This is a genomic window from Arthrobacter sp. NPDC093139, from assembly GCF_044754165.1.
In the GTDB taxonomy this organism is placed as follows: domain Bacteria; phylum Actinomycetota; class Actinomycetes; order Actinomycetales; family Micrococcaceae; genus Arthrobacter.
In genome coordinates, this window is the sequence record NZ_JBIVOO010000002.1 from 56,661 (window position 1) to 114,331 (window position 57,671).

The following is a 57,671-nucleotide window of genomic DNA, read 5'->3' on the forward strand; positions in this document are numbered from 1 at the left end:
CGGCAGGTAGAGTCACTGATGTCCGGTGCTGCACCACTGGCGCTGGCAACGCGCTCCCAGCAAATGGGTACGGTGAATTGGCCCAAGGCCAGGTGGTATCGGACCACGTTCCGAAGAGATAGGCGGCCCCACCCTGTGCAGCCTCTCCTTGTGAGAAACGTCCAAGGCCATTGGCCGAATCAATACTCCATAGACTCGCCCGAACATCGTCGCATGCCCCTGGCGCCCTCTGGACGGATCGACTTCCCGGGCCACTTCGAGCCTTGCCGACACTTCACGGCAACCGCCGAGCCCTGCAATGACCCAAGTGCCTGCCGGCACTGCGCCGGTCGACGCAACGCCACGTCACGATTCGGCGACCGACTAAATGGTCTCCCGACACCCAGGGTCGCGGAGCCCCTTCAAGACCCTGCACGGACCACGATGCTCCGTCCCCGAACTACGGACGGGGACGACCGCGGTCCCAGCCTAGCCACTCAGGCACCACCGATTAGCTGCCTAGTGCCTCGATGCCACACCAGGCACCGCGGACAAGACGACTACCGCACTGTCCCATCATTTGCTGAAAACCGGCAGTCAGTAAATGCCCACTCGGCCCAAGGGTGCAGTTGTATCGGCACGTGCCAGGTCTGCCCGATTCCGGACGCAAACCACTGCCTCGCCCTAGTTGCATGTGAAAGATCAACAGCCTCTGCGTCAGGTAATCAGGTACTGAAGTCGCGTGCGCCACAACTCAGAAAAGGGTACGGCGGCGACGAAGCATCGCCCTCCGGGGATCGGGTTCCCTCTTAGACAGTGACATTATTCACATCTTTATCCACAGCCTAATCCACAGGCTTTTTCACAGCTCATTCCGGGCCGCTCCTGACGAAGCTGTTGGAGTGCTGCGGGTACAAGCCAACTCAGCCTACGTTTGAGCAGCAAACCGTGCAGTGAGCCTATCCGCTACCTCTACGAGAACACCTGCTTTGATGAGGGTCAGATCCGTGCAAGAAACCGATTTTGCTCCAGTATTAGGCTTCGGTGCGGAGTTTCAAGAGTGTAAAAATGAGGAGCGCTTCCCGTGACGCGTTTCACGTGAAACACTCGGCGCCAGCTATCCGTACGAGCGTCGCCTGCAGCTGCGGCGCGCTGCCGGCAGTCACACCCAATATGCGGGCGCCCCGCCGCTGGCCTCCAGTTATCCCCACTGTTATCCACAGGCGTTTCCACAGCGATATCCACACGGTTATCCACATCAGATCACCAGGCCCGTTGAGCAGTCCGCGTTGGCGATCACACCGTACGACGGCGAGGCGCAGCCAGGAATCAGAACGTCGAGGAGGGCGATACGACACCCAACTCTCCAGGGAACCACGTGCCGCCGGGAAGAGCCACCGAGGTGCCAGCGAGTCGGCGTGCCGTCGCTTGGCCGTGCGCACGTCCCCAGGTCGCGGTTCCATCAGGGTCCTCGGGCTAAACGCCAGCCTGCACATCGCCGGCTTGTATTGAGCCTCAGGGGTATGCAGGGCTGCGAAAAGCGAGGCTCCAAGAGACGCCAGGTGCATGTGCGCATAAGTTTGTCTGGGGGAGCGCGGATGAATACCCGTCGTGCGGGCATAGGCAGGATGCTGATCGCCACTGCCCTCGGCGCGGCCATGCGGAATCCCATGCTCTTGCGTGGGGGAGAAAGAGGGGACGAAGGACGATGCGAACTCGCAGCGTGATGATCGTGTTCCCCAAAGACACAGCAACCAACCGGCAAGCAAGCCTTGCTATCGCGCCCAAGGCGTCATTCCGTCGCCTGCGGTTCCCGGGGTGGCTGTGCCAATTGCCGTACGCTGGCCGGCCGACCAACGACTCCTTGGCAAATCATCCGCGCGGCTGGGGATCTGAACAAAGCGCCGACTCGTCCGTTCGACCGTTCTTGGGGGCCGTTTCACGTGAAACGGCCGGGTCCCTTGTTTCACGTGAAACAGGTACCGGCCGTGTTGCGGTTCAAGTTCATTTGCCTGCCATACGGCAACGGACTGCGCACGGGGATAAGAACGCCCGCTGTCAGCCACGCAGACCCTCCGCCCCGAACGGAGGAGCAGTCACCCATCGTGCCCGTGAGCCCAGCAGGGAGGAGAACCGCCCCACATATCCCACCTATCTGTCTACGTCGTCCGTAGGCATGAACTGGTCCTAGCAGGCATGGCGTGGTCCTTCACCACGTTGGTCGCGCCCACTAGATCCTCCCTGGACTCGACGCGACAGGCGTGGAGACTTCAGTTGGCAACAGGAATTTGAAGATGAACGGTCTTTTCCATGCCGTCTGCAACAAAGGAAGCGTGCCATCGCTGTTCGCTGCCAGGCCTATCGGGGACCGCCGAGCATCCGGGCGGGGGGACCCCGCGGTTGTCCATCGTACTCGAGCGATGCCTGGCGGGAAATGGAAGATCGCGGGTGGAAGACAGCAACGCGGGCGAAATGCAGCAAACAGTTCAAGCATCGAGCCTGGCTACACGCGCTAATACTGGTAAGAAGTCGAAGGGGCCCCCGCAAATTCGTATGGCTAACCCCTCCTTCGTGCACGCACTTTGCCCGGGAATAGTCGCCGCTGCATACCGCTCCAGCATGCGGCGTGCGCTCCAGTGACAGGAGGCCCGCACCAGTGATAGGACGGAGGATTCGGCTTCCAACGAGCTGCAGACATCGGTGAATACAGGCCAGGTCGGCCCGCACACCCTTAGGAAAGACGCCTCTAGCGTGGAAGCCCCTTCAACATGACCGGACAGATGACGTTTCATGTGAAACGTCAGGATCATCGGCTGATGCATGCGCTAGCGAAAAAGCATGTACAAAATTCGAAAAGCCTAACGGAGCCTCCTGTGCCGGCGCCCACAAGCGGACATTCGGACTGGACGGGAAAGTCGGCGGATTAGAACAGCGCTGACTGGCGCGGACCAATCCGATAATTAGGAACAGCTGAAGCACCTTCTCCCTCTTTGGTTTCACGTGAAACGACCACTGAACTGCGAGAGAGAGGGAAGAGAATCAGCAAACAGCATCATATCCATGCGTAAGCGATATCCGGGAATAGATCACATCTCCGCCCTGCGCCTAAGATCGGTAGACTTCGTAGCCGCCGCCAGGAAGGAGACGGAGCACGTGCCCCGTTGAGACCCCGTCTTGCAGGCACGGAGTATCCGTAGCCATAGCGGACCTCCGACTTCGAACGCGGCTACCGCGTGGGCCGGCCGTTTTCGGGGGATGGGAGTACGGGGCAGTCCGCATGGAACGGGCAAAGGGCCTTCGAGACAGCCCCACATCCAATCTGCGCGCAACAAGTGCTCCGATACAGAATGGGAGCGTCCCTGGCAGTCTGCAAAACGTCGCTTCGGTAGCTTCCGAGGCAAGGGAACGCGCTGAACAACCTGTGCTCTCCACGGTGGGAGGGAGCGCTGACCAGACGACAGAACACAGCCACGTGCCGCACTAGGGAGTAGTCAGAGATGGAGTGGCAGAGCGAGTCGAGCCAGAGTGGTAGCTTCCCGGCCTTCAGCGCGAAGAACCACTCAACATCGGTGCAGGATCTACGGATCGCCACCCTCACAGGTTGCGGGCCGTTTCGGCTTGATGAACTGGTCGTTTGCGGAATAGCGTCGCCTGCGCCTATCGGCCGCCGATTCTTGCTGGGCTCCGGGAGCTGGACGAGTTGGCCCACGCGGCAATGGCTGACTGGCGCTTGTCCTTCAGAGGAGTACAACCCGGTTCCCGGGCTCAGGGCTTGCTCCCGGCCTTCCAACCGGCGCGGACAACCCTACGTTCTAGCCATCAACCAAACACTATTGGTCGCCCGTCCTAGCCCTCGAACAGGCACGGCGTAGGCCGAGAAGGTTCGTTGAGCGGCACCATGACAGCGGCCAATGGGGCTGGTAGCTGCAATTTGGCCAGAAAAAGGGGCCCGTTTCACGTGAAACGGACCCCGGAGGTAGGGCTTGGGAATCTAGCTCTCTGCACCAGGTGCCAGGACGTCCATGATGCGATTCAGATCCTCGACGCTTGCGAATTCGATGCTGACGCGTCCCTTCCGTGCCCCGAGCGAAATCTTCACGTTCGTGTCCAGACGGTCCGACAATGAGGAGGCGAGATAGTCGAGACGTTCATGCCGCGCACCAGGACGCGGAATGTTGTTCTTTGGCTGGTTCGAGGGCTCGCGGTGCAGCGTGACTGCTTCCTCTGTGGCCCGTACAGACATACCCTCGGCGACAATGCGCTGGGCCAGGCGTTCCATCGCGGCGGCATCCGGCAGGGCCAGGAGTGCACGGGCGTGGCCGGCGGACAGTACGTTGGCAGCTACCCGTCGCTGCACCAGCGGGGGCAGCTTAAGAAGGCGGAGCGTATTGGACACCTGAGGACGGGAGCGGCCGATGCGATCAGCCAGCTGCTCATGCGTGGTGCCAAAGTCTTCCAGCAGCTGCTGGTAGGCCGCTGCCTCTTCAAGCGGATTCAGCTGGCTGCGGTGAAGGTTTTCCAGCAACGCATCCCGGAGGAGGTCGTCATCCGTGGTGTCGCGCACGATCGCCGGGATGGTGGCAAGCCCAGCGGCCTGCACTGCCCTCCACCGGCGCTCACCCATCACCAGCTCATACGGTTCTCCACCTTCTTCGGTTGAAGTACGTACAACAATTGGCTGGAGGACGCCTATTGTGCGAACAGAATGCACGAGCTCGGCCATGTCGTCCTCATCGAAGACAGTGCGGGGCTGTTTTCGGTTTGGATGGATGTCACTCACCGGGATTTCGGCAAAGCGAACGCCCGGTACCTCGACGAGCTCCACATCGTTAGATGTCTCTGCACTGCCGCCGTCGCGCGAGCCCGGCTCCTCCGGTGCTCCGCCTGAGTGCTCTTGGGCACCTGTCCTGGTAGACGCCCCTGCCTTGGCGCTGCCCAGTCCAGGACCGGCAGGCGTGGCAGACTTTTCAGCATCTACTGAAGCTGCCTTGCTCCGGGGTGCGCGCTTCGCGGCTGCCGTCTCAGCGTCCTCCGATTCAGGAGTACTTTCCTCTGCGCTCCCGCCCTTGGCTGCGGCAGCCTCAGCCGAAGCAACCCCAGCCGAAGCAACGTCAGAATCAGTAGCGTCGGGGCGTGCAGTTTTGCGGGCTTCAGGAAAGAACAGATCCACTGGGCGTGACGGCGCAGCACCGTTGCCGGAAGCGCTTGCGGCGGCGGAACTTGGAATGAGTGCGCCAAGACCGCGACCGAGCCCGCGTCGCTTATCGCTCATGGATAAATCCCTCCATTGGAAGAGCCCGGCTGTGCCAGGCTCCGGCTGTTGCAGTGTTTGGAAAATTCTAACGCTCAGCGATTTCCGCTGCGGCTTCCAGGTAGGAAAGTGCACCGCTGGAGGACGGATCGTACGTCATGACTGTTTGCTGGTAACTCGGTGCTTCGGAAATTCGTACGGAGCGGGGAACAACAGCTCCCAGCACCTGATTGGGGAAATGCTGACGTACCTCAGCTGCCACCTGTGCAGCCAGATTGGTGCGGCCGTCGTACATTGTGAGCAAAATCGTCGAGACGACCAGATCGGCGTTCAGGTGCTTCTGGATCATCTCGATGTTCTTCAGAAGCTGGCTCAGCCCCTCAAGGGCGTAGTACTCGCACTGGATCGGAATCAGGACTTCACCGGCAGCGCAGAACGCGTTCACTGTCAGCAGACCAAGACTCGGCGGGCAGTCGATGAAGATGTAGTCCAGCCGCGGTTCGCCCTTTTTCTCGCGTGCCTTGGCGTAGACGTCGATCGCACGCCGAAGTCTCTGCTCCCTGGCCACCAGGGACACCAGCTCGATTTCGGCGCCGGCAAGGTGGATAGTTGCGGGTGCACAAATGAGATTGCTGATGTCGGGGCACGGGGCCACAACATCTTCCAGTGGAACGTCGTTGATCAGGACGTCGTAGATGCTGTCCACGTCCGCGTGGTGTTCAATGCCCAGGGCCGTAGACGCGTTCCCCTGCGGGTCGATGTCTATGACCATGACGTTCAGTCCGGCCGCCGCCAGTGCGCCCGCAATGTTGACGGTGGTGGTGGTCTTGCCGACGCCGCCCTTTTGGTTTGAAACCGTAAAAATACGGGTTTTCTCCGGCTTCGGGAGCTTGCGGCCCAAGAGCCGCTCGCGGCGCCTGTTCTCGTGGGCAAGCTCCCGGGCTATGGGGCTCGAGTCATCCATGGTGTCCAGCACGTTTGTCCGCCCGGGCGTTTCACGTGAAACCTTGGCCATATCTACCGTGCCCGCAACCGGATTCGGGTGACTGGCGGCTGCAGCAACGGAGGGCGCAGCAACGGCACGTGCCGACCCCAAAGTCACGAACGGGGGTATCCGCTGTGTGAAGGTTTCGCTACTGGTCACTGGGACACACTCACTCTCGTTCGGCCTTTTGCTGCCGCTCTCTAGCCTAACCGGTCCGCAGTCAAGACCTGCGGCACCGGGCCTGGGCTAGGCGATCTTTTGGGACTTCTTCACGACGATGCGCACCACAGTGGTGGGTTCCTCCAGCAGGTCCTGGCCTACTGTTACGACCGAAGTCTGTACACCGCCAAGCTTACGGATCACTTTGGCGGCCTTCTCGATTTCCTCTGCGGCACTGCGTCCCTTGATGGCGACGACCTCACCCTCACCGTCAAGGAGGGGGATGGTCAGCCCTGCCAGGTTGCTGAGTGCAGACACTGCCCGGGCGGTGACGACATCCGCGTTCACCATGCCCACGGCAAGCTCTGCCCGGGTGCGCATGATTGTGACATTGTCCAAGCCGAGGTCGTCAACAACCTCCTGGAGCCAGATCACCCGGCGTTCGAGCGGCTCAATGAGCGTGAGTTCCAGATCCGGACGGGCTATGGCCAGGCAGAGACCCGGCAGCCCGGCGCCGCTTCCGACGTCGGCAACATGGCTGCCGTGCGCAATCTCGCTCTCGATGACAGCGCAGTTCAGCACGTGCCGCCCCCACAGGCGCGGTATTTCCCGCGGACCGATGAGCCCGCGCTCCGTTCCCGAAGTTGCCAGGTGCTCGACGTAGCGTTCCGCCAGGCTCAAACGGTCGCCGAAGATTTTCTCCGCCGCCTGGCGCTCAGCGGCCGTAATTTCAACCATCAGTCAGTCAGTCCGCGCGTCAGTCGACGGAAACGACGATATGGCGGCCGGCGCCTTCGCCCTCGGACTCACTCACGAACCCCAGGTCGGCAACGGCGTCGTGAACAATCTTGCGCTCATAGGCACTCATGGGCTCAAGGGATACAGGCTCCCCGGTTTCCTTGGCCGTGGCGACAGCGTCCTCTGCGATCTTCTGCAGGTGGCCGGCACGTTCCTTGCGGTACCCGTTGATGTCCAGAACGAGGCGGGACCGGTTCTCGGTGGCGGACAGCACGGAGAGCCGGGTCAGTTCCTGCAGCGCCTCGAGGACTTCGCCGTCCCGGCCCACCAGGCTCTCCAGTCCAGCGGATTCTTCCTCGGTGACGATGGAGATGTAGGTGCGTCCGTTACGGACCTCGATGTCGATATCGCCGTCGATATCGGCGATGTCGAGCAGTTCCTCCAGGTAGTCGGCTGCGACGTCGCCTTCTTCTTCCAGGCGGCTTACCGCAGTGCCTTTGTCCGTGGACACGGCCTCGGCGGTGCTGTCCTGGTCTTCGCTGTTTTCAGCGGCAAGTGCTTGTTCTGAGCTTTCAACAGACATTACTTCTTCTTCCTGTTCTTGCGTTGTGGCTGGATGCGCTGGCTCTTGGCTTGCGCTACCGCAGCGGCAGCGGCGGCCTCCGCCTCGACGTCGACCTTCTTGCCTCCCAGGATGGGGAGGGCCGGAAGGCCCTTGGCGGCCCGGCGCTCAGCGAGGGCCTTGGCTGCGGGGGAACCCGGCGTCGGCATCCGGCGGATGACAAAGAACTGCTGACCCATGGTCCACAGGTTGGTCGTCGTCCAGTAGATCAGGACACCGATCGGGAAGTTAATGCCGCCCACACCGAACACGATCGGCAGGATGTACAGCATCATTTTCTGCTGGCGCATGAACGGGGAGGCCATGGCCTCTTCAGACATGTTCTTGGCCATGATCTGCTTCTGCGTGATGAACTGCGAGGCCGTCATGGCAAGGATCATGATGATCGAGAGGATCCATACGGCCGTGAGGTTGCCTTCGCCGCCGTGCAGCAGCGAAGCGGACAGCGTGGCACCGAAGATGGTGGACTCGTCGAACTGCACCACCTGGTCATGGCTCATCGCACCGATGCCGTTGCCCTGGTCCCGCGCCGTGCTGATGCCCGACAGTACCGTGAACAGCGCGAAGAAAAACGGCATCTGGATGAGCATGGGCAGACAGGCGGAGAACGGGTTGGTGCCGTGCTTCTTGTACATGGCCATCTGTTCCTGCGCCATGGCCTGGCGGGACAGCTGGTCGGTCTTGCCCTTGTACTTGTCCTGCAGCTTCTTCAGGTCCGGCTGCAGCAGCTGCATGCCGCGCTGCGCCTTGATCTGCTTGACGAACACGGGAATCAGGGCGGCGCGGATCACCAGCACCAGCCCGATGATGGACAGCGTCCACGTCCAGCCGCTGGCCTCGGGGAGTCCAATACTGCTCAGGCCCTCATGGAAGCCCACCATGATGATGGACACAAGCCATTTGAACGGAAACATGATTGTTTCAAAGAAGTCCATACGATATCCCTATTCGTTAGGCCGCAGCGCGGCCTTCTCCATCAGTCCGAGCAGCCAGGTACTTGTCCGGGTTGTTCATCACAACAATTGTGGGGGTCTGGTTTTCAGGCCACTCCCGGTGGCCAGCGGGGACGTGGTCCACACCGCCGGCATTCCAGGGATGGCAGCGCGCCAGGCGCTTCGCCGCGAGCCAGCTTCCTTTCACTGCACCGTGCACGGTGATCGCCTCAAGCGCATATGCCGAGCACGAAGGAAAGAAGCGGCAGACCTGTCCGTACAAGGGTGAAATCACCTTGCGGTAGGCCAAGAGCAGAATGATGAGGATATTGCGGGGCAGGTTCCAGACGAACATGCCGGCAGCCGCTGCTGCGGGCTTTACAGAACGGACGACGGCGCCAGTCAGGTCAAGCACGCTGTGTCCCTTCCTGTGTTGTTCCGTTCGGACCGGTTCCGTTCGAACCTGTTCCAGCCAACCTTTGATCGCGGCCCTGCAGCCGCTTCATGGTGGCTTCCAAGGCAGCGTTATAGTCCGCCAGCAGTTCCTGCCAACTGGCGGTCGCCGATGCTGGCAACGCACGCACCACAATAGCGAACCCGGTCCCGTACTCGCGCAGCGAGACAGCACCGGCTTCCCTAAGTCTCCTCTTAACGAGGTTCCTGGCAACAGCGTTCCCAACAGCTTTGGAAACGATGAACCCGATTCTGCTGGGTTCGTCGGCCCCAATAGTTGCCGTATATAACACTACGTTCCGGCGTCCATTGCGGACGCCGGAACGTACAGTTTTTGAAAAATCGGTTGAAGTCCTCAGGCGGTTCCTGGCGGCAAGCACCGTTAAAGTCGCGAAGGGAAGTTTACCGACGAGTCAGTATTTAGGCCGACAGCTCGACGCGGCCCTTGCCGCGGCGTGCAGCCAGGATGGCGCGGCCGGCACGGGTGCGCATACGAAGGCGGAAGCCGTGCTTCTTGGCCCGACGGCGGTTATTCGGCTGAAAAGTCCGCTTGCTCACGTTAGTTACTCCAGTGGATCAAAGGTGCGCCCACCCGATCAAAGGGGAAGAACTGGCCGACGCTAAGTTTTGTATATGTCTGCTTCCCCCGTTTCCGTAACGCTGGGCGTTCGAAGATCCAAATTGGGGTCAGAAAGCAGGCACAAAGGACTCCACAACGTTAGTTCAGACCGTGATGGTGAGTCAAACCAGCACCTGTCCCCAGCTGTGGCTAAGTACTGTGTCCAGCCTGTGGATGAAGTGGCTCACAAGCGCCCTTTTCGAACCACAACCGTGTAATTATCCACAAGCTGCTTGCCAGCTATCTTCTAGCCTTTTCATCCCCTAGAGTGTCCCAGTAGCCGATTATCCACGGACTGTGCATAACCCTGTGGATTAAGCCGGGCCAGCACCCTGGTTTCGGGCTTGCGGCTGCATGTAATGCAGGTCAGCAAGCTTTGAGGAACCCGATACATGACAGTAGACGAAGCCAACCACGCCAATACTGTCGGAAGTTCCTGGCGCCGCGTGGTGAACCTTCTCGAACAGGATGACCGGGTCTCCCCGAGGCAGCGCGGGTTCGTTATCCTCGCCCAGGCGCAGGGCCTCATCGGATCGACGCTCCTGGTGGCAGTACCCAACGAACTGACGCGCGAAGTGCTCCAGACCCAGGTGAAGGATGCCCTCGACGACGCCCTGCACAACGTCTTCTCGGACGACATCCGGTGCGCGATCGACGTGGACACCGATCTGGTGCCCCTCTACGAAGAGCCCGAACCCGCCGTCGAACTTTCCCTCGCAACAGACCTGTCTGTTGAACTGAAGCCGCAGCCGATGCTGCCGAGCACTTCCCACGAGTTCGGCCGGCTGAACCCCAAGTACGTTTTTGACACGTTCGTCATCGGTTCCTCCAACCGCTTTGCACATGCCGCCGCGGTGGCCGTGGCTGAAGCGCCGGCCAAGGCCTACAACCCGCTGTTCATCTACGGGGATTCCGGACTCGGCAAGACCCACCTGCTGCATGCGATCGGCCACTATGCCCGCAGGCTCTACAGCGGCATCCGGGTCCGCTACGTGAACTCCGAGGAATTCACGAACGACTTCATCAACTCGATCCGTGACGATGAGGGCGCCAGCTTCAAGACCACGTACCGGAATGTCGATGTTCTGCTGATCGACGACATCCAGTTCCTGGCCGGCAAAGACCGAACGCTCGAGGAGTTCTTCCACACCTTCAACTCCCTGCATAACAACAACAAGCAGGTAGTGATCACCTCCGACCAGCCGCCCAAGCTGCTGGCCGGCTTCGAAGACCGCATGAAGTCGCGCTTCGAGTGGGGCCTGCTGACGGACATCCAGCCGCCAGAGCTCGAGACCCGCATCGCAATCCTCCGCAAGAAGGCACTCAGCGAAGGCCTCTCCGCTCCGGACGACGCCCTGGAATACATCGCGTCCAAGATCGCCAGCAACATCCGCGAACTCGAGGGCGCCCTCATCCGGGTCACAGCTTTCGCCAGCCTGAACCGCCAACCCGTTGATGTGGCACTGGCCGAAATGGTCCTCAAGGATCTGATCACCGATGACAACGCGCAGGAGATCACGTCCAGCCAGATCCTCACGCAGACCGCGGAGTACTTCAAGCTCAGCATGGAAGAGCTGTGCAGCAAGTCCCGCACCCGCACTCTGGTCACCGCGCGACAGATCGCCATGTACCTCTGCCGTGAGCTGACGGACATGTCGCTGCCCAAGATCGGCCAGGAACTAGGTGGCCGCGACCACACCACGGTCATCCACGCGGACCGCAAGATCCGCGAGCTGATGGCCGAACGCCGTGTGATCTACAACCAGGTCACCGAGCTCACCAACCGGATCAAGCAGCAGCAGCGGGACTCCTGAGCCAAGGTTCTTAACCTTATTAACAGGGGCGTGTGGATAACCCTGTGGACAGTTAAGGGGACAACCGCGGTTAATGGGCTTAAAACCCTTAAGGCGTCTGTGGATTGCCGAAACGGCCCAAAAAGTTTTCCCCATCCACAGGCTGTTTAAAACCTGCTCCGCCCACAGCCCATGAACAGGGCTTAACCCCGGATTCCTGCCGCCAGCGGGAGTTATCCACAGTTTCCACAGCAGTTATTAACACTACTAATCCCAAAAAATCGAAATCCCTCAAACAACAATCCCACTTCCCTGCCCACCCGGCAGCCCTGGCCGGGGCCAGGAACGGACCGTCCCGCCGGCGGGGATGGGGATTTCCCCGATCTTCGGGCTAAGCTGTCAGCAGCGCTCCCATCCTTGGGTCTTCCTGTGATTCAGCAGGCGCGGACCATGCAGGTTCAGGGGTCTGGGGGCACAGGTTTGTGAACTCCCTGTGGGAGTTCCCCGTAGCAACTGGCAGCAGCAATGAAAGGCGGCACCCTTCCGTGAAGTTTCGAGTCGAACGGGACGTCCTGGCAGAAGCCGTCACATGGACAGCCCGATCGTTGTCTCCGCGGCCGCCAGTACCCGTCCTTTCGGGCCTGCTGCTCAAGGCCGAAGCAGGAACGGTGAGCCTCTCCAGCTTCGACTACGAGACATCGGCCAGGCTTGAGATTCCGGCTGACATCACGGATGAAGGCACCATCCTTGTCTCCGGCCGGCTGCTCGCCGACATCTGCCGCAGCCTTCCGTCCGCCCCGGTGGATATCGAAACGGAAGGCAGCAAGGTGACACTCACCTGCCGCCGAAGCAGTTTCCACCTCGCCACCATGCCTGAGGCCGAATATCCGCCGCTGCCCGCACTGCCCACGATCAGTGGCACTGTGGCCGGAGACTCCTTCTCCCAAGCCGTGTCCCAGGTGATCATTGCTGCCAGCAAGGACGACACGCTCCCCATCCTCACGGGCGTCAGGATGGAAATCGAGGACGACCTCATCACGCTTCTGGCCACGGACCGTTACCGCCTCGCCATGCGTGAAGTGCCGTGGAAGCCCGTTAACCCGGGCATTTCCACCAGTGCGCTCGTCAAAGCGAAGACCCTTAACGAGGTGGCAAAAACCCTCGGCGGCAGCGGAGACATCAGCCTCGCAATCGCCGACGACGACTCCCGGCTCATCGGGTTTGAAAGCGGCGGACGCACCACAACGTCCCTTCTCGTCGACGGCGACTACCCCAAGATCCGCTCTCTGTTTCCGGACTCGACTCCGATTCATGCAACCGTGCAGACCCAGGAGCTCGTCGAAGCGGTCCGTCGTGTGTCACTCGTTGCCGAACGGAACACCCCTGTGCGCCTGGCCTTCACGCAGGGCCAGCTCCACCTCGACGCCGGCACCGGCGAAGACGCGCAGGCATCCGAAGAGCTCGAAGCTCAGCTGTCCGGCGACGACATCACAGTGGCGTTCAATCCGCACTACCTCGTAGAGGGCCTGAGCGTCATCGAAACAAAGTTTGTCCGCTTTTCCTTCACCACCGCGCCGAAACCGGCCATGATCACGGCGCAGGCAGACGCGGACGGCGAAGACCAGGATGACTACCGCTACCTCGTGATGCCTGTCCGCCTCCCCAACTAGATCCGGCCCGGCCCGCCACCTCCCCAGCGCAGAAAAGAGTTCACCGTGCACATCGGACTGATCGGCCTTGGAAAAATGGGTTTCAACATGCGGGAACGGTTGCGCAAGGGAGGCATCGAAGTTACGGGCCTTGACCGCAATCCGGAAGTGACGGATGTTTCCTCGGTGGATGAGCTCATTGCCACCCTGCCGGCGCCCCGGCTGGTCTGGGTCATGGTCCCCGCCGGTGAAATCACTGACGCGGTGATTACTGAACTTGGCAGCAAGCTCCAGCCTGGTGACCTCGTTATCGATGGCGGCAACTCCCGCTTCACGGAGGACCAGAAGCACGGCGCTGCCCTGGCCGAGAAGGGAATCCGCTTCGTGGACTGCGGGGTATCCGGCGGGGTCTGGGGACTCCAGAACGGCTATGGCCTCATGGCCGGCGGATCGGCCGAGGATATCCAGCGCGCCCTGCCCGTGTTTGATGCCCTCCGCCCCGAAGGTGACCGGGCGGACAGCTTCGTCCATGTGGGCGGCGTGGGCGCAGGCCACTATGCCAAAATGGTCCACAATGGCATCGAGTACGGTCTCATGCAGGCCTATGCGGAAGGCTATGAGCTGCTCGCTGCCAAGGAGATCGTCACCGATCTTCCAGGTACCTTCCGCGCCTGGCAGAAGGGAACGGTCGTCCGCTCCTGGCTGCTTGACCTGATGGTGAAAGCGCTGGACGAGGATCCGGGACTGGCCTCAATCGATGATTACGTCGAGGACTCCGGCGAAGGACGCTGGACAGTGGAGGAAGCCATCGCCAACGCGGTTCCGGCGCCCGCCATCACGGCCGCGCTCTTCGCCCGCTTCTCCTCCCGCGAGGACAACTCGCCGGCCATGAAAATGGTGTCCGCCCTGCGCCACCAGTTCGGCGGGCACTCCACCCGTCCGGCCAAGTAGCATCCGCACCGGGACCTGCGGGTCCCGGACGAGAGTCCCGAGAATCCTGAAGAACGCGTGTACCTAGAACACTTGTCCCTGACCGACTTCCGCAGCTATGCCCAGGTGGACCTCCGCTTGGAGCCCGGCGTGACGGTCCTGGTCGGCTCCAACGGGATCGGCAAGACCAACCTGATGGAGGCTGTCGGTTATCTTTCGACCCTGAGTTCGCACCGTGTCAGCGCCGACGGTCCGCTCCTTCGCTTCGGTGCGGACCGCGCCCTGATCCGGGCAAAACTGGTCCGCGGAGAACAGTCCACCGTGCTGGAACTCGAGATCAACAGCGGCCGGGCCAACCGCGGCCGCATAAATCGCAGCAACCCGGTCCGCGCACGGGATCTGCTGGGCATCTGCCACACAGTCCTGTTCGCGCCTGAGGACCTTGCCCTCGTCAAGGGAGATCCGTCGAACCGAAGGCGCTTCCTGGACGAGCTGCTCGTCAGCCTGATCCCGCGGCACGCCGCCACGAGAAGTGACTATGACCGCGTCCTGAAACAGCGAAATGCCCTTCTGAAATCGGCCCGGACAGGTAAATTCACTGCAGGCCATGAAGCAACCCTGGATGCCTGGGACCAGCACATGGCCCGCGCCGGAGCGGAACTGCTGCACGCGCGCCTGGAGCTCGTGGAGCGGCTGCGACCCCACCTCAGCAATGCCTACGCCCAGCTGACGGACGGGTCCAAGGAGGCAGGTGCCGCGTACCGGTCAACGCTTCAGACTTTAATGGACGACGACGGCGCGCCGGCCGGTGCGGGCAGCGAACCTTCCCAGGACGGAGATCAGGTGGAGGACCTGCGGCTGCTTTCCGTGGACGAGCTCACCGAACGCTATGTGAGGGCCTTCGCGGCGTCCCGCCGCAGGGAACTTGAACGCGGCATTTCGCTGGTCGGTCCCCATCGCGACGAACTGGAGCTTGTCCTCGGCCAGGCACCGGCGAAGGGCTATGCCTCGCACGGCGAAACCTGGTCGATGTGCCTTTCCCTGCGCCTGGCCTCTTACTACGTCATGCTCGATGACGCACGCACCGGCGGTTCGGCACCCATCCTGATCCTCGACGATGTTTTTGCCGAGCTTGATGTGCAGCGGCGGCGTAAACTGGCCGCAATAGTCTCCGGTGCCGAACAGGTCCTGGTGACGGCCGCCGTCGATGCTGATATTCCTGAGGAACTGGCTGGGCGGCGGGTGAAGGTCATCCCGGGAGGAATCGATGATGCGGAATCTCGATGAATAGCACCGGCGGAGGCCTCCAGCCGGGCCGCGACCCTGACGAAATCGATGCCGCACAGGCTGCGTTGAACCGCATGCGCGACGCCGCGGCCGCCCGCGGCGAAGTGCGGCGCGCCGCGCCCCGTGCGGGCAGCACTCAAAAGCAGCGTACCTCTGGGCGGAGCACCCGCGGCTTCAGCCAGTTCCACGCCACCGGGCGTGATCCGCTCGGGCTGGGAAAAGTCGTGGGACGGCTTGTTGCCGAACGCGGTTGGACCTCCCCCGTGGCCGTGGGATCCGTCATGGCCGAATGGGCCACCCTTGTCGGCCCCGAAATTGCGGCCCACTGCACTCCCGAGAGCTTCACCGACACCACACTGCATGTGCGTTGTGATTCCACGGCCTGGGCCACCCAGCTTCGCCTGCTGAGCATCAGCCTGCTGGAAAAGTTCCGGGTCGAACTCGGCGACGGCGTGGTTACGAGCATCCAGGTGTTGGGGCCGGCAGCTCCCAGTTGGCGGAAGGGCGGCCGTGCCGTCAACGGCCGCGGGCCCCGGGATACGTACGGGTAGGCACCGGCCGGGGCCTTCGGGCACCAGCCTGCCGACGGATCTCTTGAAATATGCTCAAACGGCGTGTAGGCCGTTCAAACCGTCGAGACCCGTATAGGAACCTGAAGACGGTACCTCGGGAGCCTTGCAGGCGGGGCCAATGGCCAGCGAGAGGCACACTGACCGCCGTTCGCGGCCCTGGAATGCGGGAATCAGCCCTGTTTCACGATAGAATCGCTGTAGATAACTGGGCGCCGGTGAAACGTTGACTGAGTCCGTTTTCCGACGCTTTCCCAGCGAGCGGAAGACGGTTCCGCGAGTCGATTGAGTAGCCGGCGCTATCAGTGACGTGCCTGTTGGCGGAAGCCTTTCCCTAGGGAGACGGCATCGGCCGGCCATCATCAAATACAGAGGAGTCGAGAGCGCCCGTGGCTAACGACAATGCAGAGGCAGTGGAAACCATCCTGGAGGATGCCCGGACGCCTGATACACCGGTGGACGCGGTGACCCCTGAAGGGGTGACCCCGCGGGAGTACGGTGCCAGCGACATCACGGTACTTGAGGGCCTGGAGGCCGTGCGCAAACGGCCCGGCATGTATATCGGTTCCACGGGCCTGCGCGGATTGCACCACCTCGTGTACGAGGTGGTGGACAACTCCGTCGATGAGGCTCTGGCCGGTTACTGCACCCATATTGAAATTGTTCTTCAGGCCGATGGCGGCGTAAGAGTTTCGGACGACGGCCGAGGCATTCCGGTGGACATCCATCCCACCGAGGGCAAGCCCACTGTTGAAGTGGTCATGACCATCCTGCACGCCGGCGGCAAGTTCGGCGGCGGCGGATACGCTGTTTCCGGCGGCCTCCACGGCGTGGGTATCTCTGTTGTCAACGCGCTCTCCAGCAGGGTGGAAACCGAGGTGCGCCGGCAGGGCCACGTTTGGCGCATGTCGTTTGCCGATGGAGGCAAGCCCCAGGGCAGCCTGGTCAAGGGCGAGGAAACAGACACCACCGGCACCACTCAGACGTTCTACCCGGACGAGAGCATTTTCGAGTCGGTGGAATTCGATTTCGAAACTTTGCGCGCACGCTTCCAGCAGATGGCTTTCCTCAACAAAGGCCTGCGCATCACACTCACGGACGAGCGTGCCGCCGCTGTTGCCGGTGACGACGAGGACCTCGACCTCGACGCCGTGGCCACCGAGGGCGAAGTCAATGCGGACCACCGCACGGTGGTTTACCAGTACAACGACGGCCTGCTGGACTACGTCAAGCACCTGAACTCGGGCAAGAAAGTGGATGTGGTCCACGAGGACGTCATCGCCTTCGAGACCGAGGACACGGAACGTCGCATCGCGGTGGAGATGGCCATGCAATGGACCAGTGCGTACTCCGAGAGCGTTCACACCTATGCCAACACCATCAACACCCATGAGGGCGGTACCCACGAGGAGGGGTTCCGGGCTGCGATGACGTCTCTTATTAACCGCTACGCGCGGGAGAAGAGCATCATCAAGGAAAAGGAAGAGAACCTCACCGGTGATGACATCCGGGAGGGCCTCACCGCCGTCATTTCGGTGAAGCTCGCCGAGCCGCAGTTCGAGGGCCAGACCAAGACCAAGCTGGGAAACTCCGAGGTCAAGGGTTTCGTCCAGCGCGTGGTTACCGACCAGCTGGGAGACTGGCTGGAACGCAACCCCGGCCCTGCTCGGGACGTTATCCGGAAGGCCATTTCAGCAGCCCAGGCGCGCATGGCCGCACGCAAGGCACGGGACAATGCACGCCGCAAGAGCCCGCTGGAGTCCTTCGGTATGCCGGGCAAGCTCTCGGACTGCTCCTCCAAGGACCCGTCGAAGTGCGAGGTGTACATCGTGGAGGGTGACTCCGCCGGCGGTTCGGCCAAGCGCGGGCGGAACCCGGAAACGCAGGCCATCCTGCCCCTGCGGGGCAAGATCCTAAACGTCGAACGGGCCCGGCTGGACAAGGCCCTGGGCAACAACGAGGTCCAGTCGATGATCACGGCGTTTGGCACGGGCATCGGGGAGGACTTCGACCTCGCCAAGCTGCGGTACCACAAGATCGTCCTGATGGCCGATGCCGACGTTGACGGCCAGCACATCACCACGCTCCTCATGACGCTGCTCTTCCGCTACATGCGCCCGTTGATTGAAAACGGCTATGTGTACCTGGCGCAGCCGCCCCTTTACCGGATCAAGTGGTCCAATGCGCCGCACGACTACGTCTACAGCGACCGCGAACGCGACGCCAGGCTGGTGGCCGGGCAGGCCGCTGGCCGCCGCATCCCCAAGGACAATGGCATCCAGCGCTACAAGGGTCTGGGCGAGATGGACTACACGGAGCTGTGGGACACCACCATGGACCCGGATAACCGGACACTGCTCCAGGTCACCATGGAGGACGCGGCCGCCGCAGACCAAATCTTCACCGTGCTGATGGGCGAGGACGTCGAATCCCGCCGGAACTTCATCCAGCAGAACGCCAAGGACGTCCGGTTCCTTGATATCTAGTGCCAGTTTGCGCTGATATTCCTGAACCGACATATACCTGAAACGGAAACATAGACTATGAGTGACGAAACCCCTGAGGTTCCTTCGGACTCCGCGGAAACCCCCGAGGTAGTGCTGGAGGGGGACCTGCTGATCGACCGCGTGGAGCAGGTGGACCTCCAGACCGAGATGCAGCGGTCCTACCTCGACTACGCCATGGCTGTGATCGTGGGCCGTGCACTGCCGGATGTCCGGGACGGGCTTAAGCCCGTGCACCGCCGCGTGCTGTACGCCATGTTCGACGGCGGCTACCGCCCGGACCGCTCCTTCAACAAGTGCGCGCGCGTCGTGGGTGAAGTCATGGGCCAGTACCACCCGCACGGTGATACGGCCATTTACGATGCCCTGGTCCGCCTGATCCAAGACTGGACCATGCGCTACCCGCTGGCACTGGGACAGGGCAACTTCGGTTCTCCCGGCAACGACGGTGCAGCGGCACCGCGTTATACCGAAACCAAAATGGCGCCTCTCGCCATGGAAATGGTGCGGGACATCGACGAGGAAACCGTCGACTTCCAGGACAACTACGACGGCAAGAACCAGGAACCCACGATTCTCCCGGCACGGTTCCCGAACCTGCTGGTCAACGGCTCCTCGGGGATCGCCGTCGGCATGGCCACCAACATTCCGCCGCACAACCTCCGCGAGGTGGCCGACGGCGTGCAGTGGTACCTGGCCAACCCCACCGCCAGCCGGGAACAGCTGCTGGAAGAGCTGCTGCTCCGCATCAAGGGACCCGATTTCCCCACTGGGGCGACGATCCTCGGACACAAGGGCATCGAAGATGCTTACCGTACGGGCCGCGGTTCCATCACGATGCGTGCCGTGGTCAATGTCGAGGAACTCCAGGGACGTACGTGCCTGGTGGTCACCGAACTGCCCTACCAGGCCAACCCGGACAACCTGGCGATCAAAATCGCCGAATTGGTCAAGGACGGCAAGGTCCAGGGAATCGCCGACCTCCGCGACGAAACCTCCGGACGCACGGGCCAGCGCCTGGTTATCGTCCTGAAGCGTGACGCCGTGGCGAAGGTGGTGCTGAACAACCTTTACAAGCACACGCAGCTGCAGGAAAACTTTGGCGCCAACATGCTGGCCATCGTGGACGGCGTGCCGCGGACGCTAAGCCTTGACGCCTTCATCCGCCATTGGGTCACACACCAGTTGGACGTCATTGCACGCCGCACGCGCTACCGGCTGCGCAAGGCCGAAGAGGAAGCGCATATCCTGCGCGCCCTCTTGAAGGCGCTGGACATGCTGGACGAGGTCATTGCGCTGATCCGTGCCTCCAGCACCACTGAGGCCGCACGTGACGGGCTGATGCAACTCCTGGACATCGACGAGCTACAGGCCCGGGCCATCCTGGACATGCAGCTGCGCCGTCTCGCAGCGCTGGAACGCCAGAAGATCCAGGACCGCCACGCTGAACTCGAAGCGCTGATCGCTGAGTACAACGCGATCCTGGCTTCGGAAGAACGCCAGCGCGAAATCATCAGCAACGAGCTTGCGGAAATCGTGGCGAAGCACGGCGATGACCGCCGCACCAAGATCCTCATGGGATACGACACCGACATGTCCATGGAAGACCTCATTCCTGAAGAGGAAATGGTGGTCACCATTACCCGTGGCGGCTACGTCAAACGGACCCGGAGCGACAACTACCGCTCCCAGCAGCGTGGCGGCAAAGGCATCAGGGGCGCCCAGCTGCGCGGCGATGATGTCGTGGAACACTTCTTCGTCACCACGACGCACCACTGGCTGCTCTTCTTCACCAACCTGGGCCGAGTCTACCGCGCCAAGGCGTACGAGCTTGCCGAAGGCAGCCGTGATTCGAAGGGCCAGCATGTTGCCAACCTGCTGGCGTTCCAGCCTGACGAGCACATCGCCCAGGTCCTGGATCTGAAGGACTACCAGCACGCGCCGTACCTGGTGTTGGCCACCAAACGGGGCCTCGTCAAGAAGACCCGGCTGGAAGACTACGACACCAACCGGTCCGCTGGCGTCATCGCGATCAACCTGCGTGACGGGGATGAACTCGTCTCCGCACAGCTCGTCTCCGAAACAGACGATCTCATGTTGGTCTCCCGCAAGGGTCAGTCCATCCGCTTCACCGCCACGGATGACGCGCTGCGTCCGATGGGCCGTGCCACCTCCGGTGTGACGGGGATGAAGTTCCGTGAGGACGACGAGCTTCTCGCCGCGAATGTGGTGACCGACGGTTCGTACGTCTTCATCGTCACGGAGGGCGGTTACGCCAAGCGGACCGCCGTCGAGGAGTACCGATTGCAGGGTCGCGGCGGGCTGGGCATCAAGGTCGCCAAGCTTGCCGAGGAACGCGGCGACCTGGTTGGTGCCCTCATAGTCCAGGAAGAGGACGAAGTCCTGGTGGTCATGGAGGGCGGCAAGGTTGTCCGTTCGGCCGTGGCGGGGGTTCCCGCCAAGGGCCGCGACACCATGGGCGTCATCTTCGCGAAACCTGACAAGAACGACCGCATCATTGAGGTGGCGCGGAACAGCGAACGCGGACTCGAGGGAGAGGAATCTCCGGAGGATGACGTAACGTTGGCTGAAGATACCGGATCAGCACACGGGTCCGCAGAGGCAGAAACAGCAGAGGCAGAGTCGGCAGTGCCCGGAGCATCCCAGGGTGCGGACAACGATGCCGAGCTGAACGAAGACAACACCGGAGGTAACGAGTGAGTAATTCCGACTCATTTCCCAAGCCGAGCAGTAGCGGTAGCGGCGGGATGCGGCAGCCGGCGGCCGCTCCACGAGTGAACGCCCCGGTGCGTCCCGCTCAGAGCCCGGGCTCGGCGTCGGGGCTTCCGGGACAGCCGCCCGCCGCTCCCGGCCAGGCAGCTCCCCGACAAGCACCGGCACAGCCCGGCCCGGGGCAGCGCCCAGCCGCTCCCGGCCAGCGTCCGGGCCAAGGGCCAGCCCAGGGGCAACGTCCCCAGATGCCTGGCCAGCGGCCCGCCGTTCCCGGCCAGCGTCCAGGCCAAGGCGCCCCCGGACTCGTCAAGCCGGCGCCGAAGGCCAAGGTCCGCCGTGCGCGCCTGCTGGTCAGCAAGGTGGACCCCTGGTCCGTCCTGAAGATGGCCTTCCTGCTCTCCGTGGCCCTTGGGATCGTCACCGTGGTGGCGGCCATCGTGCTCTGGACCGTGCTGGACCTGACCGGCATCTTCGACCAGGTGGACAGCCTGCTCGGCACGCTCGCAGGCTCCGAAGGCGGCGGATTCGAATTGAAGAAGGTTGCTTCCCTCGGCCAGGTGGCGTCCTTTGCCACCATCATTGCCGTGGTCAACGTGGTGCTGTTGACGGCCCTGTCCATGCTCTCAGCCGTCCTGTACAACATCTCCGCCACCCTCGTGGGCGGCATCGGCGTCACCCTGACGGACGACTGAAAATCCCCGTGATTCCGCGGATGTAGGACCACGGAATGCCTCGATTTGAGATCGGGCCGGGATGTGCTGTAGAGTCATGTCTCGGCCCGATGAGGCATCGGGGCGTATAGCTCAGGCGGTTAGAGCGCTTCGCTGATAACGAAGAGGTCCCAGGTTCAAGTCCTGGTACGCCCACGGAACCTGCACAGGTTCAAGTAAAGGATCGGGTAAAACTGACCGGAACGGGGTGCGTGTGAAGAAGTTGCTGGCAGTTGCAGCTGCGATCGCAGGCGTCCTGCTCTACAGGAAAGTGCAGGAATCCGAAGCCCGGAAAACAGTCTGGAGCGATTCAACCGACACAGTTGAATAGCCCGGATACCCGCAGGCCGGCTGGTCAGACAGCCTTCCGAACTAGGGTATGATTGACGGGTTGCTTCTTATGGGGGCATGGCGCAATTGGTAGCGCACCTGCTTTGCAAGCAGGGGGTTCGGGGTTCGAGTCCCCGTGCCTCCACCATAAGGAAAGTCCCGGCCAGAGTTGGCCGGGACTTTTGTTTTAAGTCCGTCCCAATCCGGGGGCGTTGGGTACTCCAGACCAGCCGCAGCAGCACACTACGCTGGATCCGTGACCTTTTTCCTTGCCGCCCTGGGCGTCCTCGGCGTGGCTTCCTCCGGACCGCTCATCGCGGCGACCCTCGGTTCCACTACTGTGACTGCCCTGGCCATTGCCTTCTGGCGCAATGCGATCGGAGCCGCCGTCATGGCAGCTCCCACGCTGGTCAGGGAACCGGCGCAGTTCGGGCGAGTCACCGGACGGGAGTTCCGCTGGTCGCTCGTGGCGGCCTTCGCACTGGCACTGCATTTCGCCTGCTTTATCACCTCCCTGCAGCTGACCTCCGTCGCCGCCGCCACGGCGCTTGTCTGCCTGCAGTCCGCCTGGATCGCCGTCATACAGCTGTTCCGCGGCGTGAAGCACCGGTGGCAGGTCCTCGCCGGTCTGGGCACCGCGTTCGGCGGCGTCGTAGCCATCACCGGCTTTGACATGGGAACATCGCCCGAAGCACTGCTGGGCGACCTGCTGGCCGTGGCTGGAGGCCTCCTGGCAGGCATCTACACCCTGGCAGGGGGCAGGGCCCGGCAGAGCATGACAACGGGAACCTACACAACGCTGTGCTACGGAATGTGCGCGGCACTCGTGGGGGTGATGGCTCTCTTTGCCAACCAGCCGCTCGCGGGGTTCGAGGCGGCCGGGTGGATGGGCATCATAGCCATCACCGTGTGCGCACAGCTGATCGGGCACACCGCCTTCAACCACCTGCTGGCGACCATGAGTCCGCTGCTCGTCTCCATGATCATCCTGCTGGAGATTCCGGGAGCGGCGCTGCTCGCTGCCATCTTCCTGGAGGAAACGCTGCCAGCGGGGACGTACGGTGGCTTGGCACTGATCCTGGTGGGGCTCGCCGTCGTCGTGGCAGGGCAGCGCGGCGGCAAAGCCGGGCGCGGAAAACCGCCGGCAGAACGGCCTCTGGCGGAGCTGGGGACAGACTGAGGCCAGCCTCCCGCGCGGCCCGCCCGGCCCGCTGCTACTGGCCGCCGCGGCGGACGGGCTGGCTGGTGTTGACGGTGTGGATGGCGCGGAGCAGCTTGGCGGGAAAGTAGACCGAGAAGAAGACCACCATGGGCGCTTTAAGGGCCATCTTCTTCACGTTGTGTGCCTTATACGTGCGGTCGAAGCGCGTGACGTAATAGCGGTAATCGCGGGGTGAGTCTTCGAGCCGCCGGGCGGACATGCCTGAAACCATTTGCGGCCAGTACTGGATCTTCAGATCATGCTCTGCGAGGTGCAGGGACAGGTCAATGTCCTCATGCATCTCATCCTTCTCATCCCGGCAGGCTTCGTCCCGGATGATCTCCCATGCCCCGCGACGGAGCGCCATGTTGGATCCGAAAAGGAAGTGGTACTGGTGCTTGGCCAGTTTCAGCATCAGCTGCCGCATTTTGTCGTCAGCTTTGAGGCCAAATCGGCGCATGGGCATGTCGTAATAGACCACAGGCCCGGTGGCTGCCTGCGTGGACGGGTCCGCAAAGGCCTTCTGGACCTGTTCCACCCAGTCAGGTTCCACCACTGAATCGGCATCTATGCGGCCGAGGATATCTCCGGTTGCGTGGTCAAGACCGAAGTTGCGCGTGGGGATGAGGCCCTGTTCGCTGTCCTGGCTCAGCAGGATGATGGGGCTCTCGGGATACTCCTGCTGCATTTGCCGGACGATGTCCGCCGTACGGTCCTTGGACATGTTGTCCACGACGATGATCTCGTGCGCCGGAACCGACTGGTAGACAGCGGCGATCAGGCACTGCCGGATGACGCTTTCCTCGTTGTATGCCGGTATGACGATTGATACGCCCGGCAGCTGCGGAGCGTCATGCGAGGCATCCTCAAAGGATCTATCGGCTGACATCACCTCAAATTTAGCACCGATCGATTTTCTTCCCCTGCCCTGTGACCGCGCCCCGCGAAGACATGCCCGGAAAAGATGCGCGGCAGAAGAAAGGAGGGGCCCCGCCAGTCAGGCGGGACCCCTCCAGGTGCACGCCCCTTGGGCGTGGACGATGCTGTTTACCTGTCAGCCGGCTTGCTGGCGCCGTTTTCGATGTTGGCTGCAATGTTCTTCACGGCGGTCTTTGCGTCAGCGGCGACCGTGCCGGTGTCGGCGTCGGAATCCCCGGCAACATGCTTGGCCTTGTCCGCCGACCCTGCGTCGGTGTCCTCGGCGCTTACATCCGCCACTGGCGTGGCCTGCGCCGTGGCGGGCTCATTGACCGCTGCGGCCGGCACGGGAGACGGTGTCTCAGCGGCAGGGGTGGACGGCGCCGGAGTAACGGGCGCCGGGGTCTTCCACGGATCCTCGACCGGCTTGGACGCCTTCCAGGCAGCAACGCCGGCAGCCACGGCAGCCGCGATCACTCCAACAATCAGCAGCCCGCGCTTCTTCGGCTTTTCCGGCTGGATCAGCTGCTTCCCGGCAACCTGCGCCTGTTCCTGAAGGGAGTGGAGGATGCCGACGTCGCCGAGCTTTTGTGCCACGGCGTCGACACGGGCCGGAGCGTTTTCCAGCGTCCGGTGGACCACTTCCGACGCCGTGCCGATTTGGTCGGAGAGCCGCGGCAGGTATTCCACGACCACACGGTCCCGGGCCTGGGTAATCACGGGCGTGGCCCTGTCCAAGGCCTCATGCAGCCTTGGCGTTGCACCGTCGACGGCGTCGTGGATCTTGGGTGCCAGCTGCGCCAGTCCGTCCTGGATGCGCGGCGTCACCGTGGCAACTCCGTCAGCCAGGTTGTGGGCCGCTGTCTTGAGCCCGTCCTGGATCTTGGGGGAAGCGGTGTCGATGCCATGCTGCAGCCGGGGCACAGCCCAGTCCACTGCGGCTTCCACCCGGTCTTTTGCGTTCTCTACTGCGGAACTGACCGACAACTCCAGTTCGCGGGCAATACGATCCGATTTCTTCACAACTACCTCCCGATTAATGTGACGGTTCTGTTGTTAGCCTACGTGCAGGATGACCGGTGCTGCTATCGTTCCCGGGGATTGCGGACGGATTTCACCCAGCGCGGAACTGCCTTTGCTGCCCCGTGCGGCGTTGACCCTCCGTGAAAGAATGACCGTATGACTGCCACAGCAACTGCAAAAGCAACCATCCACACAAGCCTCGGCGACATCGTCGTGAACCTCTTCGGCAACCACGCGCCGAAGACTGTCAAGAACTTCATTGGATTGGCCACAGGCGAACAGACCTGGACGCACCCGGAGACCGGCGAGGAAAAGACCGGCACGCCGCTGTACAACGGCACCATCTTCCACCGCATCATCAAGGACTTCATGATCCAGGCCGGCGATCCCCTGGGCCGCGGCACCGGCGGACCGGGTTACCGCTTCGACGACGAGATCCACCCCGAATTGAGCTTCAACGCCCCCTACAAGCTCGCCATGGCCAACGCCGGCATCCAGATGGGCAAGGGAACCAACGGTTCCCAGTTCTTCATCACCACCATCCCCACCGACTGGCTGCAGGGCAAGCACAGCATCTTCGGTGAAGTGGCTGACGAGGAATCCCGCAAGGTCGTCGACGCCATCGAAGGCGTCCGCACCGGCATGGGCGACCGGCCGGTCGAAGATGTAACGATCAACAGCATCGATATCGAGCAGCTCTAACCCACACCATGAGTTACGGAATTCCGTCGGTCGAGCCGTCCGCGCAGGTTCCCGTGTGCCCCCGGCACCCGGACAGGCCCTCCTACGTGAGGTGCCAGCGCTGCGGGCGTCCCGCATGCCCCGAATGCCAGCGGGCGGCCGCCGTCGGATTCCAATGCATTGACTGCGTCAATGAAACAAAACGTACGACGCCGGCAGTCCGGACCGTCTACGGCGGCGCCGTGGCGACGGGCAAGCCAATGGTGACGTTCGCGATCATCGCCCTGTGTGCGGTGCTGTACGTCCTGCAGTGGCTGATCCCCGGCGACGAGGTCTATCAGAACCTGGCCTTCGCAACCGTCTATGCCACCCCCGAGTACGGGGTGTTCGAACCATGGCGCATGCTGACGTCGGCGTTCCTGCACTCGCAGGGCTTCATCCTCCACATCGTGCTGAACATGTACATGCTATGGATGTTCGGCCAAGCGCTGGAGCCGCTCCTCGGACGCGTCCGCTTCCTCGCCGTCTATATCCTGTCCGCGATCGGCGGCTCCGTCGGCTACCTCCTCCTGACTCCCGGCTACATCCCCGGCCAACCCCTCACGGGAGTGGTGGGCGCCTCGGGCGCAATTTTCGGGCTCTTCGGTGCCATGCTGGTAGTGCAGCGTCACAGAGGCGGTGAGACCAAGCAACTCTGGGTGCTCATTGCCATCAACGGCGTCATCGGATTCCTGGTGCCCCAGATCGCTTGGCAGGCCCATCTCGGCGGCCTCGTCACAGGTGCCCTGTGCGCCGCCGCGATCGCTTACGTCCCCCGCGGCCCGCGCCAGCACCTTCTGCAGTTTGCCGGTCTGGCCGCTGTTCTGGCGCTGCTGGCCCTCGCGTCCTGGTCCCGCATGATCGCCGGCTGACGGTTTCCTCACCGCTTCCCTTGCAGCTCCCTGTCTGCATCTACCTAGCCGACCAAAGCTCGCGGCCTGCTTCCCGTAACCTTCCAGCTCGGGATGCGCCCTGTCCTGCACCCATAACCTCCTGGATCGGTGGCCAGAGTCTTAGCGCTTACGTTTTCCACAGGACTTATCCACAGTGTGAGTAACTTACACACGTGTAGTTCCCTACTTGGCGTCTTGAATTCCCCGTCGTGGCGCGCTTTCCCCTACTTTGTCGACAGTTGGGTCCACACCTGTGGATAACCCTGTGGGGGCTCCCTGTGGGGAAGTGGACAACTTTAGGGCTCCCGGAGGGGCGTGACCTTACATGGGCCGATGGCCCGGCAACAAACTCACCGGATTGCCGGAAATCCCCGGAAAACCAGCGGAACCAATAGTCTCCTGACGCGGGCGAAGCAGGCCCGCGCTCCTATTCTCAACAGGGTTATGCACATTTGTTAATAACTTACAGCCGTGTAATTCAAGGACGGGAGACGGTCCTGAAGCCTACATGGCGGCGATTTGGGAGACTCTTCCCCACAGGTTATCCCCATCTGTGGATAACTTGTGGGTACACGACTGTTGTTAAGTGGATAAGCCCCACGGGTTCACCTCAGATTTACCATCACCGGGGGGCATATGACTGTGGCGGGCAGGTGGGCCAATGTGCCGCCTGCCGCTCCAGGCCGCGTGTAGTCTCGGACTATCCGCCAGCCAGCGCTACTGTCCGCCGGTGGCTTCCGGCGGGCTTATTCATCGAGGAGTACGCCGTGAGCACTACTGAACATATCTTCTTGGACAAACACCATCCCGCATCATGGCGTGCCCTCAACGGCCTGGGACTCAAGGTGCGGGAAGCGGCGATTGAGGCCGGGCTGGATCCTAAGCTCATCGAACTGCTGTACGTCCGCACCTCGCAGCTCAACGGCTGCGCGTACTGTCTGGACATGCACGTGTCGGACGCCCTTAAGGGTGGCGAATCCAGCCAGCGGCTGGCTGTTCTCCCCGCATGGCGCGACACCGAGCTCTTTGACGGTACTGAGAGGGCGGCCTTGGCACTTGCCGAGAGCATCACAAACCTCCCTGATGCGCGAACCCGCGAAGCGGAGGAAGCCTATGCGCGCGATCACCTGACAGCTGAGCAGTATTCCGCGGTCAGTTGGCTGGCCATCACGATGAACGCGTTCAACCGGGTTTCGATCACCAGCCAGCACCCTGTCCGGCGGCAAAGAGACTAGGGTGTCGCATTATCCACAGACTTTCCACAGTTGTTAATAACTTGAGCAGGTCTTTTCGTGAAGGAAGGGCCGCGCTAGAGGCCTTGAGCCGCTCTTGAGCCCGGAACCGGCTCCGGCTTTATCAACACTGTGGATATCCTTACCAACATCTGTGGACAGGGAGTGGGACGCCGGAAGCGGGGCCGTCAGTGCCAGACGCCGGACGTTCCGCGGCGGTGGCTGTCGATGAGATGGGTGTCCACCATGCCGATAGCCTCCATGAGGGCAAACATCGTGGTCGGCCCTACGAAGGCGAAACCCTTTTTCCGGAGTGCTTTCGAGAGTGCAATGGACTCAGGCGACGTGGTGGGCACATCCGCGTAGGTCACAGGTGCAGGAGTGGATGCGGGCTGAAAGTTCCACACAAAATCCACGAGCCCGCCCTCGTCGCGGAGGGCAATCGTAGCCTTGGCATTCGTAATGGCGGCCCGGATCTTCAGCCGGTTCCGCACAATGCCGGGGTCCTGGAGCAGCCTCTCGACGTCGGCCTCCGTGAAGGCCGCCACAGTATCGGGATGGAAGTTGGCGAAGGCCGCACGGAAGGCCGGCCTCTTGCGGAGGATTGTGGCCCAAGACAGCCCGGCCTGAAACGCCTCCAGGCTGATGCGTTCGTATAATCCCTGTTCGTCCCGGACAGGAAGTCCCCATTCGGTGTCGTAGTACTCCCGCATGAGGGGATCGGCAGAGGCCCATACCGGACGGGCGAGCCCGTCGTCGCCGATGATGATGCCGTCCGGGGTCATGGCAGCTGGACGGCCGTCAGGAACGCCAGCGCGTGGTCATGAGGAAGCCAGCAATCGCAATGCCGAACCCGGCAACGATGTTCCATGAGCCCCAGGTACCCACGGGTAGTGTTCCCTCGCTGATGTAAAAGGTAATGATCCAGAGGAGACCGATGATCATGAGCCCGAACATGACAGGCTTGAACCACACGGGGTTGGGCTTGTACGCCTGCGTCGCGGAGACGGATTCGGACGCGCGGGCAGTCTTCTTACGGGGCTTTGACTCGGGCACATGTCCTCCTTGGCGGGCTGAATCAAGAACGGCGTGCCGGCTTGATATCCTGCTAGCAGGAATATTGCCGGCGGTCTGCGCGCTCCTGGTCAAGTCTGAAGTCTTACTAGCAGCCAATTCTAGCTGTACTTCAGCCCACACCATCGCCCACCGCACCCGCCTTGGAGGAGATCGCGTGGTACTGCAGGAGAAGGTCAGACCCCCTGCCGCGCCGGTTTCCGGCGTCGTAATCCTGCGAAGGGCTGTCCAGGTCATGGGTGAGCTGCTGATAACGGCCGGCATTGTGCTCCTGCTCTTCGTCGCCTGGCAACTGTGGTGGACCAACGTCGCGTCCGATGCCAGGCAGGGCGAGGTGGTCAAGGACTTTGCCCGGGAACTGGGCGGACCGGTGGTTCCCGCGCCCGCGCCCAGCCCGGGAGCTTCGGCGGCAGCGTCGGGGACACCTGACTATGGAACTCCTCCGGTGGCCCAGGCACCCGGCCACGGCGGCACCATCGGCATCATGTACATCCCCAGGTTTGGCGAGAACTACACGCGCCCCATCGTTGAAGGAACCAGCCCCGATGTGCTGGACACCCTTGGCCTGGGCCACTACGGAAGCACCGCCATGCCGGGCGCGGTAGGGAACTTCGCGGTGGCCGGACACCGCCAGACGCACGGGGCCGTGCTGGACAATATCCACACCCTCGTTCCCGGAGACAAAATCTACGTCCAGACCAGGGACGGCTACTACGTGTACGTTTTCCGGAACAACCGGATCGTGATGCCCTCTAACGCTGACGTCCTGCTCCCGGTGCCCTCGCGGCCCGGTGCCAGGCCGACCGAAAGATTCCTGACCATGACCAGTTGCAACCCCCGCTTTGGTTCGCAGGAGCGGATCATTGCCTATTCCGTGCTGGACCACTGGCAGCCGGTGTCCGCGGGGCCGCCGCCGGAAATTGCGGCCCAGGTGGCACGGGCCCGAGGGGAAGGCTGAGACTTGTACGGTTGGATATTCCGGCACCTCCCCGGTCCGCTCTGGCTTCGCATCCTCACCTCGGCGGCGCTGATTGTTGGGACAGTGTTCCTGATGGTCGAGTTCCTGTTCCCCTGGATGTCACAGTTCACACAATTCACCGACTCAACGATTGGCGCGGCAAGTAAACCATGAGCACAACCAAGATCCTCGTCGTGGATAACTACGACAGCTTCGTCTACACCCTGGTGGGCTACCTCCAGGAACTGGGCGCCGAAACCACAGTGGTCCGCAACGACGACGTCACGCTCGCCGAAGCGATCGAAATGGCTGAAACGCGCGACGGCATACTCATTTCGCCCGGTCCGGGCTCGCCGTCCGAGGCCGGCGTCTGCATTGAACTGATCAAGTGGTGCGGAGACAGCCGGAAGCCCATGTTCGGCGTCTGTCTGGGTCATCAGGCTCTCGCCGAGGCTTACGGCGGCATTGTGACGCATGCCCCTGAACTGATGCACGGCAAGACGTCGCTGGTCCGGCATGAGGGCGTCAGCGTGTTCGCTGGCCTGCCCTCCCCCGTTACCGCAACGCGCTATCACTCGCTGGCAGCTGTGCGCGAGTCCATTCCGGACGTTCTCGAGATCACGGCGGAAACAGCCAGCGGCGTGGTCATGGGCCTGCAGCACCGCACAGCGCCGCTGTGTGGAGTCCAGTTCCACCCGGAATCAGTCCTCACCGAGGGCGGCTACCAGATGCTGGGCAACTGGCTTGAGTCACTCGGCATGAAGGGCGCGGCCGAACGCGCGGCTAAGCTCAGCCCGCTCATCCAGCACTAGCCGCCCATCCGGCACTACCGTTTGGCGGAGGCGCTGGGCGAGGCAGTCGGCTTGGGAGTGGAAGTTGGGGTCGGGGTCGGCGTCGGCTTTGGTGCCGGCGCCTTGGCCACGGTGATGGTGATGGTTTTTCCCTGTTCCACGAGGGTGTTCAGGGGATCGCTTTGGCCTGTCACCTTGCCCGGAGCCACTTGGGAATTCTCCACTTCACTGACGACAACCGGCAGATGCAGCCGCTTCAGGGCGGCCTCAGCCTCGGCGCGTGTCATGCCCCGGAGTTCGGGCACGGGCACCTTGCCTGTGGAAATGATGATCTCCACGGTGCTTCCCACCGCAACCTGCTGGCCCGGAGCGGGCTTGGTGGTGATCACCAGGCCGCCCGGAACCGTTGGGCTGTTGGCCATGGTGGTGGACGGCGCTCCCACCAGTCCGACCTGTCTCAGGATGTCACGGGCCGCCGCTTCCGTCCGGCCGGGCAACGCTTCAGGGATCTTGACGGCGCTTGGCCCGGCCGAAACGTTGAGCGTCACTTCCGAATCCAGAGTGAGAAATGATCCGGCCCCGGGCACAGTTCCGATGGCTGTCCCCTTGGCGACGGTGTCGTGCTGGACGCGCTGGATTTGGGGCCGCAGCTTGGCGTCGTAGAGCACCTGCAGGGCTTCTGATTCTGTGCGGGCTTCCACCGAGGGCACGGCAACCTTCACCGGCTCCGCCGGCGGCTGGTTCATGGTGTTGTACAGCCAGAGCCCGCCGCCTGCGAGCACGAGCAGTGTAAAAATGACAAACGTGGCGATCCACGCCCGACGGCGGGACTTCTGTACGCGCGTGCGCTCCCTCTCCCGCGGGAGACCCAGGGGAAGGTCCTCCTGTTCGGCCGTCTCATACATCGCGGCGGCCTCCGCAGGCAGAACGGACTCGGTGCCGGCCGGCTCATGGGCAGGACGGAGCCTGCCGCCCGGGGCATCGTCCAGGAAGCTGGCGCCTGTCATGAAGAAGGCTTCCGTGGCAGGCGGGCGATGGAGCTGCGGGACGTGGTCGTTCGGGTCCGTCGGCGCCTCGCTGGCGGACACCCCGGGCACGGGCACACCGTTTTGTGCGGCGCGCAGCGCACGCCTGAATGCCGCGGCATCCTGGAACCGGTCTACCCGGTTTTTCTGGAGTGCCTTCGCCAGGACGCTGTCCAGGGCTGCGGAAACATCTGGGTTGAGGCTGCTGGCAGGTTCGGGAATCTCGCGCACGTGCTGGTACGCCACGGAAACCGGGCTCTCACCGATAAACGGCGGGCGGCCGGTCAGCATTTCGTACAGCAGGCACGCCGCGGAGTACAGATCGCTGCGGGCATCCACGGTCTCTCCGCGGGCCTGCTCCGGCGACAGATACTGGGCAGTGCCCACGACGGCCTGCGTCTGCGTCATAGTCGCGGCGGAGTCTGCCATAGCACGGGCGATGCCGAAGTCCATGACCTTCACCATGCTTGAGTTCCTGCAGAACATCACGTTCGCCGGTTTGATGTCCCGGTGCACGATGCCGGCCTTGTGGCTGTACTCGAGCGCGGACAGGACCCCCAGTGTGTAGCTGACGGCCTGGCTGATGGTGATGCCCTTCGCCCTGATGAGGTCCCGCAGGGTTTCCCCGTCCACGAATTCCATCACGATGTACGGCACCCGGATATGGTCGTGGGCGTCCTCCGGCAGAGCGTGGTCACCGGTGTCGTAGATCGCCACGATGGACGGGTGGTTCAGGGCTGCAACAGCCTGCGCCTCACGTTTGAACCGGGCCTGGAACTGCGGATCACGTGCCAGGTCCGGACGCAGCAGCTTGATGGCCACTGTGCGCCCCAGCCGGGTGTCGGTGCCGCGGTGTACATCGGCCATGCCTCCCCGGCCTATGAGCTCACCGAGCTCATAGCGTCCGTTGAGGATGCGCTGGGCCGTCACCGGGATGCGGTCCTCCCGGTGCGACGGCGATCGTGGCGGCGTAGTCACTGCTTATCCCTGGCCCAGAGGCACACTTGGAGTGACGCTGGGGCTGGTCGTGGGCGGGGTGGTGGCCGGGGCCTTGGCGAGATGGTAGGTCACCGTGGAACCGGCATTGACTTTGCTGCCGCTGCCCGGCTCGGAGCTGACGAACGTCCCGGGCTCCTGTCCGGGCTCGCCATCCACATCAGGCCCTTTGACCCAGCGGAGGTTTGCGTTCTCGATCGCGGTCCGGACCTGTGCCTCCGTGCTGCCGGGAATGAGGTTGGGCACAGTGGACTGCTCCGGTCCCTTGGAGTACGTGACCTTGATGGTCTCCCCTGGCTGGACGGGGCCGGTCGGGTTGATTTCAGTGACTGTGCCGGGAGCTGCCGCATTGAAGACCGGTTCCCCGTCCACCTGGAGTCCGAGCGCGTTCAGTTCGTCCCGCACGTCGGTGAACTGCTTGCCCAGATAGGCAGCGGGAATGACATTGACCGTTTCCGGAGTGCTCTGGGTGGGGGTCTGCGTGGGCGTGGGGGTCGGCGACGTGGTGGTGGGCGTGGGGCTGGCACTCGTTGAGGTCGGGCTGCTGGCGGCACTTGACGTGGTACCGGCAGGTGACTGCGGCGGGAACAGGAGGCCCGCCTGGGTCAGGAGAATACCAACAAGGGCGAAGAGCACCAGCAGGATCAGAGCGATCAGCGGCCAGGTCCAGGGGCTGCGTCCGCGCCGCTCCGGCTCATCCGCCGGTTCGTCGACGTACTGTTCCTCCTCCTGCACCCAGCTGCGCTCCGCAGCGAGGGCGTCGGCCCGCGACAGCGTGCTGCCGGCACGAGTGGGTGCTCCGTCTGTTCCGGCGCCGGCCGCCGCAGCACCTGCAGCCGCCGCACCGAGCACCGGCAGTGCGGAAGTCGCCGTCGAACTCTTCTCGGTGCCGATGACGCCGGTGGGGGCCGTGTGCATATTGACCGGCGCGGTGATGGGCCCGGTGGCACCCTCGTAGAGCAGCATGCCGGGGACGGCCGCGTGCGCCGCCTGGATGTCCCCGTTCCGGATGGCCTCGGCGGCTTCCGAAAGTTTGATGGCATTGGCAGGCCGGTTCTTCGGATCCTTGGCCAGCATGGACATCAGGAGCGCGCGGACCGGCTTCGGAAGGGTGTCCGGCAGGGGCGGCGGAGCGTCGTTCACCTGGGCCAGAGCGATGGCGATCTGGGATTCGCCCGAAAACGGCCGGTGGCCTGTGAGGCACTCGTAGCCGATGACGCCCAGTGAGTAGATGTCCGAAGCTCCGGTGGCTGTCTGCCCGGTGGCCTGTTCGGGGGCAAGGTACTGGGCGGTGCCCATCACCTGGCCGGTCTGCGTGAGCGGCACCTGATCGGCAAGGCGGGCGATGCCGAAGTCCGTCACCTTGACCCTGCCGTCGGGAGTGATGAGAAGATTACCCGGCTTGATGTCACGGTGCACCAGCCCCTGGGCGTGGGCAACGGACAGTGCGCGGGCGGTTTGGGCGATGATGGACAGTGTGCGGTCCGGGGAGAGGACCTGCTCGTGCTCGATGATGCTGCTCAGCGGTTGGCCGGGCACCAGTTCCATGACGAGGTAGGCGGAGCCCTCCTCCTCGCCGTAGTCGAAGACATTCGCAATGCCCACGTGATTCAGGAGCGCGGTGTGGCGTGCCTCTGCCCGGAACCGCTGGAGGAAGCCTGGGTCGCCCGTGTACTCCTCTTTGAGCACCTTGATGGCCACGATCCGTCCGAGGATGAGGTCTTTGGCCTTCCAGACTTCGCCCATGCCGCCGATCGCAATACGCGTGGTCAACTGGAATCTGCCGCCGAGGGTGATTCCTGATGTAGGCCTCACTTATTCAACACCGCCTCAAAAATCTTCTTTGCGTTCGGACTGGTTAGCTGTGCGCCGGTGGTGATGTCAACGCCCTGCATGACGATCGTGACAGACACCTGCGGGTCATTTGCGGGGGCAAACCCGGTGAACCACGAGTTGTTAAGGCCATCGATACCGAGTTCGGCGGTGCCGGTCTTGCCGGCCACCTGCACGCCGGGTACCGCAGCGCCGGCACCGATGCCCTGGCTGACCACGCTGGTCATCCATTCGGTGATCTGACCGGCAATTTCCGGGGTGGTGGAGGTCCGGAGCGGCACCGGTTGTGGTTCTTCGAGGACGCGTAGATCCGGCGACCGCACGGCCTTGATGAGGTTGGGGGCCATTTGTACTCCGCCGTTGGCGATGGCTGAGGTCATCAGCGCGATCTGCAGCGGTGTGGCGCGGACGTCGCGCTGACCAATGGCCGACTGGGCCAGCCCGGCGGCGTCCAGGTCCCGCGGGAAGATGCTTTCGGCGTAGTCGAGCTTGAGCTGGTCTCCCAGTTCCTGTCCCCAGCCGAATTTCGCTGCCTGCGCGGCGATCGCGTCCTCACCGAGCTTTTCAGCAATGCTCGCAAACGGGGTGTTGCAGGACTGCTGGAGCGCGAACGCGAAGTCAGCGGTGTTGCGGGTGTAGCAGTTGCCGCCGGCATAGTTTGGAAGCCGGTACTGGATGCCGGGGAAGGACATTTCCGCGGGATTCGGCAGCTGGCTGTCCGCGTTGTATTTTCCAGATCCCAGCGCAGCAGCAGTGTCCACGATCTTGAAGACCGAGCCCGGCGCCAAGAGCGCACCGGTAGGCCCACTGACGGACGGGTTCAGGTTGATTCCGGGGACCTTGATGATGTCGTTGTAGCTCGCCTGCTCCTTGGCCGCGTCTTGGGTGGCAATGAGGTTGGGGTCATAGGACGGCTTGCTGACCATGGCGAGGATGTCGCCGGTCTTGGGATTGGTGACCACGATCGATCCCCGCTGCCCGTCCGGTATGAGGTCGTACGCGAGTTTCTGGATTTTGGGGTCGATGGTCAGCTCCACGGACGCACCCTTGGGCTGGTTGCCCAGGAAGAGCTGCCCGATGCGGTCCAGGAACAGCTGGTCCGAGCTTCCTGCCAGCTGGGCGTCCATGGCGCGCTCGAGACCGGTCACGCCATAGTTCTTCGAGAAGTATCCGGTAATGCCGGCATAGAGCTCAGGCTGGGTGTAGGTCCGCTGGAACTTGCAGGTTTCGTTGCCCTCCACGGACTCCGCAATGGGGGTGCCGGCCACGAGGATGGCGCCGCGGTCATTGCAGTAGTTCTGGAGAATGGCACGCTTGTTCCACGCGTTGGCCTTGAGCTCGTCCGCCCCGACCACCTGGACGTAGCTGAGGGCACCGAAGATCAGGGCGAACATGGCGATCGCGGCAACCCACGAGTGTCGAATGGCTTGGTTCACAGTTGTTTCACCGCCTCGGTGGGAGCGTCCGGAAGGGTCTGGGTGGCGTTTTTGCCGGGCCTGCCCGTTGCCGCTGGCGGCCCTGGAGCCCGCTGCGCCTCGGGCGTCCTGCCTGGCTGCATGGGCGTGGTGTCCACAGGTCCGCGGGCCGTGTGCGAAATCATCAGCAGGAGGCCCACGATGATCCAGTTGGCCAGGAGGGAAGATCCTCCGGCTGCAAGGAAGGGGGTGGTGAGGCCTGTCAGTGGAATAAGCCGCGTGACGCCACCGATGACGACGAAGCATTGCAGCGCCACAGCGAAGGACAGCCCGCATGCCAGCAGTTTGCCGAAGGCGTCCCTCGTGCCTAGTGCGGCGCGGAATCCGCGGGTGAACAGCAGCAGGTACATCATGACGATGGCGAACAGCCCGATCAGGCCAAGTTCTTCACCGAATGAGGCGATGATCATGTCGCTGTTGGCAAACGGCACGAGGTTGGGGCGGCCCTGGCCAAGCCCGGTCCCCACGAGTCCGCCGCTGGCCATACCGAAGAGGCCCTCTACGATTTGGCCGCTGCCGCCCGGCGAGCGTCCGAAGACCTCTTCCGTGAACGCATTAAGCCAGGAGTCGATGCGGAGCGCGACGTGTGAGAAGACCTGCGACGCAACGAAACCTCCGCCCAGGATGAGCGAAACGCCGATGACCACCCAGCTGATGCGGCTGGTTGCCACGTAGATCATCACAATGAACAGGCCGAAGAACAGGACGGAGGAACCGAGGTCACGCTGGAAAATCAGCACGCCGATGCTTACGAGCCAGGCGGTGATCATGGGTCCCATGTCCTTGAAACGCGGGAACTGAAGCGGCCCGATCTTCCGGCCGGCGAGCATGATCAGATCGCGGTTCGACGATAAATAACCTGCGAAGAATATAGCCAGGGTGATCTTGGCGACCTCACCGGGCTGGAAGGTCATGGGTCCCAGCCTGATCCACACGCGGGCGCCCAGGATCTCGCCTGCGGAAATGCCGGGAATCAGCGGAAGGATGAGCAGCAGCGCACTGACGGCCAGCGAGATGTAGGTGAAGCGGCGAAGGATCCGATGGTCCTTGAGGAGCCAGATCACGGCGATGGCCACGGCCATCGCGATGAGTGTCCAGCGCATCTGGTTGTTGCCGGTGTCCTCGCCGGGGGCGTCGAGACGGTGGATCATTGCCAGGCCGAGCCCGTTGAGGGCGACGACCAGCGGAAGTATTACCGGATCTGCATACTTGGCCCGGATCCGAAGCACGACGTGGAAGGCGAGAGCGGCCACGGCTAGAAGGCTGGATTGGAACCAGAAGTCAGTGTCGAAGGCGTTCTGGTCATCGATGCTGATCAGTGCGTTGGCACCGATGCTGACAGCAAGGGCCAGCATGAGCAACAACAGCTCCACGTTTCGCCGGGGCTTGGGCATCGTTTCGGCGTGGCTCATTGGCCCCCCTCACAGGTTGCGGTTGGGGACGGCGCGGGGGACGCACCGGGGGCGGCGGTTTGCGACGCTGTCGGCTTGGGGCTGGCCGTGGCGGCAGGTGCTTTCGCGGCAGGAGCCTTGGCAGCCGGCACCTTTGCGGCCGCGGTTCCTGCGGGGGTTGGCTTGGCCGATGTGGCACGCGGAGTCGGGGACGCCGTGGACGTCGGTGAAGCCGAAATGCATTCATCCGATGGGGCCGTCGTCCCGGTCCGCTCGAGGTTCTTCACGATGCGCTGGGCGTCGTAGAGGTCGCGTGCCGGCACGGTCTGGCGAACGCGCTGCTGCGAGAACTGCGGCAGGGACTCCATCCGAATTTCGGTGACGGCCTCAAGCGTCGACAGCTGGATGGGGCCCAGGCGCTGCGAAACGCCATTGAAGATCGCCACCCGCTGGTCGAACTCGCCAATGTAGTACCGGGTCTGCGTCCAGGCGTAGCCCAGCCAGAGCCCCACGACGAGGACCATGAGGGCCGCAGCCGCGATGCCGATGGTGACCCAGCGGCGCGGCCGGCGTTCGGCTCCGAGATCTTCCGCCTCGTCACGGGCCGGTTCGGCCTTGTGCGTCAGCACGGTGGCTGCCCGGCGGGCCACGGTGCGCCCGGCGATTGTGGGGATGGATCCGGTCTCCGCCGCGGTGACTGCAGCACCGACGAGGAGGTGGGGGCGTGAGGACAGTTCCTCGCGGAGCACCTCTGCCGAGAGGTGCTCACCCAGGTGCGGGTCGGTACTTGTTGTGGGCTCCTTGGATTCAGGCTGCTCGGGGCCTGCGACTGCGGCTTTGCCGTCCTCGGAGGAAGGGGCATCATCTGAATCGTCGGCCTTCGGGCCGGGGGTGGCGGCTTCAGAGGCGGGTGCTGCAGGGGTTGGTGCTTCAGCGGCGCGCGCGGTTGCCTTTTCCGGTTCAGCCCCGGCGCCCGGTTCCGCAGCGGCGGAGGTTCCGGCCGCGGCGCCGGCGGCGCCCGCGGCGGCAGCGGGCTTGGCGGCACCGTCCGGCGAGGCGAGTTCCGCGGAAGGCACGATGTCGACGGCGGCTGTTTTGATGTCGTCGAGCGTCTCCTCGACGATTTCCACCATCACGACCGTGACGTTGTCCGGGGCGCCTGCCTCCAGGGTGAGATCGACCAGGGTTTCCACGCATTCGTGGATGTCCTTGGTTTCGCGGACTGTCCGCTCCACGACGTGCCCGGCCACATAATTCAAGCCATCGGAGCACAGCAGCCAGCGTTCGCCGGGCTGCACCTCCAAGGTGGCCAGGTCCAGTTCGGGGCTCGCATCGACGTCGCCGAGCACGCGCATCAGGACATTCTTGTGAGGATGGGTTTCGGCCTCTTCAGGGCGGAGCCGGCCTTCATCGATCAGGCGCTGGACGAACGTGTGGTCTACGCTGACCTGTTCGAACTCGCCGTTGCGCAGCCGGTAGGCACGTGAATCGCCGATGTGTGCGAAGTGCAGCTTGCCCTCGGCGAGAAGCAGGGCCGTCACGGTGGTGCCCATTCCGGCAAGTTTGGGATTGATGTGGACGAGCTCCGACAGCAGGGAATTTGCCGTCTGGATTTCGTCGGCCAGAACGGTTTCGGCGTCGCCGTCGTAATCGTCAGTGTCCAGGTGGATCATGTCCAGGACGGTGGCCGCGGAGGCCACGTCCCCTCCGGCATGGCCTCCCATGCCGTCCGCCACGACCGCGAGGTGCCGCCCCACGTAAGCGGAGTCGTCATTCTTCGCCCGGACGCGGCCGACGTCGGACCGCGCGGCATAGCGCATGATCAGGGGACGCGGGGAGGCTGGCGCCTTCTCCACGGGAATGTCCGGAGCGGCCATGGCTATGGCCTCAATTCAATGACCGTCTTGCCGATTCTCACGGGTACACCGAGGTCCACGGGAAGGGCCCGGGTGAGCTGCTGGTCGGCCAGATACGTGCCGTTGGTGGAGCCGAGGTCCTCGATGAACCAGCGGCTTCCCTGCGGGAACAGGCGTGCGTGCCGGCCGGAGGCGTAGTCGTCCTCCAGCACGAGAGTGGCTTCCTGTGCCCGGCCCAGCAGAATGGGGCTGGCTGCGAGGGGAACCGTGCGCCCCTTGAGAGGGCCTTCGGTGACCACCAGTTGGCGGGCCTGCTGTTTGACCGGAGCCGGGGCGGGTTCGGCCAGTTCAGGATTCTTGCGCACCTGCCGCGCAGTCGGGGCTCCCGTCGCGGCCTTTCTGCCGATCATGAGGTCGCGGCGCATGGCGGACACGATGCTGAAGATCAGAACCCAGAGAAGCAGCAGGAAGCCGAAGCGGAGGGCGGTTATGGTCAGTTCGCTCATGGGCGGCCGCCAGTGTTGGCGGGCAGGAGGCGGAAAATGATTTTGGTCCGTCCCATCGTGATGGTGGAGCCGTCGGTGAGCTCCGTGCTACCAGCCACTTTGTGTCCATTGACGTAGCTGCCGTTGGTGGACCCGAGGTCCACGGCAGTTGTGGTGCCGCCGGCCGTCTGGATTTCGAGATGGCGACGGGAAACTCCGGTGTCGTCCACCAGGATGTCAGCTTCTGATGAACGTCCTAGAACGATCGAAGGAGCATTGAGCGAATATCGCTGGCCGTCGATGTCCAGGACGGGCTGCAGGCGGACAGGCTGGCGGCTGGGCGCTGCAGGTACGTTGGCGCGCGGCGCTGCTGCTTGAGCAGCGCCCGACGCCTTCTCGGTCTTGGAGGTGATCTCAAAGTCGCCGGGACGGTTGGCTTCATCGTGCCGGAACGAGATCCGGACCGGCCCCTGAAGGGTGTAGCCCTGGCTGCGGACGTGGTTGATCACCACATCGCACAATTCTTCGGCCAGCGGGGTTCCCCACTCCTGGGCACGCTGGAAGTCATCGTCGCTGAGCAGTACGTCAAAGACATTGGGCGCCAGAGTCCGGCCGGCGGCGACGGTGATCGCCTTGTGGTCCACTTCCCGGCGGAGCCGGCTGGCGATTTCCACGGGCTCAACCTGTGCTTTGGAACCGGTGGAGAAGACGCCGCGGACGGCCTTTTCAATGCCGCGCTCGACTTTGTCCAGCAAACCCATGGTCCTTCTCCTTCCTTGCCACGGCGGGCAGTGCGCCTCGTGAAGCTCTATCTGCTGCGCACGTCACAACAGAACAGTGAGCCCGCCGGAAGCGGGCGCCTATACATCCGATACTACTTGCCACCCCTGCTAATGACCTTAATCCACAACGTGCCGGTGCTCAGATTCGTTCATGATGGACCCTCTTTTGTTGCCGTCATCACACGGATTGGCGTGCGAAGCGCCGCCGGGTTGCCTGGTGCCGATGCGGCCGCGCGGGCATCAGTCGGCCTGTCAAGGGGCCCCAGTCCGGCCGATTGGCGTTTTGCGGCAGTTGTCCGTTATGCTTGATCTCGCTGCTTTTACGAGGTTGCAACTCCGGGTCCGGGGTTGGAATTCAGTGGAAGAAGTTGCGCGCGAGTGGCGGAACGGCAGACGCGCTGGCTTCAGGTGCCAGTGTCCGAAAGGGCGTGGGGGTTCAAATCCCCCCTCGCGCACGCAAATGAAACACCCCGGTCTTTTAGACCGGGGTGTTTTCGTTTGCCCTGAATTGAGGCTATTGGCAAAGCAACTAAACCAGGTCGCGTCAGGTCACCGGGGTCACCAGGGTTCCGTCAGCTGCGAACTGCGCCAGGTTCGCAAGCGTGAGTTCCGCCATCGCGGCGCGGGTCTCATGCGTACCGCTGCCCAGGTGCGGCAAAAGAACCACGTTATCCATGGACAGCAGGTCCTGCGGGACCTTCGGCTCATCGGCATAGACATCAAGGCCTGCTCCGCCCAGCTTTCCGGCCAGCAGCGCCGCGACGAGAGCCTGCTCGTCGACTACCGAACCTCTGGCGATGTTGATGAGGTAACCGCCGGATCCGAGTGCCTCCATGACCTCACGGTCAACTACGTGCACAGATTCCGGCCCGCCGGCCGCTGCCACAATAAGTACGTCGGAATTACGTGCCAGCTCCACCGGTGAGGACGCGTAGTCGTAGGTCACCCCCGGATCCCTTCTGCGGTTGTGGTAGCTGACGGTGCAGTCGAAGCCCTCGAGCCTGCGGGCAATCACTTTTCCGATACGGCCAAGGCCCAGTATCCCCACCCGCTTGCCGCTTGCCTTGGTGGCGAGGGGGAAATTGCCCTTTCGGGCCCAGTCGCCCCGGCGCACGTAGCGGTCTGCGGCGGTGGTGCGGCGCAGCACATCCACGTAAAGCGCGACGGCGGTGTCAGCCACGCAGTCATTCAGGACATCCGGCGTATTGCTGACGACGATCCCGCGTTCTGCGGCCTGCCTCGTATCCGTGGTGTCGTACCCAACGCCGAAGTTCACGACAGCCCGTAGATTGGGCAGGGCCCGCATCAGCTCGGTTCCCACACCGAAACGGCCTGAGGTGACGGCGACCTCAAAAGTGTGGCCATGGCGTTCCAGGAACTCGGTTTGGTCAGCCGCCGCATCGGGCAGCCGGACTGCATCGTACACGTCGACCACCGTGTCCTGGACAGTTTGCATGAGTGGTCCTACCTGCAGGACAGCGACGTTGTTGTTCATATCCTGCACAGTAGGTTCGGGCATCCATATGCGTCCAACATGCAAATAGCATTGATCGATGCCCGATGTGTATTGGTCTGCCGACTTTCGCGGAATACCGCGGCCGACGGGACCACGTGGCTCCGGTCACACGTCTTGGCGCCGCCGTTAGGAGCACGACGCACGGCTCTGCGGCATGCCCCTCCTCTTGTGGTGCTTTTGGAGGCTCAACTAGCTTGAGTCCAGCGCGGCCCCCAGCTCCTTATCCACACCTCACACCAAGCTGCAGCCTGCCGCGCTCCACTACTCCGGAGGATCCAATGATGTCTTCTTCAACACTCCAATTCCGCGCATCGGCGGTTAAATGGCCTGCCCTCGCGGCCGGAGCGCTGCTGGCGCTGAGCGGCTGCTCTGTCGCCAATTCCGACGCCGCGCCCGCCTCCGGAAGCACGCTCCGCGTGGTCCTCGGCCAGGAGCCGCCCACCTTGGAGGCCTGCGAATCGAACCTCACGTCGACCGGCGTGGTGGTGCGCTCCAACGTGACTGAGCCGCTCGTCGAACGAAACCCCCAAACCGGCGAACTTGAACCGCTGCTGGCAACGGAATGGAAAGCCACATCGGACACCGAATGGACTTTCAAGCTGCGCCAAGGCGTGAAGTTCCAGGACGGCACGCCATTCAATGCGGAAGCCGCGGCCTTCACCATCAACAGGGCCGTCAACTCCAAGCTCGGCTGCAACGTGGAAGGCTATGTGTTCGGGGACGCCGATCTCAAGGTAAAGGCCGTGGACGACACAACCCTCACGGTCGCCACGGCGGAGCCGGACCCCATCCTCCCGCTGCGGCTGTCCTTCCTCGAGGTGGTGCCGACGTCGACGAGCACCACCGCGAAGGTTCGTGAACCCGTCGGCACCGGCCCCTACAAAATCGAGGCGTGGGACGCCGGCCAGAAAATTACGCTGAGCAGCTGGGATGGCTACTGGGGCGATAAGCCGGCCTACGCCAAGGCCGAGTACCAGTGGCGCTCCGAGAGTTCCGTGCGTGCGGCCATGATTACCAGCGGGGAGGCCGATGTGGCGATGGGTCTTAGCCCCGACGACAACATGGGCGAGCTTGGCATCGACTATCCGAATAATGAGACGGTTGCCCTTCGCCTCGAGGCTACGAAGGCGCCGCTGAACGACATCCGCATCCGCCAGGCCGTGAACTACGCCCTCGACAAGGAGGGAATCGTCAACTCCCTCTACCAGGGCAAGCACAAAGTGGCGGCCCAGCTGGTGCCTGAGGGCATCGTGGGCCATAACGCGGAGCTGAAGGGGTGGGCCTTCGACCTGGACAAGGCCAAGTCCCTCGTTGCCGAGGCCAAGGCCGACGGCGTGGACACCTCCGCCCAGATCTCGCTCGTTGTCCGCAGCGCCCAATTCCCCAAGATCACCGAACTGGGGCAGGTACTCCAGGAGCAGCTGAGCCAGGCCGGACTGAACGTGAAGCTGAAGATGCTGGAAACCAGCCAGCACCTGACCTACCAGGTCCGCCCGTTCGCAGACGATGAAGGTGCAGTTGCCCTGATGACGCAGCACGGCAATCAGGCCGGTGATGCGGCCTTCACCGTGGACCAGTACATGCTGTCCACCGGCGCGCAGAGCTACTTCGGGACCCCGGAGTTCGACGCCATGATCAAGAAGGCGGACGCGGCATCGGGTGAGGAGCGGAAGAAGGCCTTCGAGGACATCTTCGCCTACCAAAACGACAAGGTGGTCCAGTTTGCCCACATCTCCCACCAGACCGGCATCATCGGCAAGTCCAAGTCCGTGAACTACACGCCGAACTCCTCCAGCGGCGACGAGCTGCGTGTCTCGGAAATGACCCCGGCAAGCTAGCCCGGGGCTCCAGGAAAAGGAGGACGGCCATGCTGATCTACTTGAGAAAGCGGATAGCCTCCAGTGCGCTGCCGCTGGTAGTGGTTATCGTCGGCGTTTTTGCGCTCGCCCGGATGACCGGAAACCCGGCCAGCCTGTATTTGCCCCTGAACGCCACACAGCAGATGCGTGATGACTTCACCGCACGCAACGGCCTGGACCAGCCCTTGCTGGTGCAGATGGCGGACTACTTCGGCGGGGTGCTCAAGCTCGACTTCGGGCAGTCGCTCCGCACCGGGCAGGATGCCGCCGCCATGGCGCTGCGTGCCTTCCCTGCAACCCTGCAGCTCGCGGCCACCACCATGGTGCTGGCCGTGCTGCTTGCACTGGTTGTCGGTTGCTGGGCCGCACTGAAGCCCAACGGCGTGGCCGACCGCATCTCAAGCTTCGTCTCCATGGCCGCCGCTTCGATTCCTGATTTCTGGCTCGCCATCGTGGGCATCTGGGTCTTCGCCATAACGCTGGGCTGGCTCCCGACATCCGGTGTGTCGGGGGCCGGCGCCTGGATTCTGCCGATCGCAACGCTTCTGCTCCGGCCATTCGGCGTCCTGGTCCAGATCGTCCGGGGCTCCATGGTCTCGGCACTGTCGGAGCCGTACATCAAGCTGGCACGCAGCCGCGGTGCCGGCGAACTGCGGGTGGTCACCCATCACGCACTGCGCAACGCCGCGGCTCCGGCCCTTACTGTGGCCGGTGACCTGACAGTGGGTTTGGTGAACGGAGCAGTGGTCGTGGAAACAATCTTCGGCTGGCCCGGCATCGGAAAGCTCATGATCGATTCCATTCTGCAACGCGACTTCGCCGTGCTGCAGGCCGCGGTGCTTCTCACGGCAGTGGCGATCTTTGCATTGAACATCCTGATTGACATGGGCTATGCGCTGCTTGATGCACGTGTCCGCCCCGTCACGGCAAAGGCTTAGGAGTAGCCATGAACACTTCATTGACTGAGCCGGCGGGGCAGGATCAGCTGCCGGCAGCCGAACAACCGAAGCCCGTGAAGGAAAAGAGGGAAGCGAACCTCCACCTCTTCCGGCTTCTGCTGAAGGACCCCTTTGCAACGGTGTCCGCGCTGCTCCTGATCGCCATCGGACTGACCGCCGTCGTCGGCCCTGCCCTCATGGGCGACCTGGCAACCAAACAGAACCTCCTCTTCGCCAATAAGGCACCCTTTACCCTGGCCAATGGCTGGGAGTACTTCCTGGGCAGTGATTCGCTGGGGCGGAGCATGCTCGCACGCCTCGTCGTGGCCAGCCGCACCACGTTCTCCGTGGCGCTGCCCGCCGTGGCACTTGCCCTCGTGATCGGTTCTCTCTGGGGAGTCTGGGCCGGCTACCACCGCGGGTGGCGTGAAAACGTGTCGATGCGGATCGCCGATGTCATCATGAGCTTCCCGTCCCTGCTGCTCGCCGTCGTCGTGCTGTATGTGTTCAGCCCGAGCGCAGGAAACATCGTGCTGATCCTAGCCCTCACCCGGATCCCCATCTATCTGCGCACGGCCCGGGCCGAATCGGCGGAGCTGCAAAGCAGGACGTTCGTGGACGCTGCCCGGACCTTTGGCGCCAAGCCGAACGCCATCATCGGCCGCCACGTTATCCCCGTGGTCCTGCCGACGCTCCTCACACTTGCCACGCTTGAATTTTGCTACGTCATGCTGGCCGAGTCGTCGCTGAGCTTCCTCGGCATCGGAATCCAACCGCCGGACGTCAGCTGGGGACTAATGGTCTCGCAGGGCAGGCAGTACCTGCAGACGGCATGGTGGCTGTCCATCTTTCCCGGCGTCGCAATCGTGGTCACCACCATCGCCGCCAACGTCCTCGCGGCCTGGCTGCGCATCGCCACTGATCCGGCCCAGCGCTGGCGGCTGGCACTTCCCCGCAAGCCCCTGATTGCCCGTATTCCAGCAAAGGAGGCCAAGCCGTGAAAATTGCCGCCCAAACCGTGCTCACCGAAGAGTCCCCGGTGAAAGATGCCGTTCTCACTGTCCGGAACCTGGCTGTGGACATCCGCACCCACCGGGGAACGATCCGGGCCGTCAATGGTGTGGGCTTTGACGCCCGCGCGGGGGAGACCCTCGCGCTGCTCGGAGAATCCGGCTGCGGAAAATCCATGACGGCCAAGGCCCTCGCCGGGATCATGGACCCGGTCTGTGACCTGGCGGGCGGGGAGATCGTCCTCAACGGAACAGATCTGGCAGCCCTGACACCTAAGGAGCGGCTCAAGTTTGCGGGACCCGGGCTGGGGATCGTCTTCCAGGACGCGCTGACAGCCCTCAACCCTGTCTATACGGTGGGAACACAACTCGGCGAGGCCTTCAGGATCCATCAGGGAATGAGCGCCAAGCAGGCCAAGATCCAGGCAGTTGAGTTGCTGAAGCGGGTAGGAATTCCCGAACCCGAGTCCCGCGTTAATTCGTATCCGCACCAGTTCTCCGGCGGTATGCGCCAGCGCATCCTGATAGCCATGGCCGTGGCACTGAACCCGCGCCTGCTGATAGCGGATGAACCCACCACAGCCCTGGACGTCACGGTCCAGGCGCAGATCATGCAGCTCCTGCGGAAGCTCCGCGAGGAGGGACAGATGGCCGTCGTGCTGATCACCCACGACCTGGCGGTTGTTGCCGAGGAAGCGGACTCCGTGGCCGTGATGTATGCCGGGAACGTGGTGGAGAGCGGACCGGTCTCTCAGGTCTTCAGCGATCCACGGCATCCCTACACCAAGGGGCTTCTCGAGTCCGTGCCCGTTCACGTGGAGCGCGGCACCCCTCTGAAGTCCATCGCCGGGAGCCCCCCGGAACTCCACGACATCCCGGCCGGCTGCGTCTACCAGTCACGTTGCCCGCTCGTGCAGGACATCTGCAGGGCCGAGCGCCCCCGGCTGCTGCCGGTCATGGACAGTCGCCAGGACAAGCAGCACGGTGCCGACAATGGCCCCCCCGCCGAGACCTACCCCGGGACCCAACCGCTGCGGCCGGGCCGGTCCGCAGCCTGCCACTTCAGCAAGGAGTTAAACAATGTCTGAGCCGCTTCTGCAGATCGATGGTTTGTGCAAGACGTTCCACGTCGCCAAGAGCGCCAGCGGCAACACCCGCCTCAAGGCACTGGATGGCATCAGCCTGACGGTCGGCCGCGGGGAGACCCTGGGCCTCGTGGGGGAGTCGGGCTGCGGAAAATCCACGCTGGCCCGGACCCTCATGATGCTCGAGACGCCTGATGAGGGGACCGTGACGTTTGAGGGAACGAACCCGTTCGGCCTCCGCGGCAAGGAACTGCTCAGCTGGCGGCGCAGAGTCCAGATGGTGTTCCAGGACCCGTTCGCCTCCCTCAATGCGCGTATGAGTGCCGGAGACATCATCGCGGAGCCCTGGGCCACCCATCGGAGCCTCTACCCGACGCCGCGTGAGCGCGAAACCCGGGTGCGCGAGTTGCTCAACATGGTTGGGTTGCGGCCATCGGATGCCCGTAAATCCCCGCAGGAGTTTTCCGGCGGCCAGCGGCAGCGCATTGGCATTGCGCGGGCGCTGGCCCTCAACCCGGACGTCATCATCCTGGATGAACCGGTCTCCGCCCTGGACCTTTCCGTCCAGGCGCAGGTCCTCAACCTGCTCAATGACATCCAGCAGGAACTCCGCGTTTCCTACATCTTCATCTCCCACGACCTGACCGTCGTGCGGCACGTGGCAGACCGGGTGGCCGTGATGTACCTGGGCAGAATCATCGAAACGGGAGACACCGAGGAAGTTTTCGACCATCCGCGGCACCCCTACACCGCCGCGCTGATGTCCGCATCGCCGAGGCTGGACGTGACGGGATCGAAGCGGGAGCGCATCGTCCTCAAAGGCGAGTTGCCCTCCCCGTTGGACCCGCCGTCGGGCTGCCGCTTCCGTACCAGGTGCTGGAAAGCGCAGGACATCTGCGCCGATCTGGCTCCCGAGCCGCGCGTGACAACAGCCGCCGCCGGCGCGCCGCACGTGGCCGAATGCCACTTTCCACTCGAAACCATCAAGGGCCTCAGCGCCGCCACAGCCACTGCCGGGTGACAGGCACGGAGTATGCGGCCATTGCCGGCGTGATCTTCCTGGCCGCCTGCCTGCAGGCCTCAACAGGGTTCGGCTTGGGAATGCTCGCCGCGCCGGTGGTGGCCATGGTGGATCCGACGCTGTTGCCGGCCACGCTCATTCTCCTGGCACTGCTCCTGACCATCCTCGTGACGGCCCGTGAGCGGCAGCACCTGGATCTCCGCGGTACCGGCTGGGCCCTCGTGGGCCGGATCCCCGGAGGCTTTCTGGGGGCGTGGCTTGTGGCCGTGATCTCCACGGAAGGACTCGCCTGGGCTGTGGTTGTGGTGGTGCTCACCGGCCTGGTGCTTGCCATCAGGGGGTGGGCGCCCCGGCCGGTCCGGGTCAACCTCATCGCGGCCGGTGCAGCTTCAGGCATCATGGGCACCGCAACATCCATCGGCGGACCTCCCATGGCCCTGGTGTGGCAAAGCCATCGGGGACCGCGGCTGCGGGGCACCATGAGTGCGTTCTTTATGGTCGGCTCCGCCATTTCACTGGTCTCGCTGGGAGTAGCAGGCGCCGTGACAGCTGAAACCTTGACGCTCGCCCTCTGGATGGTGCCTGCGGTGCTGGGCGGCTATCTGGCCTCACGCTTCATGAACCGCTTCCTGAATGCCGCACGCCTGAGGGTGCTGGCGATAGGGGCATCCGGGCTGGGAAGCCTGCTGTTGATGGGGCAACTGGTCCTGTCTGCCTTGCAGCCCTGAGCGGATGAGCTGGTCGGAACGACTCGCCCGCAGATCGCCGCCCTAGGACCTGGGCACGAGGTTGAACAGCTCCCGGCCTTCCGCCAGCCTCCTGATGTTGTCCGCAATGTCCGCTGCCCGGCGTTCGAACGTGATCCTCGCATGTCCGGAGTGGTGCGGGGTGAGAACGGTATTGGGCAGGGACGAGAACGGCAGTTCCGCCGGAGGCACCACGCCATCGGCAGGCGAACCCCACCAAACGTCGATGCCCGCCCCGGCGATGCGCTGAGACTCCAGGGCGTCGAACAACGCGTCTTGGTCCACCACCGGCCCCCGCGCAACATTAATAAGGAACGCCGTGGGCTTCATGGCGGCGAACTCCGCGGCTCCGATCATCCCCTCCGTCGAAGCGTCCAAGGGCACAGTGACAACCACGACGTCGGACTCGGCCAGCAGCTCCCGTAGCTGGTGGTTGCCGCCCATCCAGCTCAGCGCGGTCCCGTCGGGGACGCCGGCGCCCGGGTTCCTGCGGACGGCGCGGACGTCCATGCCCAGTGCGCCGGCCATCCGCGCCACCTCCGCCCCGATCGAGCCCATTCCCACGAGTCCCAGGGTCATTCCGCCGAGGGTCGGGTGGAAAGGAACGTCCGGATCGGTGGCAATGGTTTTCCAGCTGCCGCCGCGTACAGCACGGTCGGCCGCCAGAACATTGCGGGACAGCATCAGCGTGAGCATCAGGACATGTTCGGCGACGGGCCGCGCGTGATGGAAGGTGTTGGCAACGACGGCTTCCGGGGGCAGGCCCGGAAACGAGATTTTGTCGTAGCCGGCGCCTGTGACGTGCACGAGCTGCAGCCGGGCGGCGGCGGCCGCCTGCTGCGGACTCAACGACGAACAAACGACGACGTCGGCACCCCCCAGCGCGTCCAGCTGGCGGTCGGGGGTCCAAGCCGCCGCCATGTCCCAGTGGTGGGCGGCGCCGTCGTGCTTTAACGCATCCTCTAAACGGCTGATGATGGGGTCGGTGACCACGATCCTCAGGCTCTTCATTGAGGGCTCCACTTGGCTGTGGTCTTGAATGCCCTCACCAGCGGGGGCTCTGAAGCTCATAGGAAGGGTTCAGCCTTGTCATGTACCCGGTGTCGTCCCGGCTCCTGATGCCGCATTCCAGATACTGACGGTTGAGACGCTCCAAGGCGTCGCGGTCCAGTTCGATGCCCAGTCCGGGCCCGGTGGGGACCTTGACGGCTCCATTCTCGAAGGCGAAAGTGCCGGCAGCGACGACATCCTCTTCCGGGTCTTTCCACGGCCAGTGTGTGTCGCACGCATAGTCGAGGTTTGGCGTCGCTGCTGCCAGATGAACCATGGCCGCGAGGCTGATGCCCAGATGGGAATTCGAGTGCATGGCCAGGCCCAGGCCGAACGTGTCGGCGATGCCGGCCAACGACTGGGAGCGGTGCAGGCCTCCCCAGAAATGGTGGTCCGAGAGGATGACATCCACGGCACCTGCGGCAATGGCCGGGGCCACGTCAGAGAAGCTGACCACGCACATGTTCGTGGCGAGCGGCATCCCTACCTCGCGCCGGACAGCAGCCATTCCCTCAATGCCAGGCGTGGGATCCTCGAGGTACTCCAGGATGCCGTCGAGCTCCTTTCCCACCCGGATGGATGTGTCGACGGTCCAGGCGCCGTTGGGATCAATCCGGAGCGGCATGGCCGGGAACTCGGCCCGCAGTGCCTTGACGGCGCCCACTTCCTCCTCCGGCGGAAAGACGCCCGCCTTGAGCTTGAGTGCCGGGAAACCGTACTCGCCCACCATCTTCCGGGCCTGCCGAACAATTCCGGCCGGATCCAGCGCCGCACCCCAGGAGTCGTCGTCCTGACCGGGGTGTCCGGACCATTTGTAGAACAGGTACCCGCTGAACTGTACGGTGTCGCGGACAGCGCCGCCGAGAAGATCGCTGATGGGGCGGCCAAGGAGCTTTCCCTGAATGTCCAGGGCGGCCACGTCGAAGGCCGACAGGACACGGTCCGTGGTGCTGGAGCCGGTGACCATTCCGCTCATGCCGTGGCCTCCACGGACCGTGTCGTGTTGGAGTGCAGCTGCGATGCGGCTTCGGATTCCGTTGATGTTGAAGACATCAGCGCCGGGAAGGCCAGCGGCTGCAGCTTCCAGGCGTGCCAGGTGGCCGGCGTCTCCATAGGTTTCGCCCACCCCGCTGATGCCGGAATCCGTGTGGACTTCCACAATTGCCCGGAGGGCATAGGACTCATGGACGCCAACGGTGTTCAAAAGCGGCGGATCCCTGAACGCCACCGGCGTGATGGTGACGTGCGTGATGATCACTTGCTTCAGGTGTTCGGCGTGCTCGTTCACGGGGTTCACTCCGGTGTGCTCCTAGATGCGGCTCGGTCAGTGGGCTTGCCCAGTAGTTCGTCCGTTGGGGAAGTCGGGGCCTTTTCCTGGGCGGGATGGTTTCGCAACTGCCCTCCCCATGAACATAATGGGACGAATCGATCCACGTCCAAGCCAATTTCTGCACCCGATCATCCATGAAAGGTATCGATGTTCACCTTGCCCCAGCTGGAGGCCTTCGTTGCCGTCGCTGAAGAACTGCATTTCGGTGCGGCCGCGGAAAGGCTAAACATGACGCAGCCTCCCCTGAGCCGGCAGATCCAGATCCTGGAGAAGAAGCTGGGCACGCAACTCTTCGGCCGCACCAGCCGCAAGGTCGAGCTGACACCGGCGGGCGCCATGTTGTTGCCCCGGGCGAGGCAGATCCTGGACTTGTGCATCAAAACCGAGCTGGATGTCCGCAGGGTTTCCTCGGGGGAAGTAGGAGCCATCACCGTGGGCTACACGGCGATCGCCGGCCAAAGTGCATTGCCGCTCATGCTGCGCCGCGCGGCCGACAGCATGCCCGGGGTCTCGTTCATGCTGAGGGAGCTCGTCTCCACGGACCAGATGGACGGACTGGTGAAGGGCAGCGTGGATCTTGGCCTCTTGAGGCCGATTGTGGCCCGCCCGGGCATAGTGTCACGGCCCCTTATGAAGGACCGTCTGGTCGTGGCGCTGCCCGTTGGAAGCTCACTGCTTGGAAGCATGCCCATGAAGGAGGGCGCTCCGCTGCCCTTGGGAAAACTGGACCGGCTTCCCCTGTTGATGTACTCCACGAAGGAAGCCAGGTACTTCCACGATCTAGTGCTCCGCCTGTTTGCCAGTGCCGGTGCCCATGCGAACATCACCCAATATGCCAGCCAGATCCCGGCACTCCTCGCCTTTGTCCAGGCGGGGCTGGGAGTCACGCTGGTGCCGGCGTCCGCCATGGCTTCGGCGCCGGCGGGGGTCGAATTCCACGAAATCGACGGAAGTCACGGTATTCAGGAGCTCAACCGGGTGGACCTGGAGATCGCGTGGAACGAAGAGACAGCCAACCCAGCGGTAAGGCGGCTCCTCGAGCTGATCGACTCTGCGGGGTTGGCTGCGTCCGATTCTGACAGGTAGCCCGGGCGGCTACTTTGATCCGACTACTTTGATCCGACGGTGGCGAGCCCGGAATGCGGTTCCCTTGAGTTTTCCTCCTCATCGCGCGGCTCCGCTTCGACTCGTGCCCCGGGCGTCTTGCGCTCCTTCAAGAAGTAGACGAGGCCGGCCGCGAGGGTGGATGCCGCGGCCAGGGCGAAGAGTCCCGGCACTACGCTGCCGGTCTGCTCCTTGATGATTCCGAAGCCAAACGGGGCCACAAAACCGCCCAGGTTCCCCAGTGAATTGATGATGGCGATGGCCGGGGCCAGGACCAGCGGATGCAGGCCGGACTGAGGGATGGTCCAGAACAGCGGAGAAGCACTCTTGAAGCCCATGGCGGCGATGGCGAGGAACACTAGGGCAAGGACCGGAGTGGCGACGGCGGCTGCGAACGTTCCCACGGCGGCCACCAGCAGGGCAACCACCAGCAGGGGACGCTTGGACTTTGCCTTGTCCTGCCATTTGGCTGCAAAGTACATGGCGACAACGGCGCACACCCATGGAATGGCGGAGAGGAAGCCGACGCTCAGGTCGGTGGTGCCGGGGATCTGCCTGACGATGCTGGGCAGCCAGAAGGTGTTGGCGTAGATGGAGAGCTGCACGGCGAAGTAGATGCCGCAAAGCAGGAGGATCTGGGCGTTCAGGAGCATCTTCCAGCGGTTGATCTTCGCATTGCCTCCGGCATTTGACCCGGTACCGTTGCCGGCGGAGTGCTGGGCGTCCTCCTCCTCAATTGCACGGGAGAGTGCGGACTTTTCGGCGGTACTCAGCCACTTTGCGTCGTGGATCTTGGCATCCAGAAGAAAGAACACCACGATGCCCACGGCCACCGACAGCAGGCCTTCGAACCCGAACAGCCACTGCCAGCCACGCAGTCCCAACACGTCGTGGAGGCTGAGCAGCATGCCGGCAATCGGCCCCGAAAGGGCGGCGGCGACCGACGAGCCGGCTATGAAAATGGCTGTGGCCTTGCCGCGCTGGCCTGCGGGTACCCAGCGGGCGAAGTAGAAGATGACGGCGGGGAAGAATCCAGCCTCGGCCGCACCGAGCAGGAAGCGCAGGACGTAGAACATCGTCTCGTTCTGGACAAAAGCCATCAGGAAGGACACGGTGCCCCAGCTGATCATGATCCGGGTCAGCCAGACCTTTGCGCCGTACTTTTCCATCATCACGTTGCTGGGAAGCTCGAAGATCGCGTAGGCGATGAAGAATAGCCCCGCCCCGAAGCCGTACGCAGCCGCACCGATGCCGACGTCCGCCTGCAGGTGGTCCTGGGCGTAACCGATGTTGGACCGGTTCAGCTGGTTGCAAACCAGCATGACGAGCATGATGGGCAGCACCCGCCTGAAAAACTTCTTCGTGGCCGAAGCCAGATCCGTGACAGCGGTGTCAACAGACTGCATGGGGAATCCTCTTTGATAGATCAGCAAGCTCACGCTGCGGGGATTGCGGCCGAGCCGTGTGCTCCTCGCCGCAGCACCCGTTAACTGTAGGCAGTCGGTTTCATGCACGTCCAACACGAATACTGCATGGCGTGATACCTACGGAGACTGATTCGCTAGGAGGCCTCCGCTACAGGAGGCGTTCATTCACCGTCCCTCGCGGAGTCGGCGGCGGGAATTGGCGAGATGGCTGCGCATTGCCGCAGCAGCGGAAGGCCCATCGCGCTCGGCAATGGCGGCATAAATCGAGCCGTGCTCGTGAACGACCTGATCGAAATGATCGCGTGCGTAGTGCTCGACGTCGGTCATCAGCCGGGTCCGGGGCATGGCGATCATGGTCTGGCCCAGCGATGCGAGGCAATCCGAATAGAAGGGATTTCCCGAAGCAGCGGCGACCGCCCGGTGAAAGGCGTAGTCGGATTTCATGGCATGCGCAGGATGCTCCACGCTGGCCGTGAAGTCATCCAGCGATTTCTGAAGGACCTTGAGCTGGCGGTCCGTGCGGTTGGTGGCAGCCAGGGTGGCGGCTTCGGCCTCCACGCCGATCCGGAACTCCAGCAGGTGGAGACGGTCTTCCATGGTGACAACAGGCCTGCTGGCCCGTCCCGCCGTCGGACCTTCCGGGGGCGGGGTCAGCGCAAAGCTGCCCCGCCCGCGTTCGGTTTCCACGAGTCCTTCGGCTTGGAGCCGCGTGAGCGCGGAGCGGACCACGGTACGGCTCACACCAAACTCGTTGATCAGGGTGTTTTCGCTCGGAAGCTTGTCCCCGGGCTGGATGACGCCGTCAACGATGCGGTTGCGAAGGTCGGCGGCGAGGTCGGTGGTCAGGTTCCGGCTCATGGATTCAAGATTACGCGCCGAATTCCACGGTCTCCGTGGTCCAGGCGCGTGCCTGGTCGCTGAGCGACACGCCAAGGCCGGGACGGTCCGGAACCATCATGCGGCCGTTCTTCGTTTCGAGGCGCTCGTTGAACAGCGGGTCCAGCCAGTCGAAGTGCTCCACCCAGGGCTCGCGGGGATAGGCAGCGGCAAGGTGGAGGTGGATTTCCATGGCGAAGTGCGGGGCCAGGTCAAGACCGCGTTCATCCGCCAAGGCCGCGAGACGCAGGAACTGCGTGATACCGCCGACGCGCGGGGCATCAGGCTGGATGATGTCGCAGCCGTCGGCGGCGATGAGGCCCTTGTGCTCGGCTACGGAGGCGAGCATTTCGCCTGTGGCGATGGGCGTGTCCAGGACGCAGGCGAGATGGGCGTGGCCTTCGAAATCGTAGGCGTCCAGCGGCTCTTCAATCCACACGAGGTTGAACTCCTCCAGCTGACGGCCCATGCGCAGGGCGGTGGCGCGGTCCCACTGCTGGTTGGCGTCCACCATGAGCGGGACGTCCCAGCCGATGTGTTCACGGATGCCGGCTACGCGGCGCAGGTCCTCTTTGCTGTCCGGGAGGCCAACTTTTATCTTGATGCCGCCGATTCCCTCTTCGATCGACTGTGTGGCGCGGGCCTTGACCTCCTCCAGGGTGGCGTTGAGGAAGCCGCCCGAGGTGTTGTAGGTCTGCACGGAGTCGCGGTAGGAGCCCAGCAGCTTGGCGAGCGGGAGGCCGGCGCGCTTGGCCTTGAGGTCGTAGAGCGCGATGTCGAGGGCGGCGAGGGCCTGCGTGGCGACTCCGGAACGGCCCACGGAAGCGCCGGCCCAGAGCAGCTTGGTGTAGACCTTGCCGATGTCGTTGGGGTCTTCGCCGATGATGCCTTCTGCGACTTCCTTGGCGTGGGCGTACTGGGCGGGGCCGCCTGCGCGCTTGGAGTAGCTGAAGCCGAGGCCGGTGTGACCCTGTTCGGTGGTGATTTCTGCGAAGAGGAAGACCACTTCAGTCATGGGCTTTTGGCGACCAGTGAAGACCTTTGCGTCGCTGATCGGAACGGCCAGTGGAAGCCTCGCGGTGGAAAGTTTTACATGGCGGATGAGATCTACGGTGCTCATGGATGCTCCTCGAAAGCAGGATGGTGGGCTGCATCGCCCTCCCACTTAGGCTACAAGTAATAAACTTGTATTACAAGTGTTCTCTTGCAGGAGTAAGGGGAGCGGCGGGAGGAGCTCAGCATTTGAAGTAGTTGTTTCGTTGTGGTTGTTGGCGGGGGTCGATATGGGGTGGTGGGTTGAACCAGGGCACACCGGCTCGGAGTTGAATGGTCCATTGTTCTTTGTGGATGAGGTGGTGGTGATGGGAGCAGAGGAGGGTGCCGTTGTCGGTGCCGGTGGTGCCGCCATGTGACCAGTAGGTGATGTGGTGGGCTTCGCACCACGGTGCGGGGATGGTGCAGCCGGGGAGGCGCAGCCTTGGTCGCGGGCGGTGATGGCTTTGCGGATGGGGGGCGGGAAGATTCGGGTAGTGCGGCCGACGTCGAGGATGCGGCCTTCGCTGCCGAGCAGGATCGGGATGATGTCCGCGTCGCAGGCGATTTTCCGGACGGTGGCGGCGTTGATGGGTCCGGTGAACGTAAACGACCCTGTGCCGGGAATGCCCGGATGGGATCCGGTGCCGGCGGGGCTGGCGCTGGCTTTGCTGCTATTTACGAGGTCGCTGGTGTCGCTGCCGAAGCCGGTGTGATTGCCGCCTTGGCCATTGAGTTCGTCGCCGCGGTCCGCAGGGACGCCCGGGGCGCCATGCCCGCCAGTGGCTGCGGCCGTGGGTCGGCTCGGTGCGGTGCTGCGGTTGGTGTTGGAGTAGCGGGGTCCTTGGCTGGTTTCGTGTTCGAGGCGGTCCAGGAGGTCGACGTAATCGATGGTGACCATGACCTGGGGCCGGAGCCCGCCTGCTGTGGGGAGTGTTCCGGCAGTCAGGGCTGCTTTGCAGGCGCCGACCAGTCCGTCCAAGTGCCGTTGCGGGCGGGTCCGGGTCAACGTCCGGCACCGAATCCCAGCCGGTGGTTGCGGCGTCCTGCCGGGCTAGATCCCCGTCTGCGTTGTCGTTTGTGCCGGCGGCGTTGGTGGTTGTGCGGGGGTTGGTGGCCGTGTTCATCACGGTCAGGAGGGGTTCGAACTGGACGGCGGTGGCGAAGATTTCCAGGTGGTGGAGCCCGTGCCGGGTCGGACGGATGAAGGCGCCTTGCCGGCGGCGGAGTTGTTCTTCGCTGGGTTCGGGCCCGTCCGGGTCGAGCCCGTTGATCCAGCGCCTGGCGATTTTGGACAGGTAGTCGGTGTCGTTCTCGGCCGCGGTGCGGGTCAGGGCGTGTTCCATCCGGGCGAGTGCTTCGTCCGGGGCCTGGTGCCGGACCTGGTCCAGGGCGAGCGTGATGATGGTCGCGGGTTGGGAGGCGATGGTCCCGGCGGCCAGGGCGGCGCCGAGTTCTTTGCGTTCGGCCGGTTCGGTGTGGCCGGTGAACCCGGTCCGGGGCAGCACCGCATCGGCGAGGGCGACCCGGCGTCGCGCCTCCCGGCCGCTGATCCGCAGCCTGCCCCGCAGGAACTCCTCCGCGTTCCGGAACCCGTCATCAGCGGGATCCGGTTCGGCCGCGGCCGGCCGTCCGCTGCGGGTTTGGCAGGCCGTCAGGCCGCTGCCACCCTGATCAGACTCCACCTGCGCAGAAGCCGGCCAGCCGTTCGCTTCCGGGGCACTTTCGACCGCTTCCGCGCCCCCACCGGTGACCCAGCCAACCCCCGCACCCGACCCCGA

The 57,671-nt window shown here is 63.4% G+C and carries 47 protein-coding genes, 3 tRNA genes and 1 pseudogene (1 of these 51 only partly in view); 25 read left to right on the forward strand and 26 right to left on the reverse strand.

The annotated features are described in order from the left end of the window. Window positions 1-3,970: 3,970 nt before the first annotated feature. The 8 genes from ACIP90_RS03320 to rpmH all read right to left on the reverse strand — a co-directional run bounded on the left by ACIP90_RS03320 (window position 3,971) and on the right by rpmH (window position 9,677). Window positions 3,971-5,251, reverse strand: coding sequence for a ParB/RepB/Spo0J family partition protein (locus ACIP90_RS03320; RefSeq protein WP_400576908.1), 1,281 nt, complete (start codon window positions 5,249-5,251; stop codon window positions 3,971-3,973). A gap of 67 nt (window positions 5,252-5,318) precedes the next feature. After that, complete coding sequence (locus tag ACIP90_RS03325; protein ID WP_400576910.1) at window positions 5,319-6,374, reverse strand: ParA family protein; 1,056 nt, start codon at window positions 6,372-6,374, stop codon at window positions 5,319-5,321. A gap of 87 nt (window positions 6,375-6,461) precedes the next feature. Next, entirely contained in the window at window positions 6,462-7,112 is a 651-nt protein-coding gene (rsmG, locus tag ACIP90_RS03330; protein WP_400576912.1) for a 16S rRNA (guanine(527)-N(7))-methyltransferase RsmG, read from the reverse strand. Between the two features lie 19 nt (window positions 7,113-7,131). After that, entirely contained in the window at window positions 7,132-7,695 is a 564-nt protein-coding gene (locus tag ACIP90_RS03335; protein WP_400576914.1) for a protein jag, read from the reverse strand. Next, window positions 7,695-8,669, reverse strand: a complete 975-nt coding sequence (gene yidC, locus ACIP90_RS03340; RefSeq protein ID WP_400576917.1) for a membrane protein insertase YidC — start codon at window positions 8,667-8,669, stop codon at window positions 7,695-7,697. The genes ACIP90_RS03335 and yidC overlap by 1 nt, the downstream gene beginning before the upstream one ends. A gap of 16 nt (window positions 8,670-8,685) precedes the next feature. After that, a complete protein-coding gene (gene yidD / locus ACIP90_RS03345) occupies window positions 8,686-9,021 on the reverse strand; it encodes a membrane protein insertion efficiency factor YidD (protein WP_400577696.1) in 336 nt (111 codons plus the stop codon). 52 nt (window positions 9,022-9,073) lie between these two features. Continuing rightward, window positions 9,074-9,499 (reverse strand): ribonuclease P protein component, encoded by a 426-nt coding sequence (gene rnpA / locus ACIP90_RS03350; RefSeq protein ID WP_400576920.1) that lies wholly within the window; start codon window positions 9,497-9,499, stop codon window positions 9,074-9,076. A 40-nt stretch (window positions 9,500-9,539) separates the two neighbouring features. Further along, window positions 9,540-9,677 carry a 50S ribosomal protein L34 gene (rpmH, locus tag ACIP90_RS03355; RefSeq protein ID WP_011776797.1) on the reverse strand — a complete coding sequence of 46 codons (138 nt, stop codon included), beginning with the start codon at window positions 9,675-9,677 and terminating at the stop codon, window positions 9,540-9,542. A 453-nt stretch (window positions 9,678-10,130) separates the two neighbouring features. Here rpmH and dnaA point away from each other — a divergent pair, with 453 nt between their 5' ends. The 12 genes from dnaA to ACIP90_RS03415 all read left to right on the forward strand — a co-directional run bounded on the left by dnaA (window position 10,131) and on the right by ACIP90_RS03415 (window position 23,423). Beyond that, the gene (gene dnaA, locus ACIP90_RS03360; protein ID WP_400576921.1) at window positions 10,131-11,552 is read left to right on the forward strand and encodes a chromosomal replication initiator protein DnaA; all 1,422 of its coding nucleotides are present in this window, start codon (window positions 10,131-10,133) and stop codon (window positions 11,550-11,552) included. A 524-nt stretch (window positions 11,553-12,076) separates the two neighbouring features. Next, window positions 12,077-13,201, forward strand: a complete 1,125-nt coding sequence (gene dnaN, locus ACIP90_RS03365) for a DNA polymerase III subunit beta (protein ID WP_400576923.1) — start codon at window positions 12,077-12,079, stop codon at window positions 13,199-13,201. 45 nt (window positions 13,202-13,246) lie between these two features. After that, window positions 13,247-14,131 carry a phosphogluconate dehydrogenase (NAD(+)-dependent, decarboxylating) gene (gene gnd, locus ACIP90_RS03370; protein WP_400576926.1) on the forward strand — a complete coding sequence of 295 codons (885 nt, stop codon included), beginning with the start codon at window positions 13,247-13,249 and terminating at the stop codon, window positions 14,129-14,131. Window positions 14,132-14,188: 57 nt separating this feature from the next. Next, window positions 14,189-15,397 carry a DNA replication/repair protein RecF gene (recF, locus tag ACIP90_RS03375; RefSeq protein ID WP_400576928.1) on the forward strand — a complete coding sequence of 403 codons (1,209 nt, stop codon included), beginning with the start codon at window positions 14,189-14,191 and terminating at the stop codon, window positions 15,395-15,397. Then, window positions 15,394-15,948, forward strand: a complete 555-nt coding sequence (locus ACIP90_RS03380; protein ID WP_400576930.1) for a DUF721 domain-containing protein — start codon at window positions 15,394-15,396, stop codon at window positions 15,946-15,948. The genes recF and ACIP90_RS03380 overlap by 4 nt, the downstream gene beginning before the upstream one ends. A 407-nt stretch (window positions 15,949-16,355) precedes the next feature. Beyond that, window positions 16,356-18,452: a DNA topoisomerase (ATP-hydrolyzing) subunit B gene (gyrB, locus tag ACIP90_RS03385; protein ID WP_400576932.1), complete on the forward strand. Its 2,097-nt coding sequence runs from the start codon at window positions 16,356-16,358 to the stop codon at window positions 18,450-18,452. Window positions 18,453-18,509: 57 nt separating this feature from the next. Further along, window positions 18,510-21,191 carry a DNA gyrase subunit A gene (gene gyrA, locus ACIP90_RS03390; RefSeq protein ID WP_400576934.1) on the forward strand — a complete coding sequence of 894 codons (2,682 nt, stop codon included), beginning with the start codon at window positions 18,510-18,512 and terminating at the stop codon, window positions 21,189-21,191. Next, entirely contained in the window at window positions 21,188-21,895 is a 708-nt protein-coding gene (locus ACIP90_RS03395) for a DUF3566 domain-containing protein (protein WP_400576937.1), read from the forward strand. The genes gyrA and ACIP90_RS03395 overlap by 4 nt, the downstream gene beginning before the upstream one ends. A 100-nt stretch (window positions 21,896-21,995) precedes the next feature. Next, window positions 21,996-22,069, forward strand: a tRNA-Ile gene (locus ACIP90_RS03400). Window positions 22,070-22,127: 58 nt separating this feature from the next. Next, complete coding sequence (locus ACIP90_RS03405; protein WP_400576940.1) at window positions 22,128-22,244, forward strand: DLW-39 family protein; 117 nt, start codon at window positions 22,128-22,130, stop codon at window positions 22,242-22,244. Between the two features lie 71 nt (window positions 22,245-22,315). Continuing rightward, window positions 22,316-22,391 (forward strand) — tRNA-Ala (locus tag ACIP90_RS03410). Between the two features lie 108 nt (window positions 22,392-22,499). Continuing rightward, complete coding sequence (locus ACIP90_RS03415) at window positions 22,500-23,423, forward strand: DMT family transporter (RefSeq protein ID WP_400576943.1); 924 nt, start codon at window positions 22,500-22,502, stop codon at window positions 23,421-23,423. A 34-nt stretch (window positions 23,424-23,457) separates the two neighbouring features. Here ACIP90_RS03415 and ACIP90_RS03420 read toward each other — a convergent pair whose 3' ends face one another. Both ACIP90_RS03420 and ACIP90_RS03425 read right to left on the reverse strand, forming a co-directional pair. Then, window positions 23,458-24,333: a glycosyltransferase gene (locus ACIP90_RS03420; RefSeq protein WP_400576946.1), complete on the reverse strand. Its 876-nt coding sequence runs from the start codon at window positions 24,331-24,333 to the stop codon at window positions 23,458-23,460. Between the two features lie 158 nt (window positions 24,334-24,491). Next, complete coding sequence (locus ACIP90_RS03425) at window positions 24,492-25,385, reverse strand: hypothetical protein (protein ID WP_400576948.1); 894 nt, start codon at window positions 25,383-25,385, stop codon at window positions 24,492-24,494. A gap of 156 nt (window positions 25,386-25,541) precedes the next feature. Here ACIP90_RS03425 and ACIP90_RS03430 point away from each other — a divergent pair, with 156 nt between their 5' ends. The 3 genes from ACIP90_RS03430 to ACIP90_RS03440 all read left to right on the forward strand — a co-directional run bounded on the left by ACIP90_RS03430 (window position 25,542) and on the right by ACIP90_RS03440 (window position 28,233). Beyond that, complete coding sequence (locus tag ACIP90_RS03430) at window positions 25,542-26,087, forward strand: peptidylprolyl isomerase (RefSeq protein ID WP_400576951.1); 546 nt, start codon at window positions 25,542-25,544, stop codon at window positions 26,085-26,087. A gap of 8 nt (window positions 26,088-26,095) precedes the next feature. Continuing rightward, window positions 26,096-26,977 (forward strand): rhomboid family intramembrane serine protease, encoded by an 882-nt coding sequence (locus ACIP90_RS03435; RefSeq protein WP_400576953.1) that lies wholly within the window; start codon window positions 26,096-26,098, stop codon window positions 26,975-26,977. 788 nt (window positions 26,978-27,765) lie between these two features. Continuing rightward, window positions 27,766-28,233, forward strand: a complete 468-nt coding sequence (locus ACIP90_RS03440) for a carboxymuconolactone decarboxylase family protein (RefSeq protein ID WP_400576954.1) — start codon at window positions 27,766-27,768, stop codon at window positions 28,231-28,233. A 185-nt stretch (window positions 28,234-28,418) separates the two neighbouring features. Here ACIP90_RS03440 and ACIP90_RS03445 read toward each other — a convergent pair whose 3' ends face one another. Both ACIP90_RS03445 and ACIP90_RS03450 read right to left on the reverse strand, forming a co-directional pair. Next, entirely contained in the window at window positions 28,419-29,015 is a 597-nt protein-coding gene (locus ACIP90_RS03445) for a DNA-3-methyladenine glycosylase I (RefSeq protein ID WP_400576956.1), read from the reverse strand. A 16-nt stretch (window positions 29,016-29,031) separates the two neighbouring features. Continuing rightward, on the reverse strand, window positions 29,032-29,286 hold the full coding sequence (locus tag ACIP90_RS03450; protein WP_400576958.1) for a cell division protein CrgA: 255 nt from the start codon (window positions 29,284-29,286) through the stop codon (window positions 29,032-29,034). 175 nt (window positions 29,287-29,461) lie between these two features. Between ACIP90_RS03450 and ACIP90_RS03455 the strand changes: the two genes are divergently transcribed. Both ACIP90_RS03455 and ACIP90_RS03460 read left to right on the forward strand, forming a co-directional pair. Further along, window positions 29,462-30,262 (forward strand): class E sortase, encoded by an 801-nt coding sequence (locus ACIP90_RS03455; RefSeq protein ID WP_400576960.1) that lies wholly within the window; start codon window positions 29,462-29,464, stop codon window positions 30,260-30,262. Between the two features lie 170 nt (window positions 30,263-30,432). Beyond that, a complete protein-coding gene (locus tag ACIP90_RS03460) occupies window positions 30,433-31,074 on the forward strand; it encodes an aminodeoxychorismate/anthranilate synthase component II (RefSeq protein WP_400576963.1) in 642 nt (213 codons plus the stop codon). Window positions 31,075-31,088: 14 nt separating this feature from the next. Here the strand turns inward: ACIP90_RS03460 and pknB are convergent, their stop codons facing one another. Genes pknB through ACIP90_RS03495 form a run of 7 tightly spaced genes read right to left on the reverse strand, consistent with a single transcriptional unit; the run spans window position 31,089 to window position 40,875 of the window. Beyond that, on the reverse strand, window positions 31,089-33,056 hold the full coding sequence (pknB, locus tag ACIP90_RS03465) for a Stk1 family PASTA domain-containing Ser/Thr kinase (RefSeq protein ID WP_400576965.1): 1,968 nt from the start codon (window positions 33,054-33,056) through the stop codon (window positions 31,089-31,091). 3 nt (window positions 33,057-33,059) lie between these two features. After that, entirely contained in the window at window positions 33,060-34,889 is a 1,830-nt protein-coding gene (locus tag ACIP90_RS03470) for a protein kinase (RefSeq protein WP_400576967.1), read from the reverse strand. Continuing rightward, window positions 34,886-36,343, reverse strand: a complete 1,458-nt coding sequence (locus ACIP90_RS03475; RefSeq protein WP_400576969.1) for a peptidoglycan D,D-transpeptidase FtsI family protein — start codon at window positions 36,341-36,343, stop codon at window positions 34,886-34,888. The genes ACIP90_RS03470 and ACIP90_RS03475 overlap by 4 nt, the downstream gene beginning before the upstream one ends. Continuing rightward, window positions 36,340-37,794, reverse strand: a complete 1,455-nt coding sequence (locus ACIP90_RS03480) for an FtsW/RodA/SpoVE family cell cycle protein (RefSeq protein ID WP_400576971.1) — start codon at window positions 37,792-37,794, stop codon at window positions 36,340-36,342. The genes ACIP90_RS03475 and ACIP90_RS03480 overlap by 4 nt, the downstream gene beginning before the upstream one ends. Continuing rightward, window positions 37,791-39,650: a PP2C family protein-serine/threonine phosphatase gene (locus ACIP90_RS03485; RefSeq protein WP_400576974.1), complete on the reverse strand. Its 1,860-nt coding sequence runs from the start codon at window positions 39,648-39,650 to the stop codon at window positions 37,791-37,793. The genes ACIP90_RS03480 and ACIP90_RS03485 overlap by 4 nt, the downstream gene beginning before the upstream one ends. A 2-nt stretch (window positions 39,651-39,652) precedes the next feature. After that, window positions 39,653-40,135: an FHA domain-containing protein gene (locus tag ACIP90_RS03490; protein ID WP_331575215.1), complete on the reverse strand. Its 483-nt coding sequence runs from the start codon at window positions 40,133-40,135 to the stop codon at window positions 39,653-39,655. Then, window positions 40,132-40,875, reverse strand: coding sequence for an FhaA domain-containing protein (locus ACIP90_RS03495; protein ID WP_400576977.1), 744 nt, complete (start codon window positions 40,873-40,875; stop codon window positions 40,132-40,134). The genes ACIP90_RS03490 and ACIP90_RS03495 overlap by 4 nt, the downstream gene beginning before the upstream one ends. 393 nt (window positions 40,876-41,268) lie before the next feature. On the opposite strand from ACIP90_RS03495, the gene ACIP90_RS03500 reads away from it, so the two are divergent. Further along, window positions 41,269-41,351: transfer RNA gene (locus ACIP90_RS03500), tRNA-Leu, on the forward strand. Between the two features lie 89 nt (window positions 41,352-41,440). Here the strand turns inward: ACIP90_RS03500 and ACIP90_RS03505 are convergent. Next, window positions 41,441-42,391, reverse strand: a complete 951-nt coding sequence (locus ACIP90_RS03505; protein ID WP_400576980.1) for a 2-hydroxyacid dehydrogenase — start codon at window positions 42,389-42,391, stop codon at window positions 41,441-41,443. A gap of 302 nt (window positions 42,392-42,693) precedes the next feature. On the opposite strand from ACIP90_RS03505, the gene ACIP90_RS03510 reads away from it, so the two are divergent. The 6 genes from ACIP90_RS03510 to ACIP90_RS03535 are packed head-to-tail and all read left to right on the forward strand — an operon-like array spanning window position 42,694 to window position 49,053. Continuing rightward, window positions 42,694-44,250, forward strand: coding sequence for an ABC transporter substrate-binding protein (locus ACIP90_RS03510; protein ID WP_400576983.1), 1,557 nt, complete (start codon window positions 42,694-42,696; stop codon window positions 44,248-44,250). A 29-nt stretch (window positions 44,251-44,279) separates the two neighbouring features. Next, window positions 44,280-45,209, forward strand: a complete 930-nt coding sequence (locus ACIP90_RS03515; RefSeq protein ID WP_400576986.1) for an ABC transporter permease — start codon at window positions 44,280-44,282, stop codon at window positions 45,207-45,209. 8 nt (window positions 45,210-45,217) lie between these two features. Further along, window positions 45,218-46,210 carry an ABC transporter permease gene (locus ACIP90_RS03520; RefSeq protein ID WP_400576988.1) on the forward strand — a complete coding sequence of 331 codons (993 nt, stop codon included), beginning with the start codon at window positions 45,218-45,220 and terminating at the stop codon, window positions 46,208-46,210. Next, entirely contained in the window at window positions 46,207-47,307 is a 1,101-nt protein-coding gene (locus tag ACIP90_RS03525; RefSeq protein ID WP_400576990.1) for an ABC transporter ATP-binding protein, read from the forward strand. The genes ACIP90_RS03520 and ACIP90_RS03525 overlap by 4 nt, the downstream gene beginning before the upstream one ends. Further along, window positions 47,300-48,325 (forward strand): ABC transporter ATP-binding protein, encoded by a 1,026-nt coding sequence (locus ACIP90_RS03530; RefSeq protein ID WP_400576993.1) that lies wholly within the window; start codon window positions 47,300-47,302, stop codon window positions 48,323-48,325. The genes ACIP90_RS03525 and ACIP90_RS03530 overlap by 8 nt, the downstream gene beginning before the upstream one ends. Beyond that, a complete protein-coding gene (locus tag ACIP90_RS03535; RefSeq protein WP_400576996.1) occupies window positions 48,322-49,053 on the forward strand; it encodes a sulfite exporter TauE/SafE family protein in 732 nt (243 codons plus the stop codon). The genes ACIP90_RS03530 and ACIP90_RS03535 overlap by 4 nt, the downstream gene beginning before the upstream one ends. A 42-nt stretch (window positions 49,054-49,095) precedes the next feature. On the opposite strand, the gene ACIP90_RS03540 is transcribed toward ACIP90_RS03535, so the two are convergent. Continuing rightward, window positions 49,096-50,082 carry a 2-hydroxyacid dehydrogenase gene (locus ACIP90_RS03540; protein ID WP_400576999.1) on the reverse strand — a complete coding sequence of 329 codons (987 nt, stop codon included), beginning with the start codon at window positions 50,080-50,082 and terminating at the stop codon, window positions 49,096-49,098. A gap of 34 nt (window positions 50,083-50,116) precedes the next feature. Beyond that, window positions 50,117-51,418 (reverse strand): glucarate dehydratase family protein, encoded by a 1,302-nt coding sequence (locus tag ACIP90_RS03545; RefSeq protein WP_400577001.1) that lies wholly within the window; start codon window positions 51,416-51,418, stop codon window positions 50,117-50,119. Between the two features lie 180 nt (window positions 51,419-51,598). Here ACIP90_RS03545 and ACIP90_RS03550 point away from each other — a divergent pair, with 180 nt between their 5' ends. Then, complete coding sequence (locus ACIP90_RS03550; RefSeq protein WP_400577003.1) at window positions 51,599-52,537, forward strand: LysR family transcriptional regulator; 939 nt, start codon at window positions 51,599-51,601, stop codon at window positions 52,535-52,537. A 23-nt stretch (window positions 52,538-52,560) separates the two neighbouring features. Here the strand turns inward: ACIP90_RS03550 and ACIP90_RS03555 are convergent, their stop codons facing one another. From ACIP90_RS03555 to ACIP90_RS03570, 4 genes and pseudogenes are all read right to left on the reverse strand, one after another. After that, window positions 52,561-53,961 carry an MFS transporter gene (locus ACIP90_RS03555; protein WP_400577005.1) on the reverse strand — a complete coding sequence of 467 codons (1,401 nt, stop codon included), beginning with the start codon at window positions 53,959-53,961 and terminating at the stop codon, window positions 52,561-52,563. A 186-nt stretch (window positions 53,962-54,147) separates the two neighbouring features. Then, a complete protein-coding gene (locus ACIP90_RS03560; protein ID WP_400577007.1) occupies window positions 54,148-54,840 on the reverse strand; it encodes a FadR/GntR family transcriptional regulator in 693 nt (230 codons plus the stop codon). Window positions 54,841-54,850: 10 nt separating this feature from the next. Next, the gene (locus ACIP90_RS03565; protein WP_400577010.1) at window positions 54,851-55,978 is read right to left on the reverse strand and encodes a mandelate racemase/muconate lactonizing enzyme family protein; all 1,128 of its coding nucleotides are present in this window, start codon (window positions 55,976-55,978) and stop codon (window positions 54,851-54,853) included. 115 nt (window positions 55,979-56,093) lie between these two features. Then, window positions 56,094-57,671: pseudogene (locus tag ACIP90_RS03570) on the reverse strand (DUF222 domain-containing protein); it runs 384 nt beyond the window's last position.

Bases quoted from the DNA above. Each gene is read 5' to 3' on its own strand.
- yidD (WP_400577696.1), bottom strand. From the start codon at position 9,021: ATGTTCGTCTGGAACCTGCCCCGCAATATCCTCATCATTCTGCTCTTG.
- ACIP90_RS03540 (WP_400576999.1), bottom strand. From the start codon at position 50,082: ATGAAGAGCCTGAGGATCGTGGTCACCGACCCCATCATCAGCCGTTTA.
- ACIP90_RS03565 (WP_400577010.1), bottom strand. From the start codon at position 55,978: ATGAGCACCGTAGATCTCATCCGCCATGTAAAACTTTCCACCGCGAGG.
- ACIP90_RS03445 (WP_400576956.1), bottom strand. From the start codon at position 29,015: ATGACCCCGGACGGCATCATCATCGGCGACGACGGGCTCGCCCGTCCG.
- ACIP90_RS03490 (WP_331575215.1), bottom strand. From the start codon at position 40,135: ATGAGCGAACTGACCATAACCGCCCTCCGCTTCGGCTTCCTGCTGCTT.
- yidC (WP_400576917.1), bottom strand. From the start codon at position 8,669: ATGGACTTCTTTGAAACAATCATGTTTCCGTTCAAATGGCTTGTGTCC.
- ACIP90_RS03335 (WP_400576914.1), bottom strand. From the start codon at position 7,695: ATGTCTGTTGAAAGCTCAGAACAAGCACTTGCCGCTGAAAACAGCGAA.
- gyrA (WP_400576934.1), top strand. From the start codon at position 18,510: ATGAGTGACGAAACCCCTGAGGTTCCTTCGGACTCCGCGGAAACCCCC.
- ACIP90_RS03550 (WP_400577003.1), top strand. From the start codon at position 51,599: ATGTTCACCTTGCCCCAGCTGGAGGCCTTCGTTGCCGTCGCTGAAGAA.
- ACIP90_RS03560 (WP_400577007.1), bottom strand. From the start codon at position 54,840: ATGAGCCGGAACCTGACCACCGACCTCGCCGCCGACCTTCGCAACCGC.
- rsmG (WP_400576912.1), bottom strand. From the start codon at position 7,112: ATGGTTGAAATTACGGCCGCTGAGCGCCAGGCGGCGGAGAAAATCTTC.
- dnaA (WP_400576921.1), top strand. From the start codon at position 10,131: ATGACAGTAGACGAAGCCAACCACGCCAATACTGTCGGAAGTTCCTGG.
- ACIP90_RS03320 (WP_400576908.1), bottom strand. From the start codon at position 5,251: ATGAGCGATAAGCGACGCGGGCTCGGTCGCGGTCTTGGCGCACTCATT.
- ACIP90_RS03435 (WP_400576953.1), top strand. From the start codon at position 26,096: ATGAGTTACGGAATTCCGTCGGTCGAGCCGTCCGCGCAGGTTCCCGTG.
- ACIP90_RS03515 (WP_400576986.1), top strand. From the start codon at position 44,280: ATGCTGATCTACTTGAGAAAGCGGATAGCCTCCAGTGCGCTGCCGCTG.
- ACIP90_RS03380 (WP_400576930.1), top strand. From the start codon at position 15,394: ATGAATAGCACCGGCGGAGGCCTCCAGCCGGGCCGCGACCCTGACGAA.
- ACIP90_RS03480 (WP_400576971.1), bottom strand. From the start codon at position 37,794: ATGAGCCACGCCGAAACGATGCCCAAGCCCCGGCGAAACGTGGAGCTG.
- ACIP90_RS03530 (WP_400576993.1), top strand. From the start codon at position 47,300: ATGTCTGAGCCGCTTCTGCAGATCGATGGTTTGTGCAAGACGTTCCAC.
- ACIP90_RS03520 (WP_400576988.1), top strand. From the start codon at position 45,218: ATGAACACTTCATTGACTGAGCCGGCGGGGCAGGATCAGCTGCCGGCA.
- ACIP90_RS03495 (WP_400576977.1), bottom strand. From the start codon at position 40,875: ATGGGTTTGCTGGACAAAGTCGAGCGCGGCATTGAAAAGGCCGTCCGC.
- ACIP90_RS03510 (WP_400576983.1), top strand. From the start codon at position 42,694: ATGTCTTCTTCAACACTCCAATTCCGCGCATCGGCGGTTAAATGGCCT.
- ACIP90_RS03555 (WP_400577005.1), bottom strand. From the start codon at position 53,961: ATGCAGTCTGTTGACACCGCTGTCACGGATCTGGCTTCGGCCACGAAG.
- ACIP90_RS03505 (WP_400576980.1), bottom strand. From the start codon at position 42,391: ATGAACAACAACGTCGCTGTCCTGCAGGTAGGACCACTCATGCAAACT.
- ACIP90_RS03430 (WP_400576951.1), top strand. From the start codon at position 25,542: ATGACTGCCACAGCAACTGCAAAAGCAACCATCCACACAAGCCTCGGC.
- ACIP90_RS03420 (WP_400576946.1), bottom strand. From the start codon at position 24,333: ATGTCAGCCGATAGATCCTTTGAGGATGCCTCGCATGACGCTCCGCAG.
- ACIP90_RS03460 (WP_400576963.1), top strand. From the start codon at position 30,433: ATGAGCACAACCAAGATCCTCGTCGTGGATAACTACGACAGCTTCGTC.
- ACIP90_RS03485 (WP_400576974.1), bottom strand. From the start codon at position 39,650: ATGGCCGCTCCGGACATTCCCGTGGAGAAGGCGCCAGCCTCCCCGCGT.